This is a genomic window from Vibrio sp. Isolate33, from assembly GCF_022397895.1.
Lineage (GTDB): Bacteria > Pseudomonadota > Gammaproteobacteria > Enterobacterales > Vibrionaceae > Vibrio > Vibrio pomeroyi.
In genome coordinates this window covers 57,672-115,342 of the sequence record NZ_JAKEUP010000005.1, presented here as the reverse complement: position 1 = coordinate 115,342, position 57,671 = coordinate 57,672, and the positions used below count along the sequence as shown (strand labels likewise).

General features: G+C 43.8%; 52 protein-coding genes and 1 pseudogene (2 of these 53 cut by a window edge). 23 read left to right on the top strand and 30 right to left on the bottom strand.

The window, feature by feature from the left end:
* Both sppA and ansA read left to right on the top strand, forming a co-directional pair.
* Positions 1–1,393: the 3' portion of a signal peptide peptidase SppA gene (gene sppA, locus L1D37_RS10480; protein ID WP_239847871.1), read on the top strand. 458 nt of this gene lie to the left of the window's left edge; only the last 1,393 of its 1,851 coding nucleotides appear in the window; the start codon falls outside the window, past its left edge; it ends in the stop codon at positions 1,391–1,393.
* A gap of 118 nt (positions 1,394–1,511) precedes the next feature.
* Positions 1,512–2,528 carry an asparaginase gene (ansA, locus tag L1D37_RS10475; protein WP_239847870.1) on the top strand — a complete coding sequence of 339 codons (1,017 nt, stop codon included), beginning with the start codon at positions 1,512–1,514 and terminating at the stop codon, positions 2,526–2,528.
* Between the two features lie 143 nt (positions 2,529–2,671).
* Here ansA and L1D37_RS10470 read toward each other — a convergent pair whose 3' ends face one another.
* On the bottom strand, positions 2,672–2,953 hold the full coding sequence (locus L1D37_RS10470) for a DUF1315 family protein (RefSeq protein ID WP_010437067.1): 282 nt from the start codon (positions 2,951–2,953) through the stop codon (positions 2,672–2,674).
* A 113-nt stretch (positions 2,954–3,066) separates the two neighbouring features.
* Here L1D37_RS10470 and L1D37_RS10465 point away from each other — a divergent pair, with 113 nt between their 5' ends.
* Complete coding sequence (locus L1D37_RS10465; RefSeq protein ID WP_239847923.1) at positions 3,067–3,873, top strand: DUF2989 domain-containing protein; 807 nt, start codon at positions 3,067–3,069, stop codon at positions 3,871–3,873.
* A gap of 151 nt (positions 3,874–4,024) precedes the next feature.
* Here L1D37_RS10465 and msrB read toward each other — a convergent pair whose 3' ends face one another.
* Positions 4,025–4,462, bottom strand: a complete 438-nt coding sequence (gene msrB, locus L1D37_RS10460) for a peptide-methionine (R)-S-oxide reductase MsrB (RefSeq protein ID WP_239847922.1) — start codon at positions 4,460–4,462, stop codon at positions 4,025–4,027.
* Between the two features lie 319 nt (positions 4,463–4,781).
* Here msrB and gap point away from each other — a divergent pair, with 319 nt between their 5' ends.
* Positions 4,782–5,777, top strand: a complete 996-nt coding sequence (gap, locus tag L1D37_RS10455; protein ID WP_017630988.1) for a type I glyceraldehyde-3-phosphate dehydrogenase — start codon at positions 4,782–4,784, stop codon at positions 5,775–5,777.
* Positions 5,778–6,019: 242 nt separating this feature from the next.
* Positions 6,020–6,904 (top strand): D-hexose-6-phosphate mutarotase, encoded by an 885-nt coding sequence (locus L1D37_RS10450; protein ID WP_239847869.1) that lies wholly within the window; start codon positions 6,020–6,022, stop codon positions 6,902–6,904.
* 144 nt (positions 6,905–7,048) lie between these two features.
* Here L1D37_RS10450 and L1D37_RS10445 read toward each other — a convergent pair whose 3' ends face one another.
* Entirely contained in the window at positions 7,049–8,017 is a 969-nt protein-coding gene (locus tag L1D37_RS10445) for a nucleoside hydrolase (protein WP_239847868.1), read from the bottom strand.
* Positions 8,018–8,222: 205 nt separating this feature from the next.
* On the opposite strand from L1D37_RS10445, the gene rlmA reads away from it, so the two are divergent.
* The 4 genes from rlmA to L1D37_RS10425 all read left to right on the top strand — a co-directional run bounded on the left by rlmA (position 8,223) and on the right by L1D37_RS10425 (position 12,723).
* Positions 8,223–9,038 carry a 23S rRNA (guanine(745)-N(1))-methyltransferase gene (gene rlmA / locus L1D37_RS10440; RefSeq protein ID WP_239847867.1) on the top strand — a complete coding sequence of 272 codons (816 nt, stop codon included), beginning with the start codon at positions 8,223–8,225 and terminating at the stop codon, positions 9,036–9,038.
* Between the two features lie 75 nt (positions 9,039–9,113).
* A complete protein-coding gene (locus L1D37_RS10435) occupies positions 9,114–10,073 on the top strand; it encodes a ChaN family lipoprotein (protein WP_239847866.1) in 960 nt (319 codons plus the stop codon).
* 237 nt (positions 10,074–10,310) lie between these two features.
* Entirely contained in the window at positions 10,311–10,664 is a 354-nt protein-coding gene (locus L1D37_RS10430; protein ID WP_017630993.1) for a hypothetical protein, read from the top strand.
* A gap of 172 nt (positions 10,665–10,836) precedes the next feature.
* Positions 10,837–12,723 carry a BCCT family transporter gene (locus L1D37_RS10425; RefSeq protein WP_239828828.1) on the top strand — a complete coding sequence of 629 codons (1,887 nt, stop codon included), beginning with the start codon at positions 10,837–10,839 and terminating at the stop codon, positions 12,721–12,723.
* Positions 12,724–12,828: 105 nt separating this feature from the next.
* Here the strand turns inward: L1D37_RS10425 and L1D37_RS10420 are convergent, their stop codons facing one another.
* On the bottom strand, positions 12,829–13,266 hold the full coding sequence (locus L1D37_RS10420) for a YcgN family cysteine cluster protein (protein ID WP_017059388.1): 438 nt from the start codon (positions 13,264–13,266) through the stop codon (positions 12,829–12,831).
* A gap of 159 nt (positions 13,267–13,425) precedes the next feature.
* Between L1D37_RS10420 and L1D37_RS10415 the strand changes: the two genes are divergently transcribed.
* The 3 genes from L1D37_RS10415 (at position 13,426) to L1D37_RS10405 (ending at position 15,507) form a co-directional block, all read left to right on the top strand.
* Positions 13,426–13,674, top strand: coding sequence for a YkgJ family cysteine cluster protein (locus L1D37_RS10415; RefSeq protein WP_065677683.1), 249 nt, complete (start codon positions 13,426–13,428; stop codon positions 13,672–13,674).
* A 100-nt stretch (positions 13,675–13,774) separates the two neighbouring features.
* On the top strand, positions 13,775–14,464 hold the full coding sequence (gene aqpZ, locus L1D37_RS10410; protein ID WP_239847865.1) for an aquaporin Z: 690 nt from the start codon (positions 13,775–13,777) through the stop codon (positions 14,462–14,464).
* Positions 14,465–14,838: 374 nt separating this feature from the next.
* The gene (locus L1D37_RS10405) at positions 14,839–15,507 is read left to right on the top strand and encodes an outer membrane beta-barrel protein (RefSeq protein WP_239847864.1); all 669 of its coding nucleotides are present in this window, start codon (positions 14,839–14,841) and stop codon (positions 15,505–15,507) included.
* Positions 15,508–15,562: 55 nt separating this feature from the next.
* On the opposite strand, the gene recR is transcribed toward L1D37_RS10405, so the two are convergent.
* From recR to L1D37_RS10370, 7 genes are all read right to left on the bottom strand, one after another.
* Complete coding sequence (recR, locus tag L1D37_RS10400; RefSeq protein ID WP_019823189.1) at positions 15,563–16,162, bottom strand: recombination mediator RecR; 600 nt, start codon at positions 16,160–16,162, stop codon at positions 15,563–15,565.
* Between the two features lie 77 nt (positions 16,163–16,239).
* On the bottom strand, positions 16,240–16,569 hold the full coding sequence (locus L1D37_RS10395) for a YbaB/EbfC family nucleoid-associated protein (protein WP_017062338.1): 330 nt from the start codon (positions 16,567–16,569) through the stop codon (positions 16,240–16,242).
* Between the two features lie 152 nt (positions 16,570–16,721).
* A complete protein-coding gene (dnaX, locus tag L1D37_RS10390) occupies positions 16,722–18,965 on the bottom strand; it encodes a DNA polymerase III subunit gamma/tau (RefSeq protein WP_239847863.1) in 2,244 nt (747 codons plus the stop codon).
* An 18-nt stretch (positions 18,966–18,983) separates the two neighbouring features.
* Positions 18,984–19,529, bottom strand: coding sequence for an adenine phosphoribosyltransferase (gene apt / locus L1D37_RS10385; protein WP_019823185.1), 546 nt, complete (start codon positions 19,527–19,529; stop codon positions 18,984–18,986).
* 161 nt (positions 19,530–19,690) lie between these two features.
* A complete protein-coding gene (locus L1D37_RS10380) occupies positions 19,691–20,062 on the bottom strand; it encodes a YbaN family protein (protein WP_029225617.1) in 372 nt (123 codons plus the stop codon).
* A 74-nt stretch (positions 20,063–20,136) separates the two neighbouring features.
* Entirely contained in the window at positions 20,137–20,274 is a 138-nt protein-coding gene (locus tag L1D37_RS10375) for a hypothetical protein (protein ID WP_017067606.1), read from the bottom strand.
* Between the two features lie 148 nt (positions 20,275–20,422).
* On the bottom strand, positions 20,423–21,526 hold the full coding sequence (locus L1D37_RS10370) for a response regulator (RefSeq protein WP_239828825.1): 1,104 nt from the start codon (positions 21,524–21,526) through the stop codon (positions 20,423–20,425).
* A 228-nt stretch (positions 21,527–21,754) separates the two neighbouring features.
* On the opposite strand from L1D37_RS10370, the gene L1D37_RS10365 reads away from it, so the two are divergent.
* Positions 21,755–22,630 carry a LysR family transcriptional regulator gene (locus L1D37_RS10365; RefSeq protein WP_060982248.1) on the top strand — a complete coding sequence of 292 codons (876 nt, stop codon included), beginning with the start codon at positions 21,755–21,757 and terminating at the stop codon, positions 22,628–22,630.
* A gap of 75 nt (positions 22,631–22,705) precedes the next feature.
* Here the strand turns inward: L1D37_RS10365 and purF are convergent, their stop codons facing one another.
* From purF to fabB, 10 genes are all read right to left on the bottom strand, one after another.
* Positions 22,706–24,220 (bottom strand): amidophosphoribosyltransferase, encoded by a 1,515-nt coding sequence (purF, locus tag L1D37_RS10360; protein WP_017629925.1) that lies wholly within the window; start codon positions 24,218–24,220, stop codon positions 22,706–22,708.
* A 34-nt stretch (positions 24,221–24,254) separates the two neighbouring features.
* Complete coding sequence (locus L1D37_RS10355) at positions 24,255–24,746, bottom strand: CvpA family protein (protein ID WP_009848678.1); 492 nt, start codon at positions 24,744–24,746, stop codon at positions 24,255–24,257.
* Positions 24,747–24,807: 61 nt separating this feature from the next.
* Positions 24,808–25,380 carry an SPOR domain-containing protein gene (locus tag L1D37_RS10350; protein WP_239847862.1) on the bottom strand — a complete coding sequence of 191 codons (573 nt, stop codon included), beginning with the start codon at positions 25,378–25,380 and terminating at the stop codon, positions 24,808–24,810.
* Positions 25,381–26,643, bottom strand: coding sequence for a bifunctional tetrahydrofolate synthase/dihydrofolate synthase (gene folC, locus L1D37_RS10345; RefSeq protein ID WP_239847861.1), 1,263 nt, complete (start codon positions 26,641–26,643; stop codon positions 25,381–25,383).
* A gap of 42 nt (positions 26,644–26,685) precedes the next feature.
* Complete coding sequence (gene accD, locus L1D37_RS10340) at positions 26,686–27,612, bottom strand: acetyl-CoA carboxylase, carboxyltransferase subunit beta (RefSeq protein ID WP_176680227.1); 927 nt, start codon at positions 27,610–27,612, stop codon at positions 26,686–26,688.
* Between the two features lie 176 nt (positions 27,613–27,788).
* On the bottom strand, positions 27,789–28,583 hold the full coding sequence (gene truA / locus L1D37_RS10335; protein WP_004734161.1) for a tRNA pseudouridine(38-40) synthase TruA: 795 nt from the start codon (positions 28,581–28,583) through the stop codon (positions 27,789–27,791).
* A 192-nt stretch (positions 28,584–28,775) separates the two neighbouring features.
* Positions 28,776–33,800 (bottom strand): FimV/HubP family polar landmark protein, encoded by a 5,025-nt coding sequence (locus L1D37_RS10330; protein ID WP_239847860.1) that lies wholly within the window; start codon positions 33,798–33,800, stop codon positions 28,776–28,778.
* Between the two features lie 208 nt (positions 33,801–34,008).
* Positions 34,009–35,022 carry an aspartate-semialdehyde dehydrogenase gene (locus L1D37_RS10325; RefSeq protein WP_010436890.1) on the bottom strand — a complete coding sequence of 338 codons (1,014 nt, stop codon included), beginning with the start codon at positions 35,020–35,022 and terminating at the stop codon, positions 34,009–34,011.
* A gap of 12 nt (positions 35,023–35,034) precedes the next feature.
* A complete protein-coding gene (locus L1D37_RS10320; protein ID WP_239847859.1) occupies positions 35,035–36,168 on the bottom strand; it encodes a 4-phosphoerythronate dehydrogenase in 1,134 nt (377 codons plus the stop codon).
* Between the two features lie 444 nt (positions 36,169–36,612).
* Positions 36,613–37,824 (bottom strand): beta-ketoacyl-ACP synthase I, encoded by a 1,212-nt coding sequence (gene fabB, locus L1D37_RS10315; protein ID WP_239847858.1) that lies wholly within the window; start codon positions 37,822–37,824, stop codon positions 36,613–36,615.
* Positions 37,825–37,952: 128 nt separating this feature from the next.
* Here fabB and mnmC point away from each other — a divergent pair, with 128 nt between their 5' ends.
* Positions 37,953–40,031 (top strand): bifunctional tRNA (5-methylaminomethyl-2-thiouridine)(34)-methyltransferase MnmD/FAD-dependent 5-carboxymethylaminomethyl-2-thiouridine(34) oxidoreductase MnmC, encoded by a 2,079-nt coding sequence (gene mnmC, locus L1D37_RS10310; protein ID WP_239847857.1) that lies wholly within the window; start codon positions 37,953–37,955, stop codon positions 40,029–40,031.
* 134 nt (positions 40,032–40,165) lie between these two features.
* Here mnmC and L1D37_RS10305 read toward each other — a convergent pair whose 3' ends face one another.
* From L1D37_RS10305 to L1D37_RS10295, 3 genes are all read right to left on the bottom strand, one after another.
* The gene (locus tag L1D37_RS10305) at positions 40,166–40,687 is read right to left on the bottom strand and encodes an NADPH-dependent FMN reductase (RefSeq protein ID WP_239847856.1); all 522 of its coding nucleotides are present in this window, start codon (positions 40,685–40,687) and stop codon (positions 40,166–40,168) included.
* Between the two features lie 175 nt (positions 40,688–40,862).
* On the bottom strand, positions 40,863–41,126 hold the full coding sequence (locus L1D37_RS10300; RefSeq protein WP_017632537.1) for a YfcL family protein: 264 nt from the start codon (positions 41,124–41,126) through the stop codon (positions 40,863–40,865).
* Between the two features lie 9 nt (positions 41,127–41,135).
* Entirely contained in the window at positions 41,136–41,666 is a 531-nt protein-coding gene (locus L1D37_RS10295; protein ID WP_239847855.1) for an elongation factor P hydroxylase, read from the bottom strand.
* A 299-nt stretch (positions 41,667–41,965) separates the two neighbouring features.
* Between L1D37_RS10295 and L1D37_RS10290 the strand changes: the two genes are divergently transcribed.
* Complete coding sequence (locus L1D37_RS10290) at positions 41,966–42,589, top strand: trimeric intracellular cation channel family protein (RefSeq protein WP_004734183.1); 624 nt, start codon at positions 41,966–41,968, stop codon at positions 42,587–42,589.
* 152 nt (positions 42,590–42,741) lie between these two features.
* Here L1D37_RS10290 and aroC read toward each other — a convergent pair whose 3' ends face one another.
* Positions 42,742–43,827, bottom strand: a complete 1,086-nt coding sequence (gene aroC, locus L1D37_RS10285) for a chorismate synthase (RefSeq protein WP_017062360.1) — start codon at positions 43,825–43,827, stop codon at positions 42,742–42,744.
* Between the two features lie 297 nt (positions 43,828–44,124).
* Between aroC and L1D37_RS10280 the strand changes: the two genes are divergently transcribed.
* Complete coding sequence (locus L1D37_RS10280; RefSeq protein ID WP_239847854.1) at positions 44,125–44,628, top strand: GNAT family N-acetyltransferase; 504 nt, start codon at positions 44,125–44,127, stop codon at positions 44,626–44,628.
* A 359-nt stretch (positions 44,629–44,987) separates the two neighbouring features.
* On the top strand, positions 44,988–46,280 hold the full coding sequence (locus L1D37_RS10275) for a site-specific integrase (protein ID WP_239847853.1): 1,293 nt from the start codon (positions 44,988–44,990) through the stop codon (positions 46,278–46,280).
* A 21-nt stretch (positions 46,281–46,301) separates the two neighbouring features.
* Here L1D37_RS10275 and L1D37_RS10270 read toward each other — a convergent pair whose 3' ends face one another.
* Positions 46,302–46,493, bottom strand: a complete 192-nt coding sequence (locus L1D37_RS10270; RefSeq protein WP_239834802.1) for a helix-turn-helix transcriptional regulator — start codon at positions 46,491–46,493, stop codon at positions 46,302–46,304.
* Positions 46,494–46,722: 229 nt separating this feature from the next.
* Between L1D37_RS10270 and L1D37_RS10265 the strand changes: the two genes are divergently transcribed.
* Positions 46,723–47,019, top strand: a complete 297-nt coding sequence (locus tag L1D37_RS10265) for a hypothetical protein (protein ID WP_017632542.1) — start codon at positions 46,723–46,725, stop codon at positions 47,017–47,019.
* 102 nt (positions 47,020–47,121) lie between these two features.
* On the opposite strand, the gene L1D37_RS10260 is transcribed toward L1D37_RS10265, so the two are convergent.
* Positions 47,122–48,384, bottom strand: a complete 1,263-nt coding sequence (locus tag L1D37_RS10260) for a hypothetical protein (protein WP_239847852.1) — start codon at positions 48,382–48,384, stop codon at positions 47,122–47,124.
* Between the two features lie 262 nt (positions 48,385–48,646).
* Between L1D37_RS10260 and L1D37_RS10255 the strand changes: the two are divergent.
* A pseudogene (locus L1D37_RS10255) lies at positions 48,647–49,086 on the top strand (transposase).
* A gap of 569 nt (positions 49,087–49,655) precedes the next feature.
* Here the strand turns inward: L1D37_RS10255 and L1D37_RS10250 are convergent.
* Positions 49,656–50,249: a type IV toxin-antitoxin system AbiEi family antitoxin domain-containing protein gene (locus tag L1D37_RS10250; RefSeq protein ID WP_239847851.1), complete on the bottom strand. Its 594-nt coding sequence runs from the start codon at positions 50,247–50,249 to the stop codon at positions 49,656–49,658.
* A gap of 470 nt (positions 50,250–50,719) precedes the next feature.
* Positions 50,720–51,529, bottom strand: a complete 810-nt coding sequence (locus L1D37_RS10245; protein WP_239847921.1) for a YeeE/YedE thiosulfate transporter family protein — start codon at positions 51,527–51,529, stop codon at positions 50,720–50,722.
* Positions 51,530–51,716: 187 nt separating this feature from the next.
* Between L1D37_RS10245 and L1D37_RS10240 the strand changes: the two genes are divergently transcribed.
* Complete coding sequence (locus L1D37_RS10240; protein ID WP_239847850.1) at positions 51,717–52,244, top strand: hypothetical protein; 528 nt, start codon at positions 51,717–51,719, stop codon at positions 52,242–52,244.
* Positions 52,245–52,271: 27 nt separating this feature from the next.
* On the top strand, positions 52,272–54,296 hold the full coding sequence (locus L1D37_RS10235; RefSeq protein WP_239847849.1) for a DNA phosphorothioation-associated putative methyltransferase: 2,025 nt from the start codon (positions 52,272–52,274) through the stop codon (positions 54,294–54,296).
* A 17-nt stretch (positions 54,297–54,313) separates the two neighbouring features.
* On the opposite strand, the gene dndA is transcribed toward L1D37_RS10235, so the two are convergent.
* Complete coding sequence (gene dndA / locus L1D37_RS10230; RefSeq protein ID WP_239847848.1) at positions 54,314–55,441, bottom strand: cysteine desulfurase DndA; 1,128 nt, start codon at positions 55,439–55,441, stop codon at positions 54,314–54,316.
* Positions 55,442–55,572: 131 nt separating this feature from the next.
* Between dndA and dndB the strand changes: the two genes are divergently transcribed.
* Entirely contained in the window at positions 55,573–56,661 is a 1,089-nt protein-coding gene (gene dndB, locus L1D37_RS10225) for a DNA sulfur modification protein DndB (RefSeq protein ID WP_239847847.1), read from the top strand.
* On the top strand, positions 56,654–57,671 hold the 5' portion of the coding sequence (dndC, locus tag L1D37_RS10220; RefSeq protein WP_239847846.1) for a DNA phosphorothioation system sulfurtransferase DndC. The gene runs 641 nt beyond the window's last position; 1,018 of the gene's 1,659 nt are visible here — the first part of the coding sequence; the start codon lies at positions 56,654–56,656; the stop codon falls past the right edge of the window. Before dndB ends, dndC begins: the two co-directional genes overlap by 8 nt.

Below are 57,671 nucleotides of genomic sequence, written 5' to 3'. Positions count from 1 at the left end.
CCAGAGCCAATACTACCTAGCCAGCTACGCGACCAAAGTATACTTATCGCCAGACGGTGGTGTGCTTCTTAAAGGCTACAGCGCTTACTCGCTTTACTACAAAACCTTATTAGAGAAACTAGACGTGAACACGCATGTGTTCCGTGTTGGTACTTATAAGTCTGCAATCGAACCTTTCATTCGTGATGACATGTCTGACGCAGCAAAAGAGTCCGCTTCTCGTTGGTTAGGCCAACTATGGGGTGCTTACGTTGATGATGTGAGCCACAACCGCCAAATCGACGCGAACACGCTGAACCCAAGTATGGACACTTTCTTGAAAGAGCTTGAGTCTGTCGATGGTGATATCGCGAAACTGGCCGAAAAACTAGGCTTAGTAGATGAGCTAGCAACCCGCCAACAAGTTCGACTAGAGCTTGCAGACGTGTTCGGCAGTGATGGTCAAGACAGCTACAACGCATTTGGTTACTACGAATACCGTACCACTATGCTTCCAGACATGAACACTGAATCACATGATGTTGCTGTGATTGTGGCAAGCGGTGCAATTATGGATGGCAAACAACCTCGCGGCACTGTTGGTGGTGATACGACTGCAGCGCTACTTCGCCAAGCTCGTAATGACGACAAAGTTAAAGCAGTTGTACTTCGTGTAGACAGCCCTGGTGGTAGTGCCTTTGCTTCTGAAGTTATTCGCAATGAAATCGAAGCGATCAAACAAGCGGGTAAACCTGTAGTGGTTTCTATGTCTAGCCTTGCGGCTTCTGGTGGTTACTGGATCTCAATGGGTGCAGACAAGATCTTAGCTCAACCGACCACACTAACAGGCTCGATAGGTATCTTCAGTGTTATCACGACCTTTGAGAAAGGCTTGAACGATATCGGCGTTTACACCGATGGCGTAGGCACGTCACCTTTCTCTGGCCTCGGTATCACTACTGGCTTAACTGATGGCGCTAAAGACGCTTTCCAAATGGGTATTGAAAATGGTTACCGCCGTTTCATCAGCTTGGTTGGAGAAAATCGCGGCATGGACGTTAACGCTGTCGACGAGATCGCTCAAGGCCGAGTATGGACTGGTCAAGATGCGATGCAGAAAGGCTTAGTCGATGAGATCGGTGACTTTGACGATGCGATTGCAGCAGCAGCTTCACTTGCAGAGCTTGAAAGCTACAACATTTACTGGGTAGAAAAGCCACTTTCAGCAACTGAACAATTTATTCAAGAATTTATGAACCAAGTTCAGATGTCGATTGGGCTAGATATTCAGTCAATGATTCCAAGCAGTTTACAGCCTGTTACGCAGCAGTTAGCTCAAGATAGCCAACTATTAGGCAACTTTAACGACCCACAAGGCCGTTACGCTTTCTGCCTAAACTGCCAAGTTCAATAAGTTAAACCAATAAGTCATAAACCAAGAGGCGCCTGTGTGTTAGGCGCCTCTTTTTATTGCATGATAATTCGCTATAATCGCCCACCTGTTCCCTACATCACACTAAGTATTAATCGCCATGGAAAGAAAACACATCTATATCGCGTACACCGGCGGCACAATTGGCATGCAAAAGTCTATTGACCACGGTTATGTTCCAGTCGCAGGTTTCATGGATAAGCAGCTTGCTGGCATGCCTGAGTTCCATCGCCCAGAGATGCCTGAATACACCATTCATGAATACTCTCCATTAATGGATTCGTCAGATATGACGCCGTTGGATTGGCAGACTATCGCTGATGATATTCGCGCGAACTACGATAAGTACGATGGTTTCGTTATCCTGCATGGTACTGACACAATGGCCTACACCGCGTCTGCGCTGTCGTTCATGTTAGAAAACCTTGGCAAACCAGTGATTGTAACCGGCTCTCAGATCCCTCTGGCAGAGCTACGTTCAGACGGACAAGCAAACCTGCTGAATGCACTGCACATTGCGGCTAACTACCCAATCAATGAAGTGACACTGTTCTTCAACAACAAGTTGATGCGTGGTAACCGCAGCACCAAATCTCACGCAGATGGCTTCAACGCGTTTACATCTCCAAACCTAAATCCATTGCTAGAAGCGGGTATCAACATCCAAATTAGCAATAACGTTGTGGTAAATGAGCAACCTAAAGGTGCGTTCAAGGTTCATAACATTACTCCGCAACCTATCGGCGTAATCACTATGTATCCTGGTATCTCACATGAAGTGATCCGTAACACGTTACTACAGCCTGTTAACGCAATGATTCTGCTTACTTTTGGTGTTGGCAATGCGCCACAAAATCCAGAATTACTTCAACACCTAAAAGACGCATCTGAGCGCGGTGTGATTGTAGTGAACTTAACCCAGTGTTTGGCGGGTAAAGTGAACATGGGTGGTTACGCAACGGGCTGTGCACTTGCAGAAGCTGGCGTTGTTAGCGGCTATGATATGACACCAGAAGCGGCACTGGCGAAGTTACACTACCTATTAAGCCAGAACCTAAGCTACGAAGAAGTGAAGACTCAGATGCAACAAGTGTTGCGTGGTGAGATGAGCTTATAAGCCTTCGCTTAAATGCGAATAAACAGAACGCTTGAATGCGAATAAAACTGTTTAACGTGAACTAAATCGTTTTACTGCTTATAAATAAACGGCTTAACAGTAAAAGGGGTGGCACATTGCCACCCCTTTGTTGTAATTTAAGCTTAATGATTCGGGTTAACCCTAACAATATCTTCTTGGTCTGACTTAAACTGTTTCTTGAGTTCAGACTTAGATTTAAAGCTAATCTCACCACCAGCTGCAATTGTCATGTGCTGAGCTTCAGAGTTATGTTTAGATTGGTATAACATAACCGCCTGCATACACGAGTCGCGCTGTTCTTTTGAGAGCGCCGTACCTTCTGGCCATTTACCCGTCTCAACTGCGTAAGTTAAACGTTCGTAGACCTCGGGTGTCATTGCGCTAAGAAGTTGTTCTGCATCCATGGTAGAGCCTTAGTTTTAACAATTTTCACCAGAAAATAACCCGTAACAGAATTGAGTCAAGAACCTGACCGAAAATAAGTGTATTTGATCACAAGTGAAGGAATATGAAAATAATGAAATGGTTGGCGATGAGCCTATTGCCTTTCACTCTGGTTGGGTGTCTTGAAGGGAACAAAAATACCGATCAACTGTGCCAAAGTAATCCTGGGCTTCAGTGCGAACAACTGAACATGAACGATGGGCAATGTCGTGTCGCACGTACCGACTTAATCTGGCATCGTTTTGAAGTTCAAAAGCAACCTACCGAAATCAACAAGATTAAAGAGTTCGAGTTAGTCACGGCTTATAAAAAGTGCCTAGAGCTTGCTGCACAGATTGAAACGATTGACCAATCTAAACTGCAAGAACGCCGCTTTACCTCTTTGATGCACAGTATTGAAGAATCTGAACGCATTGTTGAAGAGCTCGCTCAATCAGACACGCCTGAAACACTCTACTTTTTGTGGTCGCAAACAGGCGATACCAACGCAAGGCGCAGTTTCTTACAGTTAGAAGGAACGGAGGCATTAAACACGGCAGATATGCAATACGCCCTAGCCACCTTCTATACCACCAGAGATCATACTAAAACACTTAAACTGCTTAATAATGCTTTAACTTTGTCGAGCAACTCAGCCGTCAATACTGAGATCTTTAAGTCGATGGCCAGCATCAACCATAGTTTGGGTCATATGGAAAAAGCGTATGTCTGGGCGATGGTTGCCAAAGAGTTTGATGTGCCGATTGCATCAGAAACGGAACTGGCCGTTCTCTATCGTTTTGAAGATTCAAAATACAAACAGTTAAATAAAGACGCCGACAAAATTGTCGAAGCCATTGAGGATGGGGTCTACAGCCCAGCGATCGTCCCGAGTTATTGATCGCACCGTCTATATACATAAAAAAACAGCTACCATGATGGTAGCTGTTTTTATTTGTACTAGAGTTAACTCTGAAATTCTGAAGTCTTGGGCAATTCAGTATTATTCGATCGGCAAATGCGACCTGTAAGGATTAAACAATAGTTACAAGTTATTTCGTACTTTTGTCATTTTTGTTGAAAATTAACGACACTGAATTAACACAGAAACGTTCACCGGTTGTCTTCGGTCCATCAGGAAAAACGTGACCTAAATGGCTATCACAAGCGGTACAACGGATCTCTACACGCTTCATTCCGTGACTTAGATCCTCTATATAGCGTACTGCTTCGTCATTAACTGGTGCATCAAAGCTAGGCCAACCGCACCCAGAGTCGTATTTGTTGTCCGACAGAAACAAAGGACTTTCGCAACATGTACAGCTATAGACACCAGTATCTTGGTTGTGCAGTAACTTACCGCTATATGGGGCTTCAGTACCACGTTGACGACACACTGCAAACTCGTCGTCTGATAGGCGTTCACGCCAGTATTCATCAGGCTTTATCATATTTCCTCCCTTTTGAATCACGTTAATATCTCTCCACATTCTCATTTATTATATTTACTTTTTTCTATAAAGGCTTGCATATGAGTCGTTTTGTAGCACATACTTTCTCACTAGAAAACATTGTACATATACACTCATAAGTGAATCATCATTTAGGGGTATTTTACCCAACTGGAAGGGTACAGAGCCACTCGCAATGGTCAATTTTCAACCACTTACACCCAATTGTTAAGAAAAGCGTCGCTTTTTTTTGACATTAAACAAGTTAAGTCGGATTATCTATTGCAGATGTATACTGGATTCTGTAATTTTACTACCAGTTATCTTTAATCAGAAATTAAGTTGTGGAGCAACTACAATGACTATCAAAGTAGGTATTAATGGTTTTGGCCGTATCGGTCGTTTCGTATTCCGTGCAGCGCAAGAGCGCAATGACATCGAAGTTGTTGGTATCAACGACCTTATCGACGTTGAATACATGGCATACATGCTTAAGTACGACTCAACTCACGGCCGTTTCAACGGTACTGTTGAAGTTGAAGGCGGTAACCTAATCGTTAACGGTAAAACTGTACGTGTTACAGCTGAGCGTAACCCAGAAGAACTTAAGTGGGACGCAATCAACGTAGACGTTGTTGCTGAAGCTACTGGTCTTTTCCTAACTGACGAGACTGCACGTAAGCACATCACTGCTGGTGCTAAGAAAGTTGTTCTTACTGGTCCTTCTAAAGATGCAACTCCAATGTTCGTAATGGGCGTTAACCAAGCATCTTACGCTGGTCAAGACATCGTTTCTAACGCTTCTTGTACTACTAACTGTCTTGCACCTATCGCTAAAGTACTTAACGATAAGTGGGGCATTGAGTCTGGTCTTATGACTACAGTTCACGCTACTACAGCAACTCAAAAAACTGTAGATGGCCCTTCTGCTAAAGACTGGCGCGGTGGCCGTGGTGCTTCTCAAAACATCATCCCATCTTCAACTGGTGCTGCTAAAGCTGTAGGCGTTGTTCTTCCAGAACTAAACGGCCTTCTAACTGGTATGGCTTTCCGTGTACCAACTGCTAACGTATCTGTAGTTGACCTAACAGTTAACCTAAAAGAAGCTGCATCTTACGAAGAAATTTGTGCTGCAATGAAAGAAGCTTCTGAAGGCGAAATGGCTGGCGTTCTAGGTTACACAGAAGACCAAGTTGTTTCTCAAGACTTCATCGGCGAAACTCAAACTTCAGTATTCGATGCTAAAGCTGGTGTTGCTCTAACTGACAAATTCGTTAAAGTTGTATCTTGGTACGACAACGAAATCGGTTACTCAAACAAAGTTCTAGACCTAATCGCTCACATCTCTAAGTAATTTCTTTTTAGAAATAGCTTTAGATAAGCATTAGCGAAGACTGTTTTGAGCAGACTTTGAAAAAGGCGACCTTAGTGTCGCCTTTTTAATACCTGCTATCTTTTAAACCGCGTCTATCTAAGTTCATCGAGATAGCCCAAACGCAAAATTCAATTCTAATACTGACTCAGCTTGTTACTCATGAAAGCACAAGCACCGCTCTAGTCAGCATTTGAATTCAATTTCCTTAGAAGGATCATGTAATGGATTTATCAACTCTACCTGCACTGGCTGTACTTTCTGACAATGTCACTATCGTTGAACACGAAGGTGTAAAACTGGTTCGCGTTATCCACGATAAAGCAAACGCAGCGATTTCACTGTTTGGCGGCCATGTTGTGTCGTTCCAACCGCAAGGCCAAGAAGACCTTATTTGGATGAGCCAACAAGCTAAATTCGATGGAAAAACAGCACTGCGCGGTGGTATTCCAGTATGTTGGCCTTGGTTTGGCCGCATTGCAGCTCCTGCACATGGCTTTGCTCGCTCAAGCGAATGGCAATTAGTTGAGCACCGCGAAAGCGAAGCTGGTGTGATCGTAAGCTTAGGTCTTAAGCCTAGCGAAGAGACGCTGGCAGTATGGCCTCATCAGTTCGATGCGCGTTTAAATGTTGAGATTGGCGATGAGCTGAAAGTAACATTAGATGTGAAGAACACAGATTCTCAACCATGGACTTTCTCTGGGGCGCTGCACACTTACCTAAACGTTGGCGATATCCACAATACAACGACCACAGGTATGGGTGCTGAGTACATCGATAGCCTACAAGGTGGCAAAATCTGCCAAGGTGGTGCTGAGCTTGTGCTAACCGATACGATTGACCGTGTTTACACTCAGCCAGAAGCGCAAATCTTTGTTGCTGACAAGAAGCTGGATCGTACTTTAACGGTTGAAAACCACGGCCATAACTCTGCCGTACTGTGGAACCCGTGGGCAGAAGGCGCGGCTAGTATGGGTGATATGCAAGACGATGGTTACCTAACAATGCTATGTGTTGAATCAACACTGCATGCACCAAGCCTAGAAGCAGGCAAAACGTTACAGCCAGGGGAAAGCCACCAGCTGATTACGGTGATTGCCGCTCAGTAACCGGTTCGGTAAGTAGCTCAGTAAGCTACTCAGTAACCAATTAAGCACAATAAAACACATTAAAGGCTGGTTAATCCCGGCCTTTTTTATAGCTGAGTACCTGGTTCCATACGATTAGAACTATCGCGTGCTTAATGGCAAGGCTTAACTCTTTGAATATTGAACTAACGTTTCTTTATAGAGTAACAACAGCGCCGTGTCGTCCACTTTGACACCTACTTTTTGTGCAGGGGCCGAACTCCATTCATCGTTCATATAGCTACGTTGATCGCTTTTTTGAATCGTCATACCTTCCGCAGGGCCATCCGTGACAACTCTAACCGCACCACTTCGACATTCAAACAAAGAAGGTTGGATGACATAAGCAATCGCTGATGGATCGTGCACGTGACAGCCTTCCATTCCTACTTTTTCTGAATAGAACTTCAAATAGTAACGACTAACATCCCAAATGAACTGTCCCACCTCACCTGCTTCGTCTCGCAGATCATCAAGGTATTGGCGAGTAAAAAAACTCTCTTCAGTAACATCAAGACCGATAATCACAACAGGCCATGAAGCTGTAAATACCTTGTCGGCTGCATGAGGGTCATCGTGTATATTCGCTTCGGCAAATGGAGTCACATTACCTCTGTGGTCATTTTCACCAAAGGCCCCGCCCATAATGACCACTTCCTTTACTAAGTCGACGATTTCAGGGGCAGCTTCCAACGCCAGAGCAAGGTTAGTGAGAGGCCCAACGGCCACGAGTGTAATCTCTCCCGGTTCAGCTCGAACACTGTCGATAATGAACTGATAAGCCGGCTTTTCAATCGCTGTAACCTCTAGCGAACTTGGTGCTTTAACATCACCAAACCCTGCTTCGCCATGCACCACAACCGTAGCTCCAACAGGATCTCTAACTAAGGGCTTGTCAGTACCCTTTGCTACAAGTGCCTTCATACCAAACTTCTGCTTCAAATAGAGCGCGTTCTGGGTACCATTGTCTATCGTCGCATTACCATAAACCGTAGTAATGCCCATTAGCTCAATCTCAGGGTGAGCCTCTGCAAATAGGATGGCCATTGCATCATCGATGCCCGGATCTGTATCTAGGATGATTTTCTTTGTCATATCAGCTTCTAATTAAACAGTAGGGAAAGGTAGACGATACCCAGAAAAATCGGAGATAAACGTGACCTAAACCTAAGCTATGATTTTTATTATGATAAGCCGTAAAATCACCACTCTAATGACTGGTCTTCTTGGCTTTTTTATTTAGCCTGATGCTGAGCTTTTTGATAGAATCTGCGCCCAACTATATGCCTCTGAGATCGTCATGACTTACCAATGCCCTTTGTGTCACCAACCTTTATCTCAACACGATCGTACGTTTAAGTGTGAAAAGAACCATCAGTTCGACCTAGCGAAAGAAGGCTATGTCAATTTGATGCCAGCACACCACAAACGCTCAAAAGATCCTGGTGACAACAAAGAGATGATGCAGGCACGTCGTCGCTTCCTTGAAGGTAACCATTACGATCCAATGCGCCAAGCAGTCGTTGGCTTATGCTCTAGCTACCTGCCAGACACAGATCCTAGCCTGTTGGACATTGGCTGTGGCGAAGGGTATTACACCAACGAAATCGCGTTGAACCTTCAAAATAAAAACGGCGCGATTTTTGGCCTAGATATTTCTAAGATTGCTATCAAATACGCCGCTAAGCGCTACCCTGCTGTCGACTTCTCAGTTGCCTCTAGTCATCGCCTACCCTTTGCTGAAAACAGCTTAGACGGAATCCTGCGCATTTACGCGCCATGCAAGGCTGAAGAGCTGCAACGTACCATCAAAGACAATGGCGTCGTGATCACCGTGACACCAGCCAGTCGACACCTATACCAGCTGCGTGATGCGATTTATGATGGCGTTCGCTTACATGACGAAGATCCAGAAGTGATCGAAGGTTTTACGCTTGAGCACCAAGAACAACTAAACTATATGATGGAACTATCGGGGTCAGATGCATTCGACCTGCTACAGATGACGCCGTTTGCTTGGAAAGCGACTGACGAGTTTAAACAACAACTCACCGAAGCTGAGCAATTCAACTGTGAAGCGGACTTTATGCTGAGAGTGTATCGCAAACAGATTTAACTGATATTGATTATCGTTTGCATTGAAATGTTATCTTGCCTCCTTTAATATGCGTGTTCTTCAAGGAGGCATTTCATGCAACGTATTATTCTTATCGGATTAGCTACCCTGCTCACGGCTTGTGCTAATCAACCTACAAACAGCACTTCTCAACAAGTGGCTAACACGCAAACGGAAACCGTTTCCACATTCTATGATTACCAGTTTGCTTCTCCACAAGGTGAAACGCTTTCTCTCAATGCTTTACCTGAGCAGCTGATTGACGCTGATGTGATTCTGATTGGCGAATGGCACACTCACTCGGCAATTCATCGTTTCCAAACCGACTTCTTAAAAGCGCGCCGCAACGCAACATCAAACATTGCGCTTTCAATGGAACAATTCACTCGAGAACATCAAGACACGCTAAACCAATACTTAAACGGTGAAATTGGTGAGCAAGTGCTTATCTCCAAGGCAGCTGCTTGGCCAAATTACGAAAGTGATTACCGCGCACTGGTTGAGTTTGCTAAAACAAATGATTTAGATGTTATCGCAGCAAACGCACCAAAGCCTTTCGTTCAGTGTATTGGCCGTAAGGGATTACCTTACCTAGAGCAACTTTCTTCAGAACAACGAGATTGGGTTGCGACTGAGGTTAATATTGGCGATAGCCCTTACAAAGAAAAGTTCATGGCTTCCATGCATCACGGTACGCCAGAGCAAACAGAAAAGCAGTTTGCCGCTCAGGTTACGTGGGACGAGACCATGGCTGAATCAATCGTTGATTACTTAGCATCGAACCCAAATAAACAGGTAATTCATGTAGCGGGTAAGTTCCACACAGAAGGTGGTTTAGGCACAGCGGCTTCGATTCTACGTCGTAACCCTGATCTAAAAGTGGTAGTTATCAGCCCGGTTGCTGAGTTCTCATCGGATACTACTGATTACCAACTAAAAGTACTTTCTCCACCGGCGCGCTTTGTTCAGAAAGAGAACCGCATGAAGGCATACAAACACCTATCTAAGCGTGGCGCCGATCTTAAGTGCGATTAAACTCGCGATTCAGACTTAAGCTTATTTAAGTTTAAGTCTGACACCTTAAGAATTTGCTCAAAAACGCTCCAAGACAAATATAAATATCGGCATAGGAATTGCTTAAATACCAAGCAGTTTTGATTAAGCAGAAGAAAATGTAATGTGCGAATAAAAAACATCACTATCGATGATTAATTGCACAAGTTTTTCACACCTCTGCCGATACTATATTTAAGGATAGGTAAGGAGAGCGATATGACGCCAGTAGGAACGAGTAACACTCAGCTGTATTCACCTTCGCAAATGAACACACAAACCAAGAGTACCGAAGCTGAAAAGCCCGCCCCTCTTAAGGTTGAGCAAAATACCGTTAAGCTCTCTGATGAGGGTAAAGCCCTATTATCTGCTCTTAAAGAAATCGATAAAGAAGCGAAGAAAATCGAAGCAGAAAACGAAACCGTGACCGATAAGGTTGAATCATTTGCTCACGGTGCATTAGGTATGGATCACCCAGATAAGATTGAAGAAGAAGACGATGGTTCTTATTCAGCAGGGCAATACCTGTCCGCAGCGGCAACCGTTGGTGGCATTCTTCTCGCTCTGATTTAACGTTACCCTCGCTCTACACTATCCCTTCCACTGCCCTCTTTTGCATTGGCACTTCACGCCTTGCCTATTACTTTTTGCCAAAAGCAATTTGTCGTCACGACAATAGACCCGATTTGTTCTAAAAAACGAGTTCACTTCATAATTCCTCTCTCATTTTAATGGAATAATACTCGTGAAAAACACTTTTGAGCTTATTGATAAGCCAACCTTCTTTGGTGCTATTGCACTCCTACTCACGATAGTTTTCCCGCTCATTTTGTTCCCGACTCAGGGCGCAGACTGGATTGCGGTTGCGAAAACATTCATGACTGATCAACTAGGATTTCTATATCTTGCGCTAGGTCTCGCGGCTTGTGCATTTATGGTTTACGTTGTGTTCAGTGATATGGGACAGATTAAACTGGGCGAAGCTGATGAAGAGCCTGAATTCAAAACTGCATCATGGGCAGCAATGCTATTTTGTGGTGGTATCGGTGCAAGTATCCTGTACTGGGGCTGTATTGAGTGGGCTTACTACTACCAATCACCTCCTTTCCAACTAGAGCCGGGCAGTGAAGAAGCGGTTCGTTGGGCTGCTACTTATGGTTTGTTCCACTGGGGACCAATTGCTTGGTCTATCTACCTAATCCCTGCAATTCCTATTGCTTACTTTTTCTATGTACGTAAACAGCCTGTTCTAAAGATCTCTAGCGCGTTAATGCCGGTTCTTGGTGAGCACCGCAGTAAAGGCGTACCTGGAAAAATCGTCGATATCCTATTCATTTTCGGTCTACTTGGCGGCGCAGCAACAACATTAGGTTTAGCTGCTCCTCTTATTACTGAAGGTCTGAATCACCTATTCGGTCTACCTAAAAACAACCTAACACAAGTGATGGTGCTTTTAGTTTGTACTGCGATTTTTGCTTACTCTTCTTATGCTGGATTGGAAAAAGGCATCAAGATTCTAAGTAATATCAACTTTTGGGGTGCGATGGGTCTATTGGTTTTCGTACTCATTGCGGGTCCAACTATTTTCATGCTTGAAACCGGCCTAGATTCAATTGGTCGTCTACTGTCTAACTTCTTCGTGATGGCGACATGGGCGGAACCATTTGGTGGCTACGGTACATTTGAAAACACCCACTTCCCGCAAGACTGGACAATTTTCTACTGGGCATGGTGGCTAGTATTTGCACCGAGTATGGGTCTGTTTGTTGCGCGTATTTCTCGCGGCAGAACCATCAAACAAATGGTATCAGGCTCTATCTTCTTCGGTTCACTGGGTTGTTTCTTATTCTTCATGATTCTAGGTAACTACGGCTTATCACTTCAGCTTTCTGGTGAGCTAGATGTGGTTGCTATCCTGAATGCAGAAGGCGCAACCAAAGCAATCTTCTCGATGCTAGCGCAGTTGCCGATGAGCACTCTAGTTATCGCAGTATTCACTTTGCTTTGTATCATTTTTACAGCAACGACGTTTGACTCTATCTCATACATCCTTGCGTCTGTGGTTCAAAATAATGTCACTGAAGAACCAATGCGTTGGAACCGTATGTTCTGGGCATTCACTCTGTCGTTCTTACCAACGATTCTGATGTTCTTGGGTGGCCTAAGTACGCTACAAACTGCAGCAATTGTTGGTGGTTTACCGCTATTGGCTATCTCTGTGATGCTGATGATCTCTGCAGTTCGTGCAACTAACCTCGACCTGCGCCATCAAGACGCATACATCGAACCAACGATTAACATCGAAGAACTACCAGACATGGATCCATGGTCTGCAGAAGGTATGGCGTTGGCTCAATTTGAGAAAGAAAGAGATGCTGCACAAGAAGCCGCAGAACTTGAGCGTGTTGCTTACACAGAACTTGCCGCAGTGAAAAAAGAAATTCGCGCTTATGTGTTAGAGCAAGGTTCGCAAATGGAAACTCACGAGTTACCAGAGAACCTACAACAAGCACTTGAGCAGGCCGAGAGTAATCTTAGTGCCGCACAAGCGAAAAAGATCGAGTTATCTGAGCAAGCTCAGAATGCTCGTATCACGTTCAATCAGGTGGTTGCAGACTTACCGCTTGCTTGACATTAGCCATGACGCAGTCCATTGATTTGGACCCTCCTAAATACGACAAAGGCTCACAGAAATGTGAGCCTTTTTTTATTCAGGTCATTTGCTAACAATAAGCAACTAACGGTTTGGGTGGTTTAATATGTGGTCTTCCCAATCAACAACATCAATTTCGTATACCACTTTGTTACGAACGCTTTCACCTGCTGCATGCATCTCTGTTTTTGATCCGGTGATCAATGGGTGCCACTCAGGAATCGGCTTAGATTCTGATAGTAGGCGGTAAGCACAAGTGTCTGGTAACCAGTGAAACTCATCGATCTTGTCACGAGTTAGCTTCAAACACTCTTCACCTGAAGTGAAGCGGTTTGGGTAATCTTTACACGAACATGTTTTGTCGTTTAACCAGCTACACGCCACATTGGTGTAGTACACTTCATCGCTATCTTCATCCATTAGCTTGTGTAGGCAACACTTACCACAACCGTCACACAGTGATTCCCACTCATTCTCGGTCATCTGCTCTAGTGTTTTTTCTTGCCAAAATGGATTCGTCATAGGATTACTTCTTACTCTTTTACTGGGGTGCGTGTTATACCGCTAGCCCATAAAAAGTTCAAGGATAATAATTGTTCATTCTTTGATCCAATCAATAGCTGTCACTCCCATTATTTTTTGCTACTATCGCGCCCCCTGTTATTTAGTGAGTTTAATTTGATGGAATGTCGTTTAGGTTGTGGAGCTTGTTGTATCGCTCCAAGTATTACATCTGCTATTCCTGGAATGCCTAATGGCAAGCCTGCTGGCGTGCGTTGCATTCAATTAAATGAACAAGATCTGTGTAAGTTATTCGGTCAAGCTTCACGCCCGAAAGTGTGTCACCAGTTCAAAGCCTGCCCTGTTATTTGTGGTAAGACCGACCAAGAAGCCCTTGATAATCTGATCGAATTAGAAGCAATTACCTAAGCGTATTTACCCTTTTCTACCTCCTATATGCCCAAGATTTCACAAAGTTGCGAAATCTAAACTATCTTGTTGATACTGGTACAGATTAATAAGGATCGTTATGAATAGGTATATCGCAGAAATGTTTGGTACGTTTTGGTTGGTGTTAGGTGGTTGTGGTAGTGCTGTCTTAGCCGCTGCTTTTCCCGATGTCGGTATTGGCTTACTCGGAGTCTCTCTTGCCTTTGGTTTAACCGTGCTCACCATGGCTTTTGCTATTGGCCACATATCCGGTTGTCACCTCAACCCCGCGGTTACTATCGGCCTTTGGAGTGGCGGGCGCTTTGATGCCAAAGATGTCGCACCTTATATTATTGCCCAAGTGATTGGCGGTATTATCGCAGGTGGCGTGTTATTTGTGATTGCTTCAGGCCAAGCTGGCTTTGATGCTGCGGCGTCAGGATTTGCTTCCAATGGTTATGGTGAACACTCACCGGGCGGCTACTCGCTCACAGCAGCTCTCGTTTGTGAAGTGGTCATGACCATGGTGTTCCTATTCGTGATTATGGGCGCGACAGATTCAAAAGCACCTGCTGGGTTTGCTCCTATCGCAATCGGTCTCTGTTTAACCTTAATCCACCTTATCAGTATCCCTGTAACGAATACGTCTGTGAACCCCGCTCGAAGTACTGGCGTGGCTGTGTTTGTCGGTGATTGGGCTGTTTCTCAACTATGGCTATTCTGGGTTGCACCGATTATTGGTGCCGTGATTGGCGCTATGATATACAAAGCCGTTCGTGGTCAGGATTAGTACGTAACTAAACCTATTATAATCAGTTAAGTAGAATAGATTTAGGCTACTTAACTGATTACGTCTTCTAATGAAGTATAAGCCTCCATCCCGCATGTCAATAATATCACCTCTATCATGCTGAAATGCAGTTACCATTAGATATAAAGCTCTAATTTTACACTATTAAAATAGAATTATTATCCTAAATTACAAACTTCAAAACACCCCTACAAACCCTACTCAATGTTGTATATATCTCTTTAGTATTCAAATACATATGAAATGAGTTATTACAATAACAAAACCAAAAAAGCTAATAAAAACAAAAGATTACTACTATTATTCCGCTCGACCGCAGTGGTCGATATAACTAAAATTATCGGAATATTACAGTGAAAAAAACAATTATAGCGCTAAGCACTTTAGCATTAGCTTCAACTTCAGTTTCTGCATTTGATCTTAACCCAGAGTTTTTTGTTGGTGGTGGTGTTGGTTATCACCATGCAAAATTTGAAAGTAAATACTCTGAAGTTTACGAGAGTGATAGTTGGTCAGGTAAAGAGTCGAATACAGCAAAAGGAGCGGCTTTCAGCGTACGCACAGGCGCTTACTTAACACCAAACCATCGTGTAACGTTAACTGCAAACTTTACAGGTGACAATGAGCTTTACTCAGACAGTGATGAATATGGGAAATATACTGAAAACCTAAAGCAGTCAGAATACCTAGCATCATACGATTACTTACACTACCTGAATGCTGAGTTTGCACTATTTGCAGGTGCTACAGCAGGTGTTGTACAAAACACTTTGACGTTTGAAGACAAATACAACGGGGAAACTTCAAAAGATAAATACAAAGAAACTGACTTCACATATGGCCTTCAGGTAGGCGCTCAATACAAGATCAATGCAAACTGGTCTGCAGATCTTCAATACCGTCATATGTTTGAATCAACCTCAGTTTCTCAATCAGAGTCTTGGGACAACGGTTACTACAAAGACACGCATACAGTGAAAAACCACGGTGAATTAACGTTGAGCGTAGATTACCGTTTCTAATTTCCGCTAATGCTTCGCCCTAGAATAAGAAAAGCCGCTCAAATGAGCGGCTTTTTTAGATCTTATGACGACCGAGTAAGGAGTGCGAAAGCGTGGTGCCATCCACCAGCTCTAGCTCACCACCAACGGGAACACCATGAGCGATACGGCTTGCGTTCACTTCATGGGCATTACATAGCTCAGCAATGTAGTGCGCTGTCGCTTCCCCTTCAACTGTCGGGTTGGTCGCTAGGATTACTTCAGAGATATCACCACGGCGTAAGCGGTAGTCCAGAACATCGAGACCGATATCACTTGGACCAATACCATCAAGTGGTGAAAGGTGACCCATAAGCACAAAGTAACGACCAGAATATTGGCCTGTTGCTTCGATAGCTGCAATGTCTGCTGGGCTCTCTACTACACAGATTTGACCATTTTCCTGACGTTTAGGATTGGTACAAATGTGGCAGGTATCTTCTTCAGTAAAAGTACGGCACTCATTACAGTGACCAATTTCGGTCATTGCTTGGCTAAGAGCTTCAGCCAACTGTAGGCCGCCTTTTCTATCGCGCTGTAACAAATGAAAGGCCATACGCTGCGCCGACTTAGGGCCAACCCCAGGTAGACAACGTAAGGCCTCCATCAAATGCTCCAGCATATGACTGGTACGCATATTTAACCGTTCTAATTTTCAAGTAACGGTTTACTCAAGATAAACCGCAGCTTGAATAAACCCCTAGAAATAGTTTCTTAGAAAGGCATCTTCATACCTGGTGGAAGTTGCATTCCGCCAGTTACGCTAGCCATTTTCTCTTTTTGAGTTTCTTCAACGCGACGAGCCGCATCGTTGAAAGCAGCAGCGATAAGATCTTCAAGCATCTCTTTATCGTCTTCCATTAGGCTTTCATCGATATCAACACGGCGAACGCTGTGGCTACCAGTGATCGTTACTTTTACAAGGCCAGCACCTGACTCACCTGTAACTTCCATATTTGCGATTTCTTCTTGAAGCTTTTGCATGCGCTCTTGCATTTGCTGGGCTTGCTTCATCATGTTGCCCATACCGCCTTTACCAAACATGTTAATACTCTCTGGTCTAATTGGTTTATTAAAATTAATTAAGCTATACGAGCTTAAATGGGGGTTAAGCCAGTGCGATTCAACCCCTCGATGTTCAGTTCTCAGATTTGCTTATCTGGGATGATATGCAAGTCACTAAACGAGAAAGTACTCTAGATAGGACGAACGCTGTCTCTGTCGAGTTCTGCAGCAAAACGTCTTTCGATAAACTGTACGTTGGCATCGTTTTCCAAACTGGTAAACGCGTCTTTCAACTTACCTTGGTACAACCTTTCTCGTAATTCTAGTGGCGTTTCTCCACCATCACCGATTTCAACACTCAAATGACACTCTTCTCCGAGCACAGTATTGAGCGACTGTAATAACTCGCTCTGTGCACGGTCCGTATTCAAGTGAGCTTGGCTCGCTCTTAACGTTAAAGTGATTGATGTGTCGTTTTTAGCAAACACTGAGTTCAATGCTAACTGTTCAACAAGCTTGGCTGTCTCTAGCTTTTGAATCGTGGCAGACCATTCATCTTGAGCAATCGATTCTTGAAGCAATTTATCGACCATTTCTGGTGTCTTAATATGCTCTAACGCACGCTTGATCTGAGTAGGTGTAAGCTCTTTGCTCACCTCTTTCACTACAGGTTTAGACGGTTTCCAGCGATAAGGTTCATTATCATTGGTTACCTTTTCTGCAGAAGAGGCAGATAAAGAAGCTGGCGACACCCGCTCAGAGCCACCGTGTTGCTGAGCAACTCGGTCAAGAACTGAAGTTTTAGCTGGTGTCGCTTTAGCCTTTTTTGGCGCTGAACCTTTGTTTTCCGGTGCTGCGCTGCCTCTGCGTTGAGAACGCAATTGGTGGCGTAAACCACTGACAGGCGAAGCCGGACGTTCTGATTGTCCTTGCGGAGCAGCAGAAGCAGGTGGCGCTGAAGGTGCAGCGTTTTGTGTCTGAGCCGGCGCTTGATTCTGATAATTCGATTGTTGAGGCTGCTCTGCACCGTAGCCAGGACGTTCGTCATAAGTTGGTGGCGCATCATACTGACTTTGCGGGTAATCCTGCTCAGGGTAACCTTGGTTGCCTGAATGGTCAGCGTAACCTTGCGAATCTGAATACTGTGCTGGATTCTGCTGCTGCGGAACCTGTTGTACCGATTGCTGCTGCATAGCTTGCTGTTGAGGCGCCTCTTGTTGCATCTGAGGCTGTCTCGGAGCTGCCATTGGTGCAGGTTGGCTCACAGGTTGAGCAACGCTCTGAGCTTGAGCTGCTGGTGCAGGAGCAGTGCTTGTCGACTGAGTCGAGATTGCTGTTGCAACCGTTTGTTCAGTAGGTCTAAAGGCCAACATGCGTAAAACTACCATCTCAATACCAACACGAGCGGTTGGCGACAACGGTAAGTCTTCACGACCTTTCAACACGATCTGGTAGCAAAGCTGAATGTCTTGAGGGCTTAGTGCCTTGCTCAACAGTTCTAGCTTCTCAGCATCCGGCTGTGTTTTATCTAATGTTGACGGCAGAGCTTGGAACATCGCCAAACGATGCAGTTGAGTCGCAAGCTGATTCAACAAACCATCCCACTCTACACCATTCTCAGCAAGGTTTTGAATACAGGCCATTGCCACTTGAGGCTGCTTACTGCTGATCGCTTCAAGCAAGTGAATGGCTTGGTCGGTGTCTAGCGTACCGAGCATGTGAGCCACGGTGTCTGTCACGACATTACCGTTGCCTAATGCGATAGCTTGATCCGTTAAACTCAGAGCATCACGCATACTGCCGTCAGCAGCATGAGCGATCATCCCAAGCGCACGAGATTCAGACGTCACACTCTCTTGTTCAAGAATGTGGTCAAGCTGTTCGTGAATATTATCAACGCTGATCGGCTTAAGATGAAACTGCAGACAACGCGACAAAATCGTCACAGGAAGCTTTTGTGGATCGGTCGTTGCGAGCAAGAATTTCACATACTCAGGCGGCTCTTCTAACGTTTTTAGAAGCGCGTTGAAACTGTGCCTAGAAAGCATGTGTACTTCATCGATAAGGTAAACCTTGAAGCGACCACGTGCTGGCTTGTACTGAACATTGTCCAGAAGCTCGCGGGTATCTTCTACCTTTGTACGTGATGCCGCATCGATCTCTAGCAGGTCAACAAAGCGACCTTCGTCGATCTCTTTACAGGTTGCACATTCACCACAAGGGGTTGAGGTAATGCCTGTTTCACAGTTGAGTCCCTTAGCAAACAAACGGCCGATGGTTGTTTTACCAACACCTCGTGTACCGCTGAACAGGTATGCATGGTGCAACCTATTCTGGCTAAGGGCATTCTCTAATGCTGTTAAAACATGGGCTTGACCAACCACTTCTTTGAATTTGGTTGGTCGCCATTTTCGCGCTAACGCAAGATAGCTCATGAATAATTCCGAAAAGGATTAGTGACCGTCGAATTCGCAGATGCTAAACACTTCTAGACCTAAGCCTTGTAAGCGCTTGTCACCACCGATTTCTGGAAGGTTAATAACAAATGCAGCGTGTTCTACCACACCACCTAGCTGACGAATCAACTTTGTTGTTGCTTCAATCGTACCGCCCGTTGCTAGCAAATCATCAACCATCAACACTTTGTCGCCTTCAACGATAGCGTCAGTATGAATTTCTAGTGTATCTGTGCCGTACTCAAGTTCATAAGATTGTGCCACAGTTTCACGAGGCAGTTTGCCAGGTTTACGAACAGGAATGAAACCAACACCTAGCTCTAGTGCCAAAGGCGCACCAAATAAGAAACCACGAGCTTCAGTACCAACGATCTTAGTAAAGCCCATGTCCTTGTATGTTTCCGCTAACAAGTCGATTGTCGCTTTGTAAGCCGCTGGGTCTTCCATCAAGCTTGTTACGTCACGGAACAAAATACCCGCTTTAGGGTAATCAGGAATGCTTTTGATGCTTGCTTTGATCAGAGAGATTTTTTCTGTGTTCATAATCTTATGCACTTCATTAGGCCGCTTTCCAAACTCTGGTTAACGAATCAAACATCAACGCTTGGAATTAAGGAAAGGTACGATTGGTATTCATTGCAACGAGAGTCATAACTCTGATTGCTGAAATAATAAACGCCCGCTATACAAGCAGGCACACTGGCTTAATGGTAGTGATTTTCTTTGCTGTCAGCAACCAACTCATGGGTTGGAAGTCGCATAAACCATGTGAGAAGAATAACAAGTACACAAATTAGGAAAGCCTTGACCCAAATGATAGGGGCAAAGTAGATGGATAACGCAAAACTCAACAAGATAAAGAATACGCCACGCGTTTTAACTTGTTTGGTTACGGCACCATGTTGGTACCAATTGTTCAGTAAAGGACCCAGCGTTTTATGCTCGTGCATCCATTTGTGAACTTTCGGATTACTTCGCATGAAGCATGCGCTAGCAAGAAGGAGAAAAGGTGTGGTTGGCAGAACAGGTAAAACTATCCCTAGAACTGCGAGAAATATGCAAAGGCCACCAGCTATATTCAGGCTTAAAACTCGAACGCTAATTGTGACCTCCTTGAGTCAGCTATCACCAATCGGCAATGAAAGCTTAACTAGAATGTTGCGTAACCATTGAATACTCGGATCAACGTAAGTGTTGCTGGTAGCAATGGAATCATTAAAAATGCGGCTAGAAAGCCTAAAAAGTAGAATACATTAAACGGGTCTTGAAAGTCTTTGTTATCTGCCATGATTGCTTCTTGTTTTTGTTAGTAAAGGTAAGTATCTGGCGAACCAAACCCGCTTTGCTAAATCGATATTTAACAAAAAAGGCATAGCCACACCATTTGCGCAACTATACCTTAATCAATTATTCACAAAAACCGAGGAAATATAGGGTTAATCGGTAGACCCTTGGTGTATGTCTAAACTAAAACTCGCTGCTCCAAGCAAGCTTAATGAAAGTTGGCAGCCTTGCTCAATCGGCAAGTCTCTCGTAATGAAATTCTTCTTACAGTTTTCACCTAAGCGTTCACCTGCGGCAATGTGTTGATTCATCTCACCATTCGACCAACGTCCATCTAAACCAGCAGGCAAAATAGAGATGGTACCCTCAGCAAGATTGGCGACACCAAACAAAGCATTAACGGGCGTGGCGCATTTCGAACACTCAATCCCCTTCTCTAAAATCTCGGCAATATCTTTGAGATCAACATTAAAATCTTTTCGATTTCTTATGTAATCGTGGAATAAGGCTCTCACCAGCAGTGTTGACGCTGAACTACCATTATCAGAAGAAGACGAATCGACGAGGTAAAAGGCAAATTGCCCATTCATCATCCAAGCGTAATCAAACACGAGTGGCATCATCTCTGTTGATTGCAGCAGTCGGTAACTACAACGCCACGAGCCTTGTCTTGTGTCTTTTTCGGGAAGCAAGGCATGCAATAAGTCTTTTGCCGCGCTCGGGTTATCTTGTAGGTAATTAAGGTGCCAATGCAGCTCTTGATCTTCGGGGATCTCTCCTCCGTCATCCACACAGAACCATTGGCTTGAAAAATCTCGTTGATCTGAAATATTGTCGAATGAATCTTTTAGCGTATTCGCTATCGCACTTCCTAAGTGACCGTGATCCTCTAGAGGTTTTGCCAAAAAGTCTTTAATACCAAATCGCAATGCTTTCGCCACATCAGACATGTCGTCGGTAGCAGACACGACGATCATAGGCAGTGACGGATATTCTAAACTGAGCTCTTCTACAAGCTCGATGCCGTCCAGGATCGGCATTGATAAGTCACACACAATTAAATCTGGTGCTGAGTCTCTAAGCTTTTGCAGAGCGTCCAGCCCATTTTCAGCCTCAACCACTTTATAACCAATCTTGTCTAAATACGCGCTGGTTATACGGCGAAAAATAGGATCATCATCAACCAACATTACGCATTTTTGGTTAATTACTTCCTGAGCCGAGGTCATTACTGGCTGACTGTGAGTTTTGTACATAATCTATAACCTCACAAAACTAAGTCGAATTATTATTGTTATCTGTTCTAAGAACTAATATAAAACTTAGTAATAAAATGCTAAATACACAAATTTGCACTCTTTACTGGTAATTCGTGACGAGGGTTGGAATACTTGTAAATAATGCAACGAGTTGACGTAACGCAAACATTGATCTCACTGTTACGTATAAATTAGATGAGATTGTAAACAAATGTGTCTGGATTTATGAAATTAGATGATTTAAACCTCTTTCGACTCGTCGTTGAAAATGGGAGCTACACCGCAACATCGCGCAAGACTATGATTCCGGTTGCGACCATTACACGACGCATCCAAGCCTTAGAAGACTCACTGAACCTGAGACTTCTCAATAGACACGCGCGTAAACTCTCTTTAACTGAGGCTGGCGAACGTTTTTTCAATGAATGCTCTCCGCTATTGCAACGTCTCTCTTCTACTGCAGAAGAGCTCACGGACGTGTGTAAAGGAGCTTCCGGTAAGATTCGTATTACGGCCCCCTCCAACCTGACCAAACGCATGATGATGCCAATGTTCAGCGACTTCATGACTCAATACCCAGATATTAATATTGAGTTGATGATGAACAACCAAGCCGATCAGCTTGATCCAACCGAGTGGGACGTGATTTTCCGCGTCGGCCCACAACGTGACTCAAGCCTAATCGCAAGAAAGATCAGTGAAGTAAAAGACATTCTTATTGCTAGCCCTGAGTACTTAGCGAAGAACCCGGCACCAAGCCATGCAGAAGAGCTGGCTAACCACTCTCTTCTAAAAGGCTACCCTCTGATTAAGTGGCAGCTGAGCAATTCGAATGAAGAGACAGTGGTGAACAGCGAGAAAGGCCGTTTCAATGCGAACGCGCTTAATGTTGTGAGACAAGCATGTTCTGAAGGCCTAGGTATCACCCTGATGCCTGACGTGATGATTCGTGAATACATTGAAGATGGCAGCTTAGTGCAAGTCCTAGAAGACTGGAGCGCTAACCCTCGTGATATTTACATGCTTTATAACCACAAAGACCACCTACCAGAGAAAGTTAGATTGTTTATTGATTTTGTGATCGCGTACCACATTCATTAGATTAATCCCCTATCTCAAAAACAAAAAAACCAGAGCCGATGCTCTGGTTTTTTATATTTTCAATACTAACGAAAACTAAGCGCCTTCGTTGTGTAGCTCTAAGTTCGCTAGATCTTGTTGAATCTCACGTTGAACCTTTGAGTCGTCGTTACGCAAAGAGTCTAGGAAATCTAGGTACGCTTGGTCAATATCGCCCGTTACATACTCACCGTTAAATACCGAAGTATCAAAACGAGAGATGTCTTGGTTACCCATACCTACTGCAGAGATTAAGTCTGGTAGCGTTTGGAAGATCAAAGCGTCTGCGCCAATCTGCTTACAAATCGTTTCGTTGTCACGACCATGAGCAATCAGCTCAGTTGCGCTCGGCATATCGATACCGTAAACGTTAGGGAAGCGAACCTCTGGAGCTGCTGAAACCATGAACACTTTGTTAGCACCCGAATCACGAGCCATCTCAATGATTTGCTCTGATGTGGTACCGCGAACGATAGAGTCATCAACCAATAGAACGTTCTTATCTTTAAACTCAGAACGGATTGCATTCAGCTTACGACGAACTGACTTCTTACGTTGTTGTTGACCAGGCATGATGAACGTACGGCCAACATAACGGTTTTTCACGAAACCTTGACGGTATGGCTTATTGATCGCTTGAGCGATGCGTAGCGCAATATCGTTCGATGTTTCAGGAATTGGGATAACCACATCAATGTCTAAGTCTGCATACTCTTCTTTAATACGCTTACCTAGCATCTCACCCATCTCAACGCGTGCGCTGTAAACCGAGATTTTGTCGATGAATGAATCTGGGCGGGCAAAGTATACAAACTCAAAGATACATGGGTTTAGTTGTGGGTTGTCTGCACATTGCTTAGTGAAAAGTTCACCGTCGAACGTTGCGTAGATAGCTTCACCCGGTGCTACGTCGCGCATGAAATCAAAACCAACAGCATCAAGTGCTACTGATTCAGATGCAACCATGTACTCTGTTTTACCATTAACTTCACGCTTACCAAGACACAGTGGACGAATACCATGTGGGTCACGGAATGCGATCATACCGTGGCCGATGATCATTGCCGTTACTGCGTAAGCACCACGAATCGTACGGTGTACATTAGATACAGCACGGAAAACGTCATCAGAAGTCACGTTACCTTTAACGGTATCGATCTCATGAGCCAATACGTTCAGTAGAACTTCAGAATCAGAGGTTGTGTTTACATGGCGACGATCTTTCTCGAACAACTTCTCACGAACTTCGTTTGCATTCGTTAGGTTGCCGTTGTGAGCCAATGTGATGCCAAAAGGCGAGTTTACGTAGAAAGGCTGAGCTTCCGACGCGCTTGAGCTACCTGCTGTCGGGTAACGAACATGGCCAATACCAACGTTACCTTGGAGGCGTTGCATGTGTTTTGCTTCAAAAACATCTTTTACTAAACCGTTCGCCTTACGCAGACGGAAACGATTGCTTTCTATGGTACAAATACCAGCGGCATCTTGGCCACGATGCTGCAATACCGTTAAAGCGTCATAAATAGACTGGTTTACAGGTGTTGAACCCACGATTCCAACAATACCACACATGTCCTAATCCTCGATTTTTCGACATTAACTGGCGCTAGAGCGCGCCAGATAAGAAACTAGATGTTGCTTGTAAATGCTCGAAGAACGGCGCAATGATTCGACTAAATTCCGGAACCAACTGCGAATTCTTCCACCACTCAGAACTTGGGAATGCAGTAAACGCATCCATGAAAAACAACACTGCAGAAACAATCAAAACACCACGTAAGCCACCAAAGACGACACCGAGGATTCTGTCTGTACCTGACAGGCCTGTTTTCTGAACTAGCTGACCGATGACATAGTTAACTAAGGCACCAACAACTAACGTTGCAACAAACAATGCTGCTATCGCAGTTCCGTTTCGAAACATCTCATCTTCGATATTGGTGAAGTACATCGCTAATTTAGCGTAGTACTGGCTAGCAATGAAAAATGCTCCAAACCAAATTACGAGTGACAAGGCTTCTTTAGCGAAACCACGAACTAAACTGATCACGGCAGAGAAGCCGATCACGCCTAAAATGACAAAATCTAACCAATTCATGAATTCTTCATCTTAAGTTGGCGCGCATTTTAACAGAAAAAATGCTGACGCAAACGTTTTCTTATGGATTTAACGGTTTAAATTTGAGCAATTGGCCTTTTGAACCCGTAATTTTTTCTAATTCCTTAATTTGTCGCTCAAGTTTGGATTTAGACACATCCGGGCCAATAATTACTCGCGTAAAAGTTTTTTCTTGCTTGGTGTGAGCTTGGTAACCACGCTTCTGCAAATCTTTAACAACGTTTTTTGCGTTGTCAGCATTCTTTAAAGCCATCAATTGAATGATCCAAGCGCTGTCTTGGTATTCATTTTTTTCTGGTACCGGCTTAACCACTACTGCCACTTTGTCTGCTTCTTTTTCAGAAGCCGACGCCGTTTGCGTATCTGAATTATCATCAACACCGCTTTCGACCACTCGCTCGACCGGAGAGTCCGGTAACGCTATCTGATCTTCAACGGGATCGAGTACTTCAAACACTTCAACATTACTATCAAGCTCTGGCTTAATCGGAATGCTTGCAAACTCTTCTTTATAGTGGAGCTTCTTACCATCGAGCACATCTGGCAATACAATCACGCCAATGGCCACTAAAATGATGGTGCCGACTAATCGGCTTTGGAATTTACTTGCCATTTAGTTTCCTTTTTTCTGCCAATGCTCCAAGACTTCGCCTACGGTATGGAAAGAACCGACCACCAACACAACATCGTCGCCTTGAACAGAAGCTAAAGCCGCTTCAAACGCTGAGACAGGGTTTGAATACTGCTCTACTCCTTCAGGTAGGCTTTTACACAATTCAGCGGCTGTTGCCGCACGTGGGCCTTGCAATGATGCTGGGTACCAATGTGTTGTGATAGGTGCTAATACTTCCAATGTCGCTGGAATATCTTTGTCATGAAGCATAGCGACTACAACGTGTAAATTTTTTCCTGCGTATTGCTTCGTTACTTGCTGTGCAAAGTATTCGGCTGAATGTGGGTTGTGTGCCACATCAAGAACAATCACAGGTTGATCGCTAATTTGCTGCATACGCCCAGGAAGCTGTGCGTTCTTCATACCATTAACGACATTCACATCACTGATGCTAAGTTCTGAAGTGCCTAATGCCATCAACGCGGTTGCTGCGTTTGGTAGCGGTAGGCTTGGAATAGGTAGAGATTCTAATTGGAATGCACCGCTACGCCAGTTCCAAGTGTCGCCATCCACATCGTAGGTGTATTGAATACCAACTTGATAGAACTCAGCCTTAATATCATCAGCGTGCGCTGCAACCGTAGCCGGTGGCTTAGGTTGACCACAGATAGCTGGCTTACCACTACGATAAATACCTGCTTTCTCAAAGCCAATCACATTAATATCATCACCAAGCCAATCAACGTGGTCGACAGCCAAGCTCGTAATCACAGACACGTCATGATCAACGATATTCGTTGCATCTAAACGACCGCCTAGCCCTACTTCCAATAGCACGACATCTACCGCTTCCGTTTGAAATGCGCGTAACGCGGCTAAAGTGCCGTATTCGAAAAAGCTAAGACTGATTTCACCACGTTCTTTCTCAATGAAATCGAAAGACTGAACCATCTTCTCATCAGAGAGATCTTGGCCATTGATACGAACACGTTCGTTATAGCGAATTAAGTGAGGAGAGCTGTATACACCAACAGAATAACCAGCATCCAATAGAATCGCTTCCATCAGGGCACACGTTGAGCCTTTGCCATTAGTTCCGGCAACAGTAATAACGTGTTGAGCAGGTTTGGTGAGGTTTGCCTTAGAGGCGACGGCCTGAACTCGGTCTAATCCAAGATCAATAGCACTGGTGTGGATGTTTGATAAATAATCAAGCCACATCTCCAAAGAGGATGTGGCTTGAGGAATAGGTTGTTGACTCATCTAACTCATAACCATAATAAAGTTGGTTTGTTAGAAGGTACTTTACCCTTTTTCTGGCGCTTCTGGTACTTCATAAGTAGCTTCATTCGGTGAATCGTTCACAGAAACTACTAATGGTGAAGGCTGGTTGGTCATTTTAGCAACAAGGCTTGCAACACGCTGACGCATCTCACGACGGTCAACGATCATGTCGATAGCACCGTGTTCTAATAGGAACTCACTGCGTTGGAAACCTTCAGGAAGGTCTTCACGTACAGTTTGCTCGATTACACGACGTCCAGCGAAACCGATCAGTGCTTTTGGCTCACCAATGTTGATATCGCCAAGCATTGCCAAACTTGCAGAAACACCACCCATTGTTGGATCAGTCATTACTGATACAAACGGTAGGCCTTTCGCAGATAAACGCTCTAGAGCAGCACTGGTTTTTGCCATTTGCATTAGAGACATCAATGCCTCTTGCATACGCGCACCACCACTTGCAGAGAAACAAACTAAACCACAGTTGTTTTCAATTGCAGCATCAACCGCTTTCACAAAACGAGCACCTACAACAGAACCCATTGATCCGCCCATGAATGAGAATTCAAAAGCACACGCTACGATAGGTAAACCAAGCAGTTCGCCCTTCATTGCTACTAGTGCGTCTGTCTCACCACTGTTTTTCTGTGCAGCAGAGATACGTTCTTTGTAACGCTTAGAATCTTTAAATTTCAGCTTATCTTGTGGCTCAAGATCAGTACCTAGTTCAACACGCTCACCTTTGTCTAGGAATGTATCCAGACGACGACGTGCTTTCATGCGCATGTGATGATCACATTTTGGACATACTTCTAGGTTACGCTCTAGCTCAGCATGGTAAAGAACCTGCTCACAAGAAGTACATTTAGTCCAAACACCCTCAGGGATAGACGCTTTACGAGATGTTACGATGTTGCTTTTTTCTAGAATCTTTTCAAGCCAACTCATGGAAGACCTTTTTGTTTCGATTCTTCCGCTTGATTGCGAAAGAAATAAATTTGGGAATTATGCGTGGGAATTAAAGCACATAAAACAGCGACTGTAGATAAAAAACTGGTTGTACCTATTTTCTGGGACTATCTTACGCACTAAACCGTAATAATTTTTGAACCTAAGTCTCACATTTAGTTCAAATTATCCGGTAAAAATAGAGGGCCAATTGGCTCTCGTGGTAGTTCAAAATGTTCAGGATAATCAACGTCCACCAGATACAAGCCTTCCGCTTTTGCAGTCGCACCTGCCACTTTTCGATCTTTGGCCTCTAAAAGCCACTGGATCCACTCTGGTTTCTGCTCACCTTTACCTACCGCAATAAGGCTACCAGTAATATTCCTCACCATATGGTGAACAAACGCATTCGCTTTAATGTCGATCACTATGTAGTGTCCATGACGAGTCACGTTTAAGTGAATCATGTTTCTCCATGGGCTACGGGATTGACAGTGTGTCGCTCTGAATGAAGTGAAGTCGTTCTCGCCTAACAAGTACTGACCCGCTTCATGCATTTTTTTCTCATCCAGATGACCATGATAATGGCTCACGCCTGAATTCAGAATGCCTGGGCGTAGTGCATGGTTAAAAATAATGTAGCGGTAACGGCGCGCAGTCGCTGAAAAACGAGCATGGAAGTCCTCATTCACTTCTGTGGCCCAACGAACCGCAATATCTTTTGGCATGTTGGCATTCGCGCCCATTGTCCATGCCACCATTTTACGATCGACATTAGTTTCAAAGTGAACGACTTGTCCCGTACCGTGAACACCGGCATCTGTGCGCCCTGCGCACATAACTTCTACTGGGTGATTCGCGACAACTGAAAGAGCCTTTTCCAATTCTTCTTGGACACTTTTCACGTCTCGTTGGCGCTGCCAACCAAAGTAGTGGGTACCGTTATATTCAATACCTAAAGCAATTTTCATGTTCTTGTTCTCTTTGAAAATGGGCGAGAAGTATATACGGAAATGAGTGCTAGCCCAAATAGGATGGGGCTAAAACTTCAATAAACCATCACCATCGGCCTAGGCGAGCTTTGAGAAGCCAAATAAAACGACGACTCTTAACCTCAGCTAAAACAAAGGGTAGCCAATGCTACCCTTTTCGTTTCGTTGAGCTTATCGACCGTTTAACGTGTCGATGAGATTCTTGGCCTCGCGGCGAATGTCATCACTTCCGTCAACAATCGCCTCTTCTAGCAGCTTAATCGCTCCTTGAGGATCACTCATCTCGATGTAGATTTTAGCCAAATCAAGCTTACCTGCAGCCTCTGCATTGCTATCGACATCATAGTTGCCAATATCGCCGATCACATCTGGGAATTCATTTAGGCCAACATCCAGCTTCAATTCTTCATCATCTGGATTAATGACCTCTTCGCCTTCTTGCTCGACTTGCGCCATCAGTTCATCAATCGTCATGTATTGTTTATCACGACCATTGCCTGATTCGGTTAAGTTATCTTGCTGCCCCCAATTCTCTTCTTTGATTTTTGGTTCGGCTTGTTGCTCTGCCGATGCCCAAATTTCTTGTTGATCATCAGGTACGTCATTGTGCATGCTCGATTGCTGTTCTGGCGCTAAATTAAAGCCTTTCCAGTCTTCGCCGCCCACTTCAAGCATTGCATCAATGTCTAGCCCTGCGCTATCAATCGATGTTGCATCAAGAGGTTTGTCGAACATGTTATCGACAGAGTCTTGAACGTCTTCCGAAAGCAACTCAGCCAGTGCTGTCTCATCAAAATCATCAAAGCCTTCTAGTGGTTCGTCTTGAACCGCCGTTGGCGCTGAGTTTGACTCTACTGGCGCTAGGTCTAATTCTGAGAGTGCACTCGATGATACCTCTGGCTGCGTAAAACCAGCCAATTCAGACTCTTCCACATCCGATAAATCATCAGCATGACTGAAGCTTTGCGGGTTTGAGAACAAATCGTGCAATGCATCTTGCTCTTCACCTTGTGGGCTGAAAGAGGTTAGCGGTGTTGGCTTCTCAGCAAACGCATCAGAGATGGCTTCATCTTCACCGTACTCTGGTAAATCAAGCTCATCGAACTCTACACCTTCATCTTCTGCTACAGGCTCAGCACTGCTTTGCTCAATATCGTCTAAGACAGAATCAGCTTTCGCACTCTCTTCATCGTATTCAGGCAGATCAAGGTCATCGAATTCGAACTTCTCTGTGCCATCAGACAAGTCTTGCTCTAGCTGTGCTTCATCCGGCTCACTCACCACTTCAGCTAATGCATCTTCTTCACCGAATTCTGGTAGCTCAAAATCATCAAACGAGAACTCTTCTTCGCTTTCTGGTTTCGCAGTGTCAGCCTGTGGTGCAGCATCTAGCTGAGGCTCAGCGGTTGGTTGCGATTCAACACTTGGTTGAGAATCAATAGCTGGCGTTACTGGTTCTGATGTTAATTCAGCATCAGCTTCTGCTAGTGCATCTTCTTCACTAAATTCTGGCAACTCAAAGTCATCGAACGAAAATTCTTCGTCGTCTTGAACCTGAGCGTCAGTTTTAGGTTCAACATCTAATTGGGGCTCAACAGCAGACACTGCTAGTTCTGGTGTTGCTTCAGCATCAGCGTCTGCCAGTGCGTCTTCTTCACCGAACTCTGGCAGTTCAAAGTCATCAAACGAGATCTCTTCGTCGCTTTCTTGTTCCGCTATTTCTGCTTGTGGTGCATCAGCTTCTGCCAGTGCATCTTCTTCACCAAACTCTGGTAATTCGAAGTCATCAAACGAAAATTCTTCTTCGCTTTCTTGTTCTGCTACTTCCGCTTGCGGTGTCGCTTCAACTTGCGGTTCAGCGTCTAATTTAGGTTCAACAACAGGTGCTACAGACTCTGGTGTTACGTCATTTTCTGTTGATGCTTCTGGTGCAGACGTCTCATCTTCAATCAGCCAATCGTCGTCTTCTGGTACGCCGAATTCATTTGGAATGATTTCTGGCATATTTGCGGCACGAACTGGCTCTGGCTCTGGCTCTGGCTCTGGCTCTGGCTCTGGCTCTGGCTCTGGCTCTGGCTCTGGCAAGGATTCAACGACATCTTCAAATTCATCGCTACCTTGAATTTTCGGCTCAAAGTCGAAATCAGAGTCGATGTTAGCTGGAGACTCTACATCGTCGATCGCTTCTGCTAACCAATCTTCAACCGTCTCTTCTTCATCTTCCGAGATATCACTCAGTGACGCTGGTGAAGCTTGGTTTTCAAAGCTAGGCGCGATTTCTTCGTGACTGTCTGGTGTATCTGTTGCTGTCGGCTCAAGCGCTTCTTGTTCTAACTCAGCGAAAGCGGGCTCTTCAAAATCAGAGTTTTCAGATAACAGCGAATCAATATCCAGTTCGTTATCTTCAACAGACGGTTCTGCTTGTTCCGGTAATGAATCTAAAATATCCGAACTTGATGTTTGTTCTGAGTCCGCAGCCTTTTCGCTTGGAGCTTCAACTGGCTCTTCAATCGCTTCCAATAAATCACTGTCATCAGACGTCATCAATTCATCAATCAACGCTTCGTCTGTAGTTTCTAGTGAATCATCAAGCAGCGCATCTGTTGCTGGTGCTACACCAAATAGATCATCGATAAAGTCATCACGATTAAAGGCTTCATCATTCTGTGGCTTAACATCATCGCTTTCTGGCTCAGAGCTGTTTTGCGTCTGTTTTGAATCTAATAGCTCATCGTTAATTTGCTCAGGTTGTGATGTTTCACTAACGTCCTCAGCTTGCTCTGGTTCGACTTCAGAAGGCTCTAACGGTAATGGAGTAGTCTCTGCGTCTGGGTGTTTAACAGGCTCATCGCTGACTTTGTCAAAATCAAAGGCCGCGTCTAACTCTTTATCAAACGTCTGCTCTTCTGATTCAAGCTCGTCTTCAATGCCGCTTGTGAGTAGATCATCAAACGGGTCTATAGACTCCGTGCCCTTCTCGCTCGCTTCATCTGTTGATGCATCATCAGCTAACAATTCGCTATCAAGGAAATCATCAAGCAGATCGGTGCTATCTGCATCGAGTTCAAAGTCATCATCGTCAGAATCACCGATCAGCTCATCTAAAGTTTCCGTGCTATCTTCGGCAATGCTTAGCTCATCGTCCGTCGATAGGCCAGAAAGCTCTTCCAGTTCAGACAGAGAATCAAAACCAAGAGGTTCGCTTTCAGACTCATCATCCGAATCGTCCCCTAGCATCTCATCAAGAAGATCTGTTGAGTTACTTAGGTCAACGTCATCGCCTGCCAGTTGCTCATCAAGCAGATCAACACTGTCTTGAGTTTCTTCGTCTACGATTGGCTTATCAAACTGAGACAGGATGTTTTCGATATCATCATCCGATGCCAAACCGCTGTTCAAATCTTTGGTAACTTCGTCGTCGCCATCAAGATTGAAAGGGTCGTTTAGATCATTTTGAGCGGCAACCTGAGCAAAGATATCATCAATATCGTCTTCTACACTTGGCGCTGCTGATTGTGCTACTGGCTGTGGAGTCTGCTGTTCAGAGATCAGAGTATCGATATCAAAGTCGTCATTGCTCAAATCCGCAGGCTTCGCATCACTCTGTTGCTCTGAGATAAGCGCATCAATGTCGAAGTCATCGGTAGCTGGAGTGGTTCTCGTCGAAGGCGAGTCATTTTGCTCTTCCGAAATCAAAGCATCGATATCGAAGCTATCATCGTCTTCATCATCAAGGGCGAACAGATCGTCTAGCAGAGATTGGTCTAGCTCATTGGAACCTAAATCTTCCGTCTCAGCTTCTTGAGATAGCAGAGCTTCAATGTCGTCAGCAGATATTGAGTTATCATCAGAAAGGTCAAAATCAACATCATCAGAATCTAGAGCACTCTCAGCCGTTTTATCAAGCGCGCGCTCCATCTCTTCAAGGCCAAGCGCCTTCTCTTCACCATTAACACTGATGCCGTTGCTGCTGTCTAAGTCCAGATCATCGAAGTTAGTGTCTAAGTCACCGTTTTCGCCAATGCTGGCAAACGGGTCATCATCTTCACCGTCGAGATTGAAATCGAGATCCGATTCGTCTAAACCTGCAAATACATCGTCTTCTTCAGCCAGTGCTTGATCATCAAACAGCTTATTGGCGTCATCTTCAGTACCAAACAATTCATCATCGAGAGACAACTCGTTATCAAGGTCGTCCATCTCGTCGCCGAGAGTGATAGGTGCAACGCTGCTTGCTTCAGGTTGAATCGGTTGATCTTGCGTAGTTTGTTGTTGGTCATCGTTTTTAGAGCGGCGACCCAATAGCACAACAATGATTAAGCCAAGCAGAAGGCCTGGAATAATCGCCAGAGCAGCCACTAACCAACCGTTAGACAACAGTTGATCCATCGCACTTGGTGCCATTTTTTCAATTTCAGCGTTCTTTCTGCGCTCTTCAGCCAGTAACTTTTCAACTTCACTGCGGATACGGTCTTCATCGCTGAGTTCTGTTTTCAGTACATCCACTTCTGACTGTACATTCGACAGCATTAAGCGAAGTTGATGGTTCTTCTCTTCAAGTGAAAGTAATTCTGTTTCTGAAAGCTCTAGCTGTTTCTCAAGCTTATTCATCTCTTTCGCTGGAGATGATGGAACAAGCGAGGCCGGTTTCTTAGCGGCTTCAGTTGAGCTAGCTTGTTTTGCCGGCGTGGTATTTTTCGAGCCAGTATCCGATTGATTTGACGCTTGCACTGCTTTTGGCTTTGAAGCTGCCGGTTTCGTCGCTGGATCATCAAGCTTCGCTAGGTGCGAGTTCATGATATTGATGGCTTGCTGCGTCGAGCTTGCTCGCGCTTGCTCTAAAGAAGGCACGCGTAGATTGCTAGCAGGCAACAGACTATGGATGTTCTGGTTTTCAAATGCCTGAGGATTTAAGCGATAAATTGCCAACAAGGTCTGTTGGACTGAAACGGAGTTATCCGGACGTAATCTTGAGGCGATAGACCACAGCGTCTCTGAACCACGAGTTGGACCATAGAAACGAGAAGGCTCAGCGCTATTTGACTGCGCTCTTGAGAGAGGTTCTGAAAACGTAGGCGCTGATTGTATTTGGCCATCAGGCCCAACAACTCGAATGGAATCTGCACGAACAACGGAAATCTGAGTCGCAATGATAACGGCAAAAGGCATTAACCACTGCTTGAAAATTTGAAACATAAAAGGCTCAGCTAGGTGCTTAAATTCGGATAAAGTGATGATCTATTAAATATATCGGATAAATGACGTAAAACTATAGAGATGAAAACAAAAAATGTGTTGCAGCGACAATATTCGCAGCAATTTCACACAATTTGGCTAACAATATTTTCAATCGATTAAAAAAGCCCCACTAAAGAGTGAGGCTTGTTTATCAAAGCAGTAAAGCTTAGAAGTAATCGCGAATCAGAACTTCAGCGATTTGCACTGCGTTTGTCGCTGCGCCTTTACGAACGTTATCAGCAACCACCCACATGTTCACGCCGCTGTGATGGCTGATGTCGTTACGAATACGACCAACCATTACGTGGTCTTTACCACCAGCATCACGAACCTGAGTTGGGAAGTCTAAAGCTTGGAAAACTTCAACGCCTTCTGTGTTCTCAAGAAGCTGAACCACTTGCTCTGCACCGATTGGCGCGCGAGTTTCAATGTGTAGAGATTCAGCGTGACCGTAGAATACTGGTACGCGAACACACGTTGGGTTCACTGTTATTGAAGAGTCAGCAAAGATTTTTTGAGTTTCCCAAACCATCTTCATCTCTTCACGCGTGTAGCCGTTCTCAGTAAACTCATCGATTTGAGGAATACAGTTGAACGCGATCTGCTGAGAGAACGCTGAATTTTCAGCTGGCATGCCGTTAAGAAGCTTAGCAGTTTGACCTGCTAGTTCATCGATACCCGGCTTACCTGCACCAGACACAGATTGGTAAGTTGAAACGTTAATACGCTCAAGACCTACTTCATCATGAATTGGTTTTAGTGCTACAACCATTTGGATAGTAGAACAGTTAGGGTTCGCAATGATGTTGCGGTTACGGAACTCAGCAATCGCTTCAGGGTTCACTTCTGGCACAACCAGAGGAACATCATATTCGTAGCGGAAACGTGATGTGTTATCGATAACAACCACACCTTCATCCGCAGCGATTGGAGCCCAACGCTCTGAAAGTTCGCTACCTGCAGAGAAAAACGCAATATGTACTTGAGACCAATCGAAGTCTTCTACGTTTTGTACTTGTATTGTTTTGCCGTTAAAACGGGAAGTTTTGCCTTCACTACGTTCACTTGCTAGTAAGTGCAGTTCACCGACAGGGAATTTACGCTCTTTAAGTACTTCAAGAATGGTTTCACCAACCGCACCAGTCGCACCTAAAATAGCAATATTAAATTCTTGGCTCATTGTTTCTCTCTTTTATAAAGTTGGCTTTACCATAAAACCGAGTTTAGATAACGGCGTTAAATTACAAGATTCGTCGCCCGTTAACTCGACAGCACTGTACTCTCTGCGGTCCCAATATTCTTTACGCATCTTGTCAAAAGAACCCGGCGTAGAGATATTGCGACGGAATAAGGCGTCGTCTTTGCGCACATCATAGATCAACTGAGTCAAATTGTGCAGTGTTGCTTCGTCCCAAGCTCTATCTAATTTCATTTGAGGCACTGGTGCCGTCGGCAGAAGATCGCTTGCATAAGCACGTTGTTCCGTACCTAAAAACTCACAATAGCTGTTGAAGATCATGGTCGTACCGCGCGCTTTGCCCTCTAAACCATAGCCCGCTACGTGAGGCGTTGCGAAAGCAAGCAGTGGAAGTAATTCCATGTCGACTTCAGGTTCAAACTCAAACACATCCAGAACCGCAGTAAAGCCATCTGCTTTTTGTAAACGAGCTTTTAGCGCTTGATTATCCACGACGGGGCCACGAGCGGCATTAATCAGGATTTGATCAGCGCGGAAGTTGTTCAGTACCTGCTCATTAATCAAGTGATGCGTTGGGAACTCACCGGTTTTAGTAATTGGCGTATGCAGCGTGATAACGTCTGATTGCTCAAGCAGTGTCTCTAGCTCAGTAAACTCACGAGTGTCGCCCTCTTGTTGCTTAAGAGGATCGTTAAGCAGAACTTTAATACCAATACCTTCTAGGCATTTCGCTAAGTAGCTGCCCACTTGACCACAACCGATAATGCCGACCGTTTTGTCAAACACAGAGAAGCCTTGTTGCTGCGCAAGTACCATCATTGAACTGAACGCATACTCAGCTACACCGACCTTGTTACAGCCAGGTGCCGCGGTAAAGAAAATGCCACGCTCTTTCATCAACTCTTGGTCGACGTGATCCATACCAGCCGTCGCAGTACCAACAAACTTCAGTTTATTGGCTTTGCTGATCAACGACTCGTTCACCTTGGTGACTGAGCGAATCATTAATGCTTCTACGTCAACTAGGTCGTCAGCAGTAAGTGTGCGACCAGACTTCATTGTCACTTCCCCTAGCTGGCTAAAAAGCGCTTCAGCATAAGGCATATTTTCGTCGATTAAGATTTTCATTGGCGAGTACTTTTGTTGGGGTCTATCGACCTAAATGTGAATTGAAATGATTGTGCAAAATTCCACTCACGGTGTCGAGTAGCAAATGGAATACATTATGATTAAAGGCTTGTTGAGATGAGGATTAGCGACCCTAATCTGACTTTATTATCCAAGCCTAAAACGAAAAATGCCCGATTGAATAAACAATCGGGCAAACATCCAGAACAAAAGGATCCTATCTCGCTCTCCAGGAGACAGAGTCTTGCGTCTGTTCAACCAGTACTAACTAAGTTACTACTGATCAAGCTCTGGAAACCTTTCAACTTTTAAACCTAGATTTTAAATCTATGCTTAAAAAGCTTTGTTCTGTGGTTCATAGCTAACGAGTTACCTGTGCGTGTTGAATCGACACTCGCGTAACCCGTTAACGATTAACCTTTGTATAGCTAACTCAAGCCTGAATTAAGCTTGGTACTTTTTGATTACTAGCGTTGCGTTCGTACCGCCGAAACCAAAGCTGTTAGACATAACCGTAGTTAGCTCTTGCTCGCGAGCTTCAGTTACGATATCTAGGCCAGCAGCTGCTTCGTCTAGGTTAGAAACGTTAATGCTTGGAGCGATGAAGCCGTTGTCTAGCATTAGCGTTGAGTAAATCGCTTCGTGCACGCCAGCAGCACCTAGAGCGTGACCAGTCATCGCTTTCGTTGCAGAAATTGCTGGGCTGTTACCGCCAAATACTTCTTGGATAGCGCCTAGCTCTTTAACGTCACCAACTGGAGTTGAAGTACCGTGAGTGTTCACGTAGTCAAGGCCATCAACGTTTTGCATAGCCATCTTCATACAACGAACCGCGCCTTCACCAGAAGGAGCAACCATGTCGTAGCCATCTGAAGTTGCGCCGTAACCTACGATCTCACCGTAGATTTTTGCGCCACGAGCAACTGCGTGCTCAAGCTCTTCGATTACTAGCATGCCGCCGCCGCCAGAGATAACAAAACCGTCACGGTCTGCATCGTAAGTACGAGAAGCCAGCTCAGGAGTGTCGTTGTACTTAGTAGAAAGTGCGCCCATCGCGTCGAACATCATAGTCAGAGACCAATCTAGTTCTTCACCGCCACCAGCGAATACTACGTCTTGCTTACCCAGTTGGATAAGCTCCATCGCGTGACCAATACAGTGTGCAGATGTTGCACATGCAGAACTCATAGAGTAGTTCACACCACGGATTTTGAAAGGAGTTGCTAGACAAGCAGAAACCGTTGAAGCCATTGTACGTGGAACCATGTATGGACCAACACGCTTAACGCCTTTCTCACGGATGATGTCTACTGCGTTTACTTGGTTAAGTGAAGAAGCACCACCTGAACCCGCAACGATACCCGTACGGTCATTAGATACTTGATCTTCTGTTAAACCAGAATCAGCAATTGCTTGCTCCATTGAAAGATATGCGAATGCCGCCGCATCACCCATAAAGCGCATTTTTTTGCGATCGATATGGTCAGCTGGGTTCATTTTTAGGTTACCCCAAACTTGAGAGCGCAAGCCATTTTCCTTGAACTGCTCTGAAGCGGTAATACCAGATTTACCCTCTTTCAGTGATGCTAAAACTTCTTCGACGTTGTTACCGATACTTGAAACAATACCCATACCGGTGATTACGACTCGTTTCATGTGACATTCCTATAATTCTAAATTCAGCTAGATGATAACTAAGAAGCCTAACAAAAGTGGTCAGCTTTCCTAGAAATTCGTACAATCCCTACCAACATATCGCTTCAAATCACAAAATGATAGATTTTATGACTTCAATTACTAATGCAGAACTGGAATGGAATGAGTCTGGCACGCCAGTTTCAGACCAATTTGACGACGTTTACTTCTCCAATGTTAACGGTTTGGAAGAAACTCGCTACGTCTTTTTAAAGCAAAACCACCTTCCAGAGCGTTGGGTTGAACATCAACAACGTCGTTTTGTCATTGCAGAAACCGGCTTTGGCACAGGTCTTAACTTTCTTGCGGTTTGGCAATGGTTCGATACTTTCCTTAAAGATAACCCTCAAGCTATTACCAAAGAGTTACATTTCATCAGTTTTGAAAAATATCCTTTAAATAAAGAGGATCTCATCAAAGCACATCAATCGTGGCCAGAATTGGCCGAGTATGCGACGCAACTCCAAGAACACTACCCTATCGCCCTGCCGGAATGTCACCGCATTGTGCTGGGTGATGGCGCTATCTCGCTTGATTTATGGTTTGGTGATATCAAAGATTGTATGCCTAACGTCCCTACACCAAAACAAGGCTTAGTGGACGCTTGGTTCCTAGATGGCTTTGCTCCGAGCAAAAACCCAGAGATGTGGAATCAGAACCTGTTCAACGGCATGGCCAAGCTGGCTAAACAAGATTGTAGCTGTGCGACCTTCACCGCAGCTGGTTTTGTTCGTCGTGGTTTGATTGAAGCTGGCTTTGAGATGAAAAAGGTTAAAGGTTTTGGGACTAAGCGTGAAATGATCGCAGGCCGACTGGGCGAAAAACACGCTCACACCAACATCAAACCTTGGTATGGCCTATCAGAGCACAGTGACTCGCAAGACATCGCGATCATTGGTGGTGGTGTTGCGAGTGCAGCACTCGCTAAAACGCTGAGCCGCCGTGGTAAAAACATCACCCTTTATTGCGAGCACCCACAAGCAGCGGGCAATGCTTCAGGCAACAACCAAGGTGCAATTTACCCCTTGTTAAGCGAAGCGACATCGAACGTTTCTCGCGTGTTTGGACCTGGTTTACTGTTTGCTCGTCAGTTCATCAATCAGGCAGCGAAATCTATTCAATTTGATCACAGTTGGTGTGGTGTGAATATTCTGATGTGGGATGAAGGCTCAACCAAAAAGCTCAATCGCATGTTGGAAGGCAATTTCCATACAGATTTGATTCAGCGTCTATCGCCAGAACAAGCGAATGAAAAGATTGGCCTACCGGTTGATAAAGAGAGTGTTTACTTCCCACTAGGTGGTTGGTTAAGCCCTCTACAACTGACACAAGGCTTGATCGAAAAGTTAGAAGAGACCAACCAAGTTAGTGCTCACTATCAGCATCAAGTAACTCAGCTTAAGTGGCTCGAAGTTGAACAACAATGGCAACTTACCATTGAGACACAACAAGGTGAGATTCAAACTAAACATGACCAAGTGGTAGTTGCGAACGGCCACAAGTTCACCCAGTTTGAGCAGACTCAGCCTGTACCTCTAACGCCAGTTAAAGGCCAAGTAAGCCATATTCCGACCACGGAAAACTTGACCAAGTTAAAAACCGTGCTGTGCTTTGATGGTTACCTAACGCCGCAAAACCCCAATAACGGCCACCACTGCATTGGTGCGAACTACGACAAAACCAATATTGACCAAGAGTTTGATATTGAGGTTCAGCAACATAATGGTGAGCGCCTGCACGGATCGCTACCAGACCAAGAGTGGACAAAAGATGTCGATACCAGTGGCAACCTAGCGCGCCAAGGTATCCGCAGCGTAAGCCGTGATCACTTGCCATTTGTCGGCAACGTGGGTGATTTCGAAGCAATTAAAGATCAGTACCAAGACCTGCACAACTTTAACCCACAGCGTGACTCGGTTGATGATGTTCAAACAGTCACAAGCTTCCCTAACTTGTACTGTTTTATCGGGCTGGGTTCGCGCGGTTTAAGCTCTGCTCCATTGTTAGCTGAAGTGTTAGCGTCGCAAATCTGTGGTGATCCGCTTCCTTTGCCTGTTGATGTGCTTGAAGCCATTCATCCAAGCAGAATGTGGGTGCGCAGGCTGCGAAAAGGGAAAGCATTAACCGCTGGCTGGGTTGCTGATAAGCACTCTAAAACAAACCAATAGACTCTAGTTCAACTATTCTGAACATCTAAAACATCAGAATATTGGAAAGACCTGAAACTAAAAGCTAAAAAGCCCGAGTGACGTTATGTCCCTCGGGCTTTTTGTTGACCGTATTTTTCTAAGCGTATCGACGTTTACAGCTTAGCAACCGCGTCTTTGATCTGCTGAGTAATCTCTTCGTTGCTTATAGAACCAGACTCAAAATCAAAGTTATCGTAGAAGCTTGGTACCGAAACTGACGCTTTTACGTTACCGCCAAAGTATGGTGCTGAACCTGTCGCTGCTCCAAGTACCGTTTGTGCGCCACCAGGGCCCGGTGAAGTAGCAAGGTATACCGCAGGCTTCTCGCCAAACACAGAGCGCTCAATGCGTGTCGCCCAATCAAATAGGTTTTTATACGCTGCTGGGTAGTGGCCGTTGTGTTCAGCGAAAGAGATAACAAATGCGTCCGCTTCTGCTAGGTCACGCAAAAATGCTTGTGCACCTTCCGCTTGGCCAATCTCTTTTTCAGTGTCTTCACTGAACATAGGAACATTGTAATCGTTGATGTTTAGAACTTTAACTTCAGCACCTTCAATCAAGTTAGCTGCGTAAGTTGCTAGAGTTTTGTTGATAGAAGTAGAGCTTGTGCTTGCGCCAAATGCGATAACTTTCATGATGTGACCTTTTCTGTAATTCCGTTAAGTGGGGTTAGAATAACGTAGTCAGAAAATGGAACCATCACAAGGATTGAACGGACTCATTCAAAAATTTCGAATGAGTCTCAAACTATTCACGACTCAGCAAAATGAAAAGGAAGGGACTGAGCGGATAATGATAAATAACCAGCGATTAAGCTTGGTTTTGCAATTCAACCCATAGGTCATTAACGATAGTGCGGTCTGCTGGCGTTAGTTCAGAGCGAGCGTCATCTAGGCTCTTTTCGATGCGTGCTTTAACTTCTGCTACGTCTTCAATGCCTTCTTCTTCACATGAAGCCACTGACAGAGAAATATGACCACGTAAGTAACCACCAGCAAACAGTTCATCGTCTGATGCGTTTTCAATGCGAGCATCAATTACTTCAAGTAGTTTTTCTTCAAATTCGATAATCATAATATTCTCTTATTTCACAATAAATTGGCTAGCACATAAAGGTTCTACATCGTAGAAGCTGCGTAATGCTTCAGAGAACATTTTTACGCGAGGCGGAAAGCCCACTTCAAAGATACCCATAACTTCGCTATGTACTTTATTCATAAAGGCCAAACGATCTGGCTCAAAATCGCCGTGTAGATTGTCACAGCTGACATTAAAAGGAAAGCCTGCGCTCATCGCAATGATCCATTCATACGCTTGCGGGCGAATTTCTACTTTTTCAAACTCAGCTTGAACCGATTCCGTTCGACCGTCAGGTTCATACCAATAGCCAAAATCTTCCAGTAAACGACGCTCAGGGCCAGCAACGCACCAGTGTGCGATCTCATGGAGTGCAGAGGCGTAAAAGCCACGTGCGAACACGATTCGATGATGTGGGATAGTGTCATCAGCAGGCAAATAGATCGGCTCATCAGCCCCTAGCTCTAGTTTGGTATTAAAGCTTTCAAAAAAGGTCTGATTGAAGATATCGATAATGTCTGAATATTGGTGTGTCATAAAATCAAATTTAAGTAAAAAGAACTGGGGCATTTTGCGTTTTTTTAAGCGCTTGGTAAAGCCCTATCAAGCGTGATGACATTGGGTTCACCATTATACTTTACGGTGACAATCGATTGCCATTCCCAGATTACACCACTTTAAGGTGAGTGATTAGTTTAGCTAATCTGAAACGCCCATTCACGGTACAAATATTCATTCGTCAACAAGCATTTTTACTACTACACTCGCGCTTCATTTTTATATCCCTAAGGCCTATAAGACTCAAATTTATAGACCTAAATTATAGAGCTACAGCAATGCTACTAAGTGTTTTGTATATCATTGGCATCACGGCAGAAGCCATGACCGGCGCTCTCAGTGCTGGCAAACAAAAAATGGATTGGTTTGGTGTAATGTTGGTTGCGAGTGCAACGGCAATTGGCGGCGGTACGGTGCGAGATATCTTACTTGGCCATTACCCTTTAGGTTGGGTCGAAAACCCGCAGTATCTGGCAATCACCTGTATAGCAGGTGTTATTACAACCGGATTGGCTAAATGGGTAATCAAGCTGAAAGGCTTATTCATTCGTTTAGATGCCCTAGGCCTAATTGTATTCAGTATCATTGGTACCAAAGTAGCGATGACTATGGGTCTGCACCCGATGATTTGCATGGTATCGGCATTAGTGACAGGTGTCTTTGGTGGCTTGTTACGTGACCTTATCTGTCGTCAAACACCATTGGTGTTACATGAAGAGCTGTATGCGTCTGTCGCTCTTGTCGCTTCAGGTTTATACCTAGGTTTGCTTGAGCTTGGCATCAACGACGTAACGGCGACCATTGTGACGCTTGTAGTTGGTTACTTGCTGCGCATGGCGGCGGTAAGATTCAAATGGCGTTTGCCTTCGTTCCAGCTTGATCCTGAAAGCTCAGTGCATTAATCGCTTAGAGTCAGTATTGAGAGCGATCGTTAATACTGATGCTCGCTGACTGGACGAACAATCCTACTAATGTGAAAAAGGGTTGCTTCATTACGAAGCAACCCTTTTGTTTTTATCAAATCAGTTTCTATTCTAAATAAAAAGAAGCAGAATTAGATTTGTGGCGTTTCAGTTGTCACACCAAAGTTCTGACCGCGATGACGTAGCAAGTGGTCAAGCAGCACGATAGCCAGCATGGCTTCTGCAATAGGTACCGCACGGATACCAACACATGGATCGTGACGACCTTTCGTGATTAGCTGCGTTGCTTCACCATCTTTCGTGATTGTGTCACCAGGAACCGTAATGCTTGATGTTGGTTTAAGCGCAATGCTTGCCACAATATCTTGACCAGTAGAGATACCACCTAAGATACCGCCAGCATGGTTGCTGCTGAAACCTTCTGGAGTTAATGGATCACGGTGTTCACTGCCGCGTTGATTAACAACATCGAAGCCATCACCAATCTCAACACCTTTCACAGCGTTGATGCTCATTAGAGCGTGCGCGATGTCAGCATCTAGACGATCAAAGATTGGCTCACCAAGGCCTACCGGCACTTTAGTCGCAACCACTTGAATCTTCGCACCGATCGAGTTGCCTTCTTTTAGCAAGTCACGAATCAGTTGATCAAATTCTGGTACTTTGTCGGCATCAGGACAGAAGAAAGCGTTGTTTTCAATCTCGTTCCAATCCACTTTATCAATTGAGATATCACCCATTTGAGAAAGGTAAGCTTGGATTTCAACACCAAATTCTTGTTTTAGGTATTTCTTCGCAATTGCACCTGCAGCAACACGCATTGCAGTTTCACGAGCTGAAGAACGACCACCACCTCGGTAATCACGCACACCGTACTTTTGATGGTACGTATAATCAGCGTGGCCTGGGCGGAACTTGTCTTTAATTTCGGAATAGTCTTTAGAGCGTTGGTCTGTATTTTCAATCAATAGACCAATAGAAGTACCCGTAGTTTGGCCTTCAAATACACCTGATAGGATTTTCACTTCATCCGCTTCACGGCGAGCCGTTGTATATCGAGAAGTACCGGGACGACGACGATCCAAATCTCTTTGAAGGTCTGCTTCGGTAATTTCTAATCCTGGTGGGCACCCATCTACGATACATCCTAGTGCGATACCGTGACTTTCTCCGAACGTGGTCACGCGGAAATGTTGTCCGATACTGTTTCCTGCCATTACTTCCTCTAAATCAGCTATTGAGCAGAAGGTTTGATTCCTAAACCCACTGGTGAACAGCTTTACTTGTCTATTCTTCGTGAATTCATAGTGGCTTTATTACCAAATGATGTAAACCCCAAAAAAGGAACAATTTTAACTTTCTATTACATAGGTCGAACGAAATGAATAACGAGTGGAAACGAGCGTCGCTTTAAAGTGGGCGTTTTCACCAGTAACATTGACCAATTAACAAAGGTTAATGAACTCGCTTTAAATACTCTCTATGTTGTAGCCACAATAATAAGGAGAAGAATAATGATTGAGTGGAGAGTTAAAAAATTTGCGGATCTGTCTGTTCAAGAGCTCTATGATTTCTTGCAACAAAGAGTCGATATTTTTATCGTAGATATGAACACACCCTACAGTGATTTAGATGGCAAAGATAACCATCCCGAGACTTATCACGTCATGGGTTATGAGAACGAACATCTGGTCGCTTACAGCCGTATTATGGCTCAGAAGCTTGGATACCCAGTGGATGTCCTTCCTCTACTCGATTCAGATGCCAACGATGTGTGTATCGGCCGAGTGATCGTTGCAAAAGAGTATCGTGGTAAACAGGTTGGTAACCAACTTATGCAAGTAAGCTTCAATGCGACTCGCAAGATTTATCCTGACTGCTCTATTTTTATTTCGGCACAAGCACACCTTAAAGACTACTATGGTAAATTCGGTTTCGATGTGGTGACGGACAGTTACTTAGAGGATGGATGTACGATGCTTGGCCTTCGATATATTCCACAGATCGTAGCGGTTTAGCAGAATTCGGCAAGTACGTAGAAGAACAAGTAGAAAGAAGTTTAAATCGCCCTGAAAGGCAAAAAACCCGACAACTCGGAGAGTTATCGGGTTTCTTTAAATAATGGCACGCCCTGAAGGATTCGAACCTTCGACCACATCCTTAGAAGAGATGGGATGTCGAAATCAACATGAAACACAAAGAATCAAAATAAAACGATAAAACGATAAAAATCAAAAATTTATAATATCAAAAACATAAATATAAGTTTTATTACGTTTCACTAAGTTTCAAAGAAATCACTCGTTACTTGACCATATACTTGACCACGGATCTAGGCAAGTGCTATTTTTAATCAACGAAGCTTGGAGAAAAACTTATGCTAACTGTTACACAAATTAACAGCCTAACGCCTAAAAAAAGTTCATTCTACGCTTGGGATAAAACAGGCGAGCGCGGAAAAGGACGATTAGGTGTTCAAGTAACGCCTGCCGGTTCAAAATCTTTTAAGTTTCGTTACTACCAAAGTTCAAAAGCAATTTTGATTCCGATAGGCCGCTTACCAGGAGTTACGCTGGCAAAGGCAAGGAAAATCGCTGAGTCGTACAGCGAATTACTGTCTCAAGGTATAGACCCGTTAGAATATCTTCAGGAAAAAGAAGCAGAGCAAGAATATCTCGAACAAGAGTCACTTAAGGCTGGTTCGTTTGAGCAGCTTATAGACCTCTATACATTAGACAAATGTAAGCGCGGCAAAAGAAATTACGAAGAAGATAAACTAAAAATCATCTGCAACATCTACCCTTACCTTGATAAAACACGCAAAGCAAAAAGCTTCGAACCAAGTGATTTTATGCAGGCACTCAGTATCCCTATCCAAGAAGGTTACGCTCCAAAAAGTAATAAGCTTCGTTCTTACTTACATGCCGCCTTTGAGTTTGGACTTAAAAACGATAATGACCCAGCAAGTAATAACTCTAAAGTGAAGTTTGGGTTGAAATACAACCCTATTTCAGCCATTCCTAAGCAAACATACGCCGAAAAGGCAGGAGACCGTTTCTTAAACATTGATGAATTAATACAACTCATCCATGACATGAGCTATCGCTACCACGACCTTAAGTTAGCAACATCAACGCGACGCTTTATCAAGCTTTGTTTCTATTTAGGAGGCCAGCGCCCCTATGAGATCGCCAATACTAAATGGAGCGATATTAACTTCCGCGATAAAACACTCACGATTCGCGCTGAAATTTTCAAAACCAACCACGCACACGTAGTACCTCTCACTCATACTGCAGTGGAGATCCTCAAGGATTGCCTCAAAGATAACGAATTTAATAGTCCATTTGTGTTCCATAAAAAGACCAAGCCAACTGAGCCAATGCCAAGCAACACTCTTGCTCAAGCAGTGCTGTCCTACAAACGGAATACAGAAATTGAAAACTTTATTGCGAGAGACTTTAGACGAACATTTAAAACGCTTGGCGGTCAATTCAAAATCAGTAAAGAAGTCCGTGATAGAATTCAGGGACATGCTATCAGTGATGTCTCAGGCAAACACTATGATAGGTATGAGTACTTGGACGAGAAAAGATACGGACTAGAACTATGGGAAGAAGTTCTCAATGAACGATTAATTGAGCGCTCAAAGTTTGGGGACATTTCGTAGATCACGCATTGAAACTATGGCCTATTCAAGACGCTCAACTTCAAAAAGTTCGTCAATTTGAACATCCAGATACAAACACAACTTACCAATGACATCTAGCTCTACCCTCTCCGCTTCATCGTAATACAAACGTGTGATGGTACCTCGATTAATCCCAGTATCCCTCGAAACAATTGAAATCTTTAACCGCTTTTCGCCCATAATCCTAGACAAATGGCACTTTACTACGCTTTTTAAAAGCAAAATATAACCTCCTATAAGTCATAATAAGTTGCAAAGACGTAATTATGTACTAATATTAATCTATAGGAGATTAAAAGTATGCTCCTAAAGACCAATATGTATGACTGAAGAGTGTAATTTGTACAACTCTAGTTCGCTGTGACTCTGGTCTCATCTGGGGGAAGACCCCACGAAAGTTTCGAAGAATATGGAGTTGAAAATGAACATCACCCCTATAGAGATCCAAACTGCAGGAATATGCTTAGAGATTGCAGCTTTTGAGGAATTCCATCACTTAACCAGCGATGAAGTAAGAAGCTACCAGCCTTCAATACAAGATAAAATATGGGAACATGATTTCCATATAAATTGCCACCTAACTGAAGGTTATGTAAATCATTTATCTCAGAGAGCAATAGAAGTACTACTTAAGTGTCGACAAGGAGCTCAGGTCCATGATGCAAGTTGGATTATAAGGCAAATATCATCTTCAGAAAAACAAACCTATCTGCACTAGTTTGTTTACATCCACCAGCATTGCTGGTGGATTTATCCCCATTTAGAAACAATAATAATTACTCTCTCATGATCGAAATCTGTTTTTTATACTAAACAGTCATTAATTTACGGGACGATAATTTCCCGTGTATTCCTTATTATTACCACCCTCCAAACTATTATTTTTATTTCCTTCATAAGCATCCAACTTCTTGGTCAACTCTAGATTTTTCTTATATTCAAAATCTAACTTAATCCGCAAAGCTCTCTCTGTCGGATTACTAGATCTAATTACTTCATCATATTCCTTTCTCAGATCTAGCAGTTTACCTTCAATCACAGTTAATTCATTTTCCAATCTGGCTCTTTCTAACCTTTTATAATAAAGAATTWCATTCTCTGATTTATTATTTAATACAGTTTTATTTATATCACGTTTTATTTTCTTTAGGTGGTTATTTAACTTAACAATATCTTCTTTAGCGACCATTAATTCATGCTTACTATCATTATAATTAATTTCTTCCTGCTTCTTAACTAAGCGAAGTCTATTAATTTCAGAAGTGGTTTTTATTAATTCTTTTTTTAGTGAAACTGACCTACATTCTTCTTTTCTAAAATTGGACTCTTGGTCTATTATTTTTGACTCAATGCCTGAAAGCTTAATCAGTTTAACACTTAACTCTTTTTCTACTTGGCTATAAGAAGCATTAAGAGATTCTAAGGCCGCCTTAATTCGTTCAACAAGAGCCTCTAAATACTCTGCTTTATCCTTATGTACAGCACTTGTTAACTCCTTCGATTTACCACGGACAAACCCTAATTGAATAAATGCCCTACCTGTAAGATCTTGAAGCTTCTTCATATTGCCTTTTCCCATTAGGCGAAAAGGATGAATCAACTTTTCGAAATCGAAATTAAAGAAGGTCATATGCACGTGAAAATTTTCAATGAACTCTTCGGATTTAAAATGGCCCTCATCAACATGAAGATCAATCGCCATTGGAAACAGCCCAAAGTTCTTATGAATAAAGTTTGCCAATTTCTTACAGCAATCTATAATTTTATCTTTCCAATTGAATGGATACTTTGACTTTACAACCATAACTTGGTCTCGCGAAAGAACAACAACATTATCAACGAAGGCGTTTGAATTTTTAGAGAATTTAATATTGCAAGTACGCTTACCTGCAGCTTCCTTCAATTTTTTCATTCTCTTCTCACAATTTGCGAATGAAACAACCTCTTGAATATAAACATTTCCACAACTCAACTCCGGATAGACGTTCTTGTCATCTACAATAGTTCTTACATGATGTTTTCTAAGACCAAGAAATTGAGTTTTTTTAAATCCCTTCATCTGACTAGATACATAATTACTCATAATGAAACCTATTTTTTTTATTTACATTAACAAATAATTTCACATGGTGTAAACACTGAACAAATCACATTAAACAAGGAAAATAAAAAACATCGAACCATATTAAACCACGATATTTCAATATGTTTCATGGTAGTTCTAATTTATTTTAAATTAATTGGAGCTAATTTTTGATAGCGTAGCGGCTTTGTTGCGTAATTCAATGGAACTAAATCCAGAACCTACGATCTGATTAGTTCCGTCCACTCCCTCTCTTAGCCCAATACCTAAACCTCATTACAAAACAACCAGGAAGCAAATACACCCAATAATTAACCGTGGTTCTCTGACCTTTTGGCTTGATGACGCTGCGATAAATGGGTGAGCACAAAGAAAACAGCATAAGCGTAGGAGGTCTCGTCGGTTAAGAGATTTAGCTATCACGATAACGCTCAGGGTGAAGCGAGTTTTCTATGCCGCTGAAAGCGCGGTCCCCATCAAAATCATGCCTTGGGTTGCCAGAAGTTATACGGCTCAAATAAGTATTAGAAAGAGCGGAATGGACACCATAGACGCTCGCTGTCAGAAGTCGAGATGAATCGAGTTAAACAGTTGTTAGGAGGGTGATTGAACTTAAGAGATTACAATGCACAGGTGGGGGAGACTTACTCGATGATAAAAGCGTTGAACAAGCATACGGAGTTAGTTATGCCTGAAGACTAAACGCCCTTACAAGCCCCACCGCCTAGCGCATTCTGCAGTGAAAATCTAGTAAATGAAAGACTAAGAAAGGCACAGTTGCAATACCTATTGGCGCACTAATACTGCCTATTGGCGCACTAGCACTGCCTATTGGCGCACTAGCACTGCCTATTGGCGCACTAATACTGCTTATTGGCGCACTAGCACTGCCTATTAGCGCACTAATACTGCCTATTGGCGCACTAGTACTGCCTATTGGCGCACTAGCACTGCCTATTGGCGCACTAATACTGCCTATTGGCGCACTAGTACTGCCTATTGGCGCACTAGTACTGCCTATTGGCGCACTAGTACTGCCTATTGGCGCACTAATACTGCCTATTGGCGCACTAGTACTGCCTATTGGCGCACTAGTACTGCCTATTGGCGCACTAGCACTGCCTATTGGCGCACTAATACTGCCTATTGGCGCAGATGTACCGCCTACTCACAGGAAAAGAGGACAATATCTTGGTGAAAAAAGAGTGTAAAAAGGCGTGAAAAATAATGGGAATTTTCAATATCAGCGTTCAAAAGCAAAAAAGAGCTTATTAATTCCAACTCAGCGCTTCAAGGTAGGGCATCATGATATTAGTCATTCGGTAATACTTGGCATATTCCCAGAGCTTATCGTGATTGAGCTTATTAGCTCGTTTTGCTTCCACAAATGCTTCAATCGCAACGTCAATCCCGATTTTATTACGGAACTTAAAACAATCAACAATAGTCCGCTCAACATCAGTCACCAAAATAGGAATACCATCAACTTGTCTTGAGACAACTCCAAAATTCGCCATGTCTCTGGTGCGAACAATTCGTATGTTTGGGTAGTCAATGCTGGGCGCTCTATCGTTTTTATTAATGCTGATCCACACCTGAAATGGCGCTTGGGTGGTGAGGTCGTGGTATCTGAGAGCAGACAGAAGGCAAATAACGCTATTTTTCGCTCTAGCACTAACCTCCGCAAAAGATTGCATTTCTGACTCTTCTCGCCCTACGTATCCATAAAGCCCTCTCTGAAGTTTTTCTATATGACCTTTTTCCACGGCGCGAGAAAGCGCTGCACGAGTGATGTTGAATTTCGCGGCATCTGAGGTAGTAAATATAGATAACTTTTTAAGTTTATCTCGTTGTGAGGGATTCATTTTAAATGATACGTTTTGTATAACATTACACATATTGTACAACAAAACGTATCACCATTCCTGCAATAGAGCAGAACATATTAGAGATGTTACCGAAATCGTTTCAAAGCATATCAGGCTAAATATGACCGCCGCAGTTTATATAGCGAGGGGGCACACCATCGCTTCCACACCTATGATCATATATGCCACATCGTTTACTGGAGTATGCGTACTGCTGAATTCTACTGCACAGTGACAAGCCAACATATCCAATCGGCGCACTGCGCCGATTATTAACATTCAAGCTTTCAATACACAAACAGAGTGTAATTCCCGAAATATATAACAAAGCCAGCCACCACATTCACAGCACACATATTAAGCCGCTTCGGTTAAGTATAACTAAATTTTGGATATGGATTAATGTGTTGGCACCACTGCAGTAATAATTGTGTATGTTGTAGCTATTCAAAATCGATAAATAGGGATTAGTTTGGCTTTGTATGCAGACTCGGCAACACAAGAGTCCCAAGATAAATACCAACAATGATACTCAACACAGAAAAAACACCCGCTAGAGAAAGCACCGGCATGGCAACAAGAAGTTGAGTGTCATTCCCTCCTCCTGCCATCACGGCCCCAAACCCCATCAGTACACCAGCAATTAAATGTTTACCAAACCGACGTATCGGGCTAAACCTCAATGAAAAAGATCCTGTAAATAGTGCAGCACTGATCATTCCAACCAATAGTGAGGTCATCAATATAAAACGCTCACTACTCGGCCAGTCTTCTGTCTTCCCATGCCAAATTGAAGTACCCATAGATTTCAGCAAACCACTTGGCGTCCAATGCGGTTCATACAAGAATACGAAGCCGGCCATCAACCCAATACCCAGCATTGAAAACCACAGCTTACGATTGACCGAGTTCATAAAGTAACAACTCACCACAATTGTGAGCGAGATACTTCCAAGGAATATGTACCTGGAAAAGTCGGACAGTACCAACCTAGAGCCTTTCAACTCCGAAGGCAAAACTGGAGCAAACACCAACCAAGCAACAAACCAACCGAATACAGTAGCCAACATAACCACTTCGCCGCGAGCTAACCTGCTCACTGTAGAAACCCCACAACCACTGTTGATTGCCGCGCCAATACCAAATAGAAAGCCACCAAGCAGTGAGAACAAACTCGGCCAAAAAGCTATGGACAACTGGCGCCCCTCAACCACTGAACCTAACCCCATTGATACCCAAGCCAGCGATCCACTAAAAACAATCGCAACGATGAACATTGGTGCTCCTTTCGTCGCCTCTTTTACTCCTCTTACCATACAAAGACCTGTGGTTTGAGCGAGATACCCTAGTAAGAAAATGCAGAGCAAAGCGAGAATAAACAACATACATAGCCTCCAGATTGCATTGATTTTGCTGTTGTCGTTCGTTAAATATAGTAAGAGCGTAAAACTTCTAGGTAAGAATATGATCCACATACTGGTTAACTGGCATAAAGACAAGCACCCCGGCTATTTGGGTAGCAACGTAACTAATGAGCTTTCTAATGCCGAATTACAGCGCTTAATGGTTCAGGTTATCCGGCCCATCGAACGAGAGTTTGGAGAAGTAACGGTGACCTACGGCTACACCAGCCACTCTTTGCTTCGTTGGATATTGAAGAATAGCCCAGGTGACATGGCTCCAGACATTGACCAACACGCTTCCATGGAACTCAACAGCAAAGGCAAGCGTATCTGCAAACGCGATGGCGCGGCCTGCGATTTTTATGTTGAAGGCTATGAAAACCGAATGGATGAAGTCGCGAAATACATTTGCACTCACCTAGCGTTCGACCGCCTCTACTTTTATGGAAAGAACAAACCGATCCACATCAGCATCGGGCCGGAAAACAGCCGATATGCACTGATTCGGCAAGCACGAAGTGATGGGCTTCGCGTAAATACGAAAAGTGCAAAAGGCAACGCCACACAGACCTTATTCGATGACTTATAATCGAAAAAACATCTGAGAGGACAAGGAATGAACGAAGAACTGTTTGCTGAGTTGGTGGCACAAATCAAAGTGGGGAAACAATTGCCGGATGCCGTTTACCTTCATAGAGACGCCCTCAATGCCCTTCCGAACGTTCTCACTCAATTCATTCCTGCCGTCGCAAAAGCCGTTAGCTTAGAAGATGACAACTGGAACCTAGTTAAGCTATTCAAGAAAGAGTTCCGCTTATCCCTACTTCATTACCCTGACTTTTACACCGATTCCTACCCAGCTTTAAAACAGAGCTTAAACGTCGACCTCTCTAAACTCAGCCATAAAGTTATGAGCTACGAAGGCTCTGATAATCCTCCGATTTTGCACCGTAAAGAGACCATGATTCTGCCCGACAGCGAATACTTCGATCACTTCACCTCTCTAACACAAGAGGGGGAAAATGCGGGGCTGTACGAGAACAGTCGCTTGATCGGATTTAAGCGCTCTTGGGAGAACTTGATTGCACGCCATGGTTACGAGCTTGTCGATGGCCGCCTGTTTCGTAGCTCTGCAATCTCGCAAGTAGAAGACGCAGGCATAGACAGGCACAAAACCGCGCTAGTAAGACATGAGTTGTCTGCACCGATGAAAACCTTGGTAAAGCATGGTTACTTGGAAGGCTCCTACTCTATTTTCGACTACGGTTGCGGCCGAGGCGACGATTTACGAGAGCTTGAGACGCATGGTTTAGATGTACTTGGTTGGGACCCAAACTTTCAACCGGGTAACGACAAAGTTAATTCCAGCATCGTTAACTTAGGCTTTGTACTTAACGTTATTGAAGATCAAGATGAACGGTTAGAGGCTTTATTAGGAGCTTGGGAGTTAGCCGACAAATTCCTGGTGGTGTCTGTGATGCTGGCGAACGAGAAGTACATTGCGCAGTTCAAACCCTATAAAGATGGGGTGATCACCTCTCGTAATACCTTTCAAAAGTACTATGCGCAATCTGAGATAAAAGCATACATAGAAAGAAGTCTTCAAGAAGACGCCATTACCGTCGCGCCTGGTATTTTCTATATATTCAAAGACAAACTTGAAGAGCAACAATACCTACAGAGTAAGTACAAGCGACATCACAAATGGCAGCAACTGACTTCGCCAGAGCCTATCGAAGCAAAAGATAAAGCCAAGCTACTTATCACTCAACATCAAGATTTGTTCGACAGCTTTTGGAATACCTGCTTAGAACTAGGCCGTATTCCTGCCAACGACGAATTTGAACAATCCGACAAAATCCGGGAGCTAGTCGGCTCACACAAAAAAGTGTTCAACTTGCTGCAAGAGATGTTCGATACCCAAGAGTTTGAGCAAGCGGAAAAGAGTAGAAAGGAAGATCTTTTACTGTACTTTGCGATGGGGCTGTTTGAGAAAAGAAAGCCTTACACTCAGCAGCCAGAGCCACTAAAGCGTGATATTAAAGCCTTGCTTGATCACTATAAGACTGCCATAAACTTAGCTGCCGAGCTGCTGTTTGCGATTGCCGACACCGACTTAATCCAGCAACAGTGTGAAAAAGCACATACCCAGTTACCAGCCAGCCTTCTCAATGAAGAACATTCATTGATTCTACACCGAGACTATATTGATGATTTGCCTTTACTGCTGCGAGTCTACGTAGGCGCGGGGCTACAAATGTATGGTGAGCTAGATGAAGAGATAGACCTTATCAAAATTCATATCACATCCGGTAAGCTCACCCTAACCGCTTATGACGACTTTGAAAAATCGGTTCCTTTCTTAGTCGAGCGCATAAAAATCAAGATGGCCGAGCAAGACATCGACTTCTTCGATTATGTTAATGAAGATCGCAGGCCACCACTGTTGAATAAGCACCTTTACATCCCAACCGAACATGAGAACTACAAGAAACAACAGAGCTTCGACAAGCGATTGGCGAAGCTCATGGGTTGTGATTTCAATCTCGAGCACCTTGTACCAAGATCGGACTTAAACACATTACTTAACAAAAATCAGAAAAGGATTAAGGGGTTTACGCTTACAACTGAAAAGTCGTAACCTCAATAGTTCCTTATTCATATTCTCACTTGTTCGATTTTTGCCATTATTTCCATTACAGGTAGCTTTTCCAGCATTCCACTCCATGAAATTCGTATTGCGCCATTAATTCTATCTTCACTTAGCCCCATAGCAGTTAATACATGAGAGGGGGTATAGCTACTAGAAGTACATGCTGAGCCATTGGATACAGCAGCGATACCTTTAAGTGCGACCATCAAGGACTCTGAGTTAACCCCTGGCACAGAGAAATTAAGCACGAATGGAGATGAGTTATCTCCATTGTATTGAGCACCTACTTTATCGAGTTCGGCAACTAGTGATTCTTTTAATAGCAAAGCTTGTGATTGCCACTTGCCGGTATTTTTACTTGCTATTTCACAAGCGAGTCCAAAGCCAGCGATCAAAGGGACGGCTAGTGTCCCAGGACGTAAACTCTTTTCTTGCCCGCCACCGAACATAATGGGCTGTAAGGGTGGCTTAATAAAGCCACGCCTGCGCATTACCAACGCACCGATACCTTTAGGAGCGTAAAGCTTATGCCCACTTGCACTGATTAAATCTATACGCGTGTTTTTTAAAGGCTCACTTAGCTTTCCATAACTTTGGGCTGCGTCTACATGCAGATAAGCACCACTGCAACTCAAAACATTACATATTTCATCGATTGGTTGAACACTTCCAGTTTCGTTGTTCACATGCATAATGGACACTAGTAACGTGTCCTCTCGCAGCACTGACGCCAATTCGTTAGGATCTAAAACACCGTTCTCACCCACTTCCAAATAAGTAACATCAAAGCCTTCGTTAGCTAAATACTCAATGGGTTCTAATACTGCCTTATGCTCGATTCTGGTTGTGATTATGTGCCGTTTATTTTCTATTTCTCCAAAGCACTTAAGGCCCAACAATGCAATATTATTGCTTTCGGTAGCCCCGCTTGTAAAAATCACTTCACTTGAGTCAGCATCAACAATATTCGCTACTTGCTTTCTTGCCTTATTTACAGCGACTTTGGCTTTAGCACCAAACTCATGAGTTCGACTACCTGCATTGCCATAGTCTTCTACCAAAAACTCATACACCAGATCTGCCACTTCTTTCAGTACTGGTGAGGTTGCATTCATATCCAGATAAGCCGTCATTAAAACTCCAAATAAACTCTTCAATTACCACAAGACAACAAAGCTACTATACTGTAGTATTTACACCTTGTTCGTACGAACAAAGAAAAAAAACCACGAACTATAAGACTATCTCAACATTAAGCACACTAATGAGTCAGATCATATCAGGTTCTTCTTTCCCAGCGATTAGAGGAACCCAAGCCAAAACAGAATACTACATCGTTATGTGCCCCCTCAAAAGACTAAACAAGATTTTTACTTTTGATGAGGGACAATTGCCGGTTGATCAAAGAGCACAACGAATTATAAACGAAGAGCGTATTCCTGATATCGCCAATTATATTCTCGATAATCGTGATAATTACGTATTCTCAGCTCTAACTGCATGTATCTGCGGATCTAGTGAGTTTGTCCCAATTGGCGATAACAAGCATGAACAAAAGATTGGAACGTTACTCATAGATGAAGATGCCGAGTTGTACATAACTGATGGTCAACATCGTAATGCTGCAATTCTTGAAGCTATCAAAGCGGACCCATCTTTAGCTGATGAAACTATCTCTGTTGTTTTCTTTACAAATAAATCACTAGAAGAACGACAACGCATCTTTAAAGACCTGAACCTTTATCCTGTAAAAACCGACAGCTCTTTAAGCATTACATATGATGATAAGCCTGATGCAATTCTATCTAAAACAGTGGTTTTTCGCAGTGAACGATTAACTAAACTAGTTCATATGGAAAAAAGCAATTTGGGCTCGAGATCCAAGAAGCTGGTCAGTCATAGCGCTCTCAACAAAGCAAGTAAGTACCTATTAGGTAGCATCACACAAAGAAACTACGAATCACTTATCCCTATTGCCTCTGAGTATTGGCACGAAGTACTAAATAATATGCCAGCATGGCAATTAGTTTGTGACGATAAGGCATCTGGAGGAGAGCTGCGCGACGAGGCAATTCATGCCCACGCCGTTACACTGCATGCATTAGGAATGCTCGGCTCTTATTTACTATCAAACGACTCAAACTGGAAAAAAACTCTCAAAGGTTTAAGCGCAATAAACTGGTCTAGAAGAAACAACGACTGGAAAGGCCGCTGTGTAAATAATGACTCGATGACTAATAATCGCAAAGCTGCAGAGCTCACTTACATAAAAATCAAAGAACAACTAAACGTTTCGCTCACAGAGAAAGAGCAAAGTGTAGAACAATTATTTAAAGGGGCTAAACATGACTGATAGTGCATTACAGTCGCATTCTGCGTTTTCAGGTGGCCTAAAAGAAAGCCTAACGACAAGCATTGAGCATATTAAAACACTGTACCTAAGTGACAGTATTCCTTGGGTTTTAGGCTACAGTGGTGGCAAAGACTCAACAGCTATTCTCCAACTTGTTTGGTATGCATTAAAAGAGCTCGCTGATGAAGGCAAAGCGAATAAAAAGGTACATGTAATCAGCACCGATACCTTAGTTGAAAATCCAATCGTTGCTTTATGGGTTGGCAAGTCTCTAGAAAAAATGACAGAAGCAGCTAGCGATCAAGGTTTACCTATTATCCCACATAGATTAACTCCTGAAGTCAAAGACCGCTTCTGGGTCAATTTAATAGGTAAAGGGTACCCTGCTCCTCGAATGAAGTTTCGCTGGTGTACTGACCGATTAAAAATATCGCCATCAAATACCTTTATTCAAAATCTAGCTAATACAAATGGCGAGGCCATCCTTGTTCTAGGAACACGTAAAGCGGAAAGTACAGCTCGTGCCGCGAATATGGAAAAATTTGAAAGCTCTACAACCAATACTCGAAAAGCGTTGGGACTAACGGAAAATGGCTCTCTTGACCGAGTCTGGGTATATACACCAATTGGAGAATGGAGCAACGACGACGTTTGGGTTTACCTAAACAGCGTCAAAAATCCTTGGAACTTCCCAAATCACGACTTAATGGGCATGTATCAAGGCGCTACTGCTGGTGGAGAATGTCCATTGGTTGTTGATAAATCGACACAGAGTTGTGGTGACAGTAGATTTGGTTGCTATGTCTGCACCATGGTCACTGAAGACAAATCGATGAACGCTATGATAGCAAACGATGAAGAGAAGGAGTGGATGTACCCTCTTGTGTCACTTCGTAATGAGCTTGAAATTAATGACTCTGTGCGTGAAAAGAAATTAGAGAAGCTTCGCCGAGATAGGAATAATCGCGATTTTCGCAGAATGAACGGTACTTTAACTGTCCACGTTTCCA

Bases quoted from the DNA above. Each gene is read 5' to 3' on its own strand.
- ansA (WP_239847870.1), top strand. From the start codon at position 1,512: ATGGAAAGAAAACACATCTATATCGCGTACACCGGCGGCACAATTGGC.
- L1D37_RS10470 (WP_010437067.1), bottom strand. From the start codon at position 2,953: ATGGATGCAGAACAACTTCTTAGCGCAATGACACCCGAGGTCTACGAA.
- L1D37_RS10465 (WP_239847923.1), top strand. From the start codon at position 3,067: ATGAAATGGTTGGCGATGAGCCTATTGCCTTTCACTCTGGTTGGGTGT.
- msrB (WP_239847922.1), bottom strand. From the start codon at position 4,462: ATGTGGAGAGATATTAACGTGATTCAAAAGGGAGGAAATATGATAAAG.
- gap (WP_017630988.1), top strand. From the start codon at position 4,782: ATGACTATCAAAGTAGGTATTAATGGTTTTGGCCGTATCGGTCGTTTC.
- L1D37_RS10450 (WP_239847869.1), top strand. From the start codon at position 6,020: ATGGATTTATCAACTCTACCTGCACTGGCTGTACTTTCTGACAATGTC.
- L1D37_RS10445 (WP_239847868.1), bottom strand. From the start codon at position 8,017: ATGACAAAGAAAATCATCCTAGATACAGATCCGGGCATCGATGATGCA.
- rlmA (WP_239847867.1), top strand. From the start codon at position 8,223: ATGACTTACCAATGCCCTTTGTGTCACCAACCTTTATCTCAACACGAT.
- L1D37_RS10435 (WP_239847866.1), top strand. From the start codon at position 9,114: ATGCAACGTATTATTCTTATCGGATTAGCTACCCTGCTCACGGCTTGT.
- L1D37_RS10430 (WP_017630993.1), top strand. From the start codon at position 10,311: ATGACGCCAGTAGGAACGAGTAACACTCAGCTGTATTCACCTTCGCAA.
- L1D37_RS10420 (WP_017059388.1), bottom strand. From the start codon at position 13,266: ATGACGAATCCATTTTGGCAAGAAAAAACACTAGAGCAGATGACCGAG.
- L1D37_RS10415 (WP_065677683.1), top strand. From the start codon at position 13,426: ATGGAATGTCGTTTAGGTTGTGGAGCTTGTTGTATCGCTCCAAGTATT.
- aqpZ (WP_239847865.1), top strand. From the start codon at position 13,775: ATGAATAGGTATATCGCAGAAATGTTTGGTACGTTTTGGTTGGTGTTA.
- recR (WP_019823189.1), bottom strand. From the start codon at position 16,162: ATGCGTACCAGTCATATGCTGGAGCATTTGATGGAGGCCTTACGTTGT.
- L1D37_RS10395 (WP_017062338.1), bottom strand. From the start codon at position 16,569: ATGTTTGGTAAAGGCGGTATGGGCAACATGATGAAGCAAGCCCAGCAA.
- dnaX (WP_239847863.1), bottom strand. From the start codon at position 18,965: ATGAGCTATCTTGCGTTAGCGCGAAAATGGCGACCAACCAAATTCAAA.
- apt (WP_019823185.1), bottom strand. From the start codon at position 19,529: ATGAACACAGAAAAAATCTCTCTGATCAAAGCAAGCATCAAAAGCATT.
- L1D37_RS10375 (WP_017067606.1), bottom strand. From the start codon at position 20,274: ATGGCAGATAACAAAGACTTTCAAGACCCGTTTAATGTATTCTACTTT.
- L1D37_RS10370 (WP_239828825.1), bottom strand. From the start codon at position 21,526: ATGTACAAAACTCACAGTCAGCCAGTAATGACCTCGGCTCAGGAAGTA.
- L1D37_RS10365 (WP_060982248.1), top strand. From the start codon at position 21,755: ATGAAATTAGATGATTTAAACCTCTTTCGACTCGTCGTTGAAAATGGG.
- purF (WP_017629925.1), bottom strand. From the start codon at position 24,220: ATGTGTGGTATTGTTGGAATCGTGGGTTCAACACCTGTAAACCAGTCT.
- L1D37_RS10355 (WP_009848678.1), bottom strand. From the start codon at position 24,746: ATGAATTGGTTAGATTTTGTCATTTTAGGCGTGATCGGCTTCTCTGCC.
- L1D37_RS10350 (WP_239847862.1), bottom strand. From the start codon at position 25,380: ATGGCAAGTAAATTCCAAAGCCGATTAGTCGGCACCATCATTTTAGTG.
- folC (WP_239847861.1), bottom strand. From the start codon at position 26,643: ATGAGTCAACAACCTATTCCTCAAGCCACATCCTCTTTGGAGATGTGG.
- accD (WP_176680227.1), bottom strand. From the start codon at position 27,612: ATGAGTTGGCTTGAAAAGATTCTAGAAAAAAGCAACATCGTAACATCT.
- truA (WP_004734161.1), bottom strand. From the start codon at position 28,583: ATGAAAATTGCTTTAGGTATTGAATATAACGGTACCCACTACTTTGGT.
- L1D37_RS10330 (WP_239847860.1), bottom strand. From the start codon at position 33,800: ATGTTTCAAATTTTCAAGCAGTGGTTAATGCCTTTTGCCGTTATCATT.
- L1D37_RS10325 (WP_010436890.1), bottom strand. From the start codon at position 35,022: ATGAGCCAAGAATTTAATATTGCTATTTTAGGTGCGACTGGTGCGGTT.
- L1D37_RS10320 (WP_239847859.1), bottom strand. From the start codon at position 36,168: ATGAAAATCTTAATCGACGAAAATATGCCTTATGCTGAAGCGCTTTTT.
- fabB (WP_239847858.1), bottom strand. From the start codon at position 37,824: ATGAAACGAGTCGTAATCACCGGTATGGGTATTGTTTCAAGTATCGGT.
- mnmC (WP_239847857.1), top strand. From the start codon at position 37,953: ATGACTTCAATTACTAATGCAGAACTGGAATGGAATGAGTCTGGCACG.
- L1D37_RS10305 (WP_239847856.1), bottom strand. From the start codon at position 40,687: ATGAAAGTTATCGCATTTGGCGCAAGCACAAGCTCTACTTCTATCAAC.
- L1D37_RS10300 (WP_017632537.1), bottom strand. From the start codon at position 41,126: ATGATTATCGAATTTGAAGAAAAACTACTTGAAGTAATTGATGCTCGC.
- L1D37_RS10295 (WP_239847855.1), bottom strand. From the start codon at position 41,666: ATGACACACCAATATTCAGACATTATCGATATCTTCAATCAGACCTTT.
- L1D37_RS10290 (WP_004734183.1), top strand. From the start codon at position 41,966: ATGCTACTAAGTGTTTTGTATATCATTGGCATCACGGCAGAAGCCATG.
- aroC (WP_017062360.1), bottom strand. From the start codon at position 43,827: ATGGCAGGAAACAGTATCGGACAACATTTCCGCGTGACCACGTTCGGA.
- L1D37_RS10280 (WP_239847854.1), top strand. From the start codon at position 44,125: ATGATTGAGTGGAGAGTTAAAAAATTTGCGGATCTGTCTGTTCAAGAG.
- L1D37_RS10275 (WP_239847853.1), top strand. From the start codon at position 44,988: ATGCTAACTGTTACACAAATTAACAGCCTAACGCCTAAAAAAAGTTCA.
- L1D37_RS10265 (WP_017632542.1), top strand. From the start codon at position 46,723: ATGAACATCACCCCTATAGAGATCCAAACTGCAGGAATATGCTTAGAG.
- L1D37_RS10250 (WP_239847851.1), bottom strand. From the start codon at position 50,249: ATGAATCCCTCACAACGAGATAAACTTAAAAAGTTATCTATATTTACT.
- L1D37_RS10245 (WP_239847921.1), bottom strand. From the start codon at position 51,529: ATGTTCATCGTTGCGATTGTTTTTAGTGGATCGCTGGCTTGGGTATCA.
- L1D37_RS10240 (WP_239847850.1), top strand. From the start codon at position 51,717: ATGATCCACATACTGGTTAACTGGCATAAAGACAAGCACCCCGGCTAT.
- L1D37_RS10235 (WP_239847849.1), top strand. From the start codon at position 52,272: ATGAACGAAGAACTGTTTGCTGAGTTGGTGGCACAAATCAAAGTGGGG.
- dndA (WP_239847848.1), bottom strand. From the start codon at position 55,441: ATGACGGCTTATCTGGATATGAATGCAACCTCACCAGTACTGAAAGAA.
- dndB (WP_239847847.1), top strand. From the start codon at position 55,573: ATGAGTCAGATCATATCAGGTTCTTCTTTCCCAGCGATTAGAGGAACC.